General features: G+C 38.7%; 61 protein-coding genes (2 of these 61 running past the window's edge). 35 read left to right on the top strand and 26 right to left on the bottom strand.

Annotation, left to right across the window (positions count from 1 at the left end):
- Together sfnG and msuE are read right to left on the bottom strand one after the other, a co-directional pair.
- Positions 1-218: the 5' portion of a dimethylsulfone monooxygenase SfnG gene (gene sfnG, locus MTO68_RS22340; protein ID WP_034614949.1), read on the bottom strand. The gene continues 901 nt to the left of window position 1, outside the view; only the first 218 of its 1,119 coding nucleotides appear in the window; it begins with the start codon at positions 216-218; its stop codon lies off the left edge, out of view.
- A gap of 46 nt (positions 219-264) precedes the next feature.
- On the bottom strand, positions 265-1,002 hold the full coding sequence (msuE, locus tag MTO68_RS22335; protein WP_004723461.1) for an FMN reductase: 738 nt from the start codon (positions 1,000-1,002) through the stop codon (positions 265-267).
- A 378-nt stretch (positions 1,003-1,380) separates the two neighbouring features.
- Here msuE and MTO68_RS22330 point away from each other — a divergent pair, with 378 nt between their 5' ends.
- From MTO68_RS22330 to MTO68_RS22315, 4 genes are all read left to right on the top strand, one after another.
- Positions 1,381-2,034, top strand: a complete 654-nt coding sequence (locus MTO68_RS22330) for a response regulator transcription factor (RefSeq protein WP_004823671.1) — start codon at positions 1,381-1,383, stop codon at positions 2,032-2,034.
- Positions 2,035-2,268: 234 nt separating this feature from the next.
- Positions 2,269-3,477, top strand: coding sequence for an MFS transporter (locus MTO68_RS22325; protein ID WP_244014408.1), 1,209 nt, complete (start codon positions 2,269-2,271; stop codon positions 3,475-3,477).
- Positions 3,478-3,756: 279 nt separating this feature from the next.
- Positions 3,757-6,162: a YgiQ family radical SAM protein gene (locus MTO68_RS22320; RefSeq protein ID WP_034614941.1), complete on the top strand. Its 2,406-nt coding sequence runs from the start codon at positions 3,757-3,759 to the stop codon at positions 6,160-6,162.
- 431 nt (positions 6,163-6,593) lie between these two features.
- Positions 6,594-7,118, top strand: coding sequence for a DUF2726 domain-containing protein (locus tag MTO68_RS22315; protein ID WP_004823674.1), 525 nt, complete (start codon positions 6,594-6,596; stop codon positions 7,116-7,118).
- A 60-nt stretch (positions 7,119-7,178) separates the two neighbouring features.
- Here the strand turns inward: MTO68_RS22315 and MTO68_RS22310 are convergent, their stop codons facing one another.
- The 7 genes from MTO68_RS22310 to argS form a co-directional block, all read right to left on the bottom strand.
- Positions 7,179-7,535 (bottom strand): RidA family protein, encoded by a 357-nt coding sequence (locus MTO68_RS22310; RefSeq protein WP_244014406.1) that lies wholly within the window; start codon positions 7,533-7,535, stop codon positions 7,179-7,181.
- 59 nt (positions 7,536-7,594) lie between these two features.
- Positions 7,595-7,819 carry a hypothetical protein gene (locus MTO68_RS22305; RefSeq protein WP_209828918.1) on the bottom strand — a complete coding sequence of 75 codons (225 nt, stop codon included), beginning with the start codon at positions 7,817-7,819 and terminating at the stop codon, positions 7,595-7,597.
- 69 nt (positions 7,820-7,888) lie between these two features.
- The gene (gene creD / locus MTO68_RS22300; RefSeq protein ID WP_244014404.1) at positions 7,889-9,301 is read right to left on the bottom strand and encodes a cell envelope integrity protein CreD; all 1,413 of its coding nucleotides are present in this window, start codon (positions 9,299-9,301) and stop codon (positions 7,889-7,891) included.
- A gap of 113 nt (positions 9,302-9,414) precedes the next feature.
- Positions 9,415-10,878 carry a two-component system sensor histidine kinase CreC gene (creC, locus tag MTO68_RS22295; RefSeq protein WP_244014403.1) on the bottom strand — a complete coding sequence of 488 codons (1,464 nt, stop codon included), beginning with the start codon at positions 10,876-10,878 and terminating at the stop codon, positions 9,415-9,417.
- Between the two features lie 3 nt (positions 10,879-10,881).
- Positions 10,882-11,601: a two-component system response regulator CreB gene (gene creB, locus MTO68_RS22290; protein ID WP_244014401.1), complete on the bottom strand. Its 720-nt coding sequence runs from the start codon at positions 11,599-11,601 to the stop codon at positions 10,882-10,884.
- Positions 11,602-12,045: 444 nt separating this feature from the next.
- Complete coding sequence (locus tag MTO68_RS22285) at positions 12,046-12,639, bottom strand: SPOR domain-containing protein (RefSeq protein ID WP_004723450.1); 594 nt, start codon at positions 12,637-12,639, stop codon at positions 12,046-12,048.
- Positions 12,640-12,784: 145 nt separating this feature from the next.
- Positions 12,785-14,575, bottom strand: coding sequence for an arginine--tRNA ligase (argS, locus tag MTO68_RS22280; protein WP_004723449.1), 1,791 nt, complete (start codon positions 14,573-14,575; stop codon positions 12,785-12,787).
- Positions 14,576-14,769: 194 nt separating this feature from the next.
- Here argS and MTO68_RS22275 point away from each other — a divergent pair, with 194 nt between their 5' ends.
- Together MTO68_RS22275 and MTO68_RS22270 are read left to right on the top strand one after the other, a co-directional pair.
- Positions 14,770-15,189: a hypothetical protein gene (locus MTO68_RS22275; RefSeq protein WP_244014399.1), complete on the top strand. Its 420-nt coding sequence runs from the start codon at positions 14,770-14,772 to the stop codon at positions 15,187-15,189.
- Between the two features lie 58 nt (positions 15,190-15,247).
- The gene (locus MTO68_RS22270; RefSeq protein ID WP_004723447.1) at positions 15,248-15,517 is read left to right on the top strand and encodes a DUF2798 domain-containing protein; all 270 of its coding nucleotides are present in this window, start codon (positions 15,248-15,250) and stop codon (positions 15,515-15,517) included.
- A gap of 5 nt (positions 15,518-15,522) precedes the next feature.
- On the opposite strand, the gene MTO68_RS22265 is transcribed toward MTO68_RS22270, so the two are convergent.
- Positions 15,523-16,119 (bottom strand): hypothetical protein, encoded by a 597-nt coding sequence (locus MTO68_RS22265; RefSeq protein ID WP_244014397.1) that lies wholly within the window; start codon positions 16,117-16,119, stop codon positions 15,523-15,525.
- 323 nt (positions 16,120-16,442) lie between these two features.
- On the opposite strand from MTO68_RS22265, the gene MTO68_RS22260 reads away from it, so the two are divergent.
- The 9 genes from MTO68_RS22260 to MTO68_RS22220 all read left to right on the top strand — a co-directional run bounded on the left by MTO68_RS22260 (position 16,443) and on the right by MTO68_RS22220 (position 27,546).
- On the top strand, positions 16,443-18,140 hold the full coding sequence (locus MTO68_RS22260) for an NAD-dependent malic enzyme (protein ID WP_244014395.1): 1,698 nt from the start codon (positions 16,443-16,445) through the stop codon (positions 18,138-18,140).
- A gap of 158 nt (positions 18,141-18,298) precedes the next feature.
- Positions 18,299-21,673: a type VI secretion system Vgr family protein gene (locus tag MTO68_RS22255; RefSeq protein ID WP_244014393.1), complete on the top strand. Its 3,375-nt coding sequence runs from the start codon at positions 18,299-18,301 to the stop codon at positions 21,671-21,673.
- Between the two features lie 5 nt (positions 21,674-21,678).
- Positions 21,679-22,215, top strand: coding sequence for a hypothetical protein (locus MTO68_RS22250; RefSeq protein ID WP_244014391.1), 537 nt, complete (start codon positions 21,679-21,681; stop codon positions 22,213-22,215).
- Positions 22,212-23,597, top strand: coding sequence for a hypothetical protein (locus MTO68_RS22245; RefSeq protein ID WP_244014389.1), 1,386 nt, complete (start codon positions 22,212-22,214; stop codon positions 23,595-23,597). The genes MTO68_RS22250 and MTO68_RS22245 overlap by 4 nt, the downstream gene beginning before the upstream one ends.
- Positions 23,598-23,660: 63 nt before the next feature.
- A protein-coding gene (locus tag MTO68_RS22240) for an IS3-like element ISAba21 family transposase (protein WP_085947552.1) occupies positions 23,661-24,826 on the top strand; the annotation gives its coding sequence in 2 pieces (ribosomal slippage) (positions 23,661-23,919 and positions 23,919-24,826; 1,167 coding nt in all).
- A 111-nt stretch (positions 24,827-24,937) separates the two neighbouring features.
- On the top strand, positions 24,938-25,210 hold the full coding sequence (locus MTO68_RS22235; RefSeq protein WP_244014387.1) for a hypothetical protein: 273 nt from the start codon (positions 24,938-24,940) through the stop codon (positions 25,208-25,210).
- Positions 25,211-25,256: 46 nt separating this feature from the next.
- Positions 25,257-26,347 (top strand): IS4-like element ISAba1 family transposase gene (locus tag MTO68_RS22230; RefSeq protein WP_088631513.1). Its coding sequence is split into 2 segments (ribosomal slippage): positions 25,257-25,797 and positions 25,797-26,347, totalling 1,092 coding nucleotides; the frame shifts between segments, so codons are not numbered across the junction.
- Positions 26,348-26,567: 220 nt separating this feature from the next.
- Entirely contained in the window at positions 26,568-27,071 is a 504-nt protein-coding gene (locus MTO68_RS22225; RefSeq protein WP_244014386.1) for a M23 family metallopeptidase, read from the top strand.
- 10 nt (positions 27,072-27,081) lie between these two features.
- Entirely contained in the window at positions 27,082-27,546 is a 465-nt protein-coding gene (locus MTO68_RS22220) for a hypothetical protein (protein WP_244014384.1), read from the top strand.
- A gap of 342 nt (positions 27,547-27,888) precedes the next feature.
- On the opposite strand, the gene MTO68_RS22215 is transcribed toward MTO68_RS22220, so the two are convergent.
- Together MTO68_RS22215 and MTO68_RS22210 are read right to left on the bottom strand one after the other, a co-directional pair.
- Positions 27,889-29,021 (bottom strand): IS3 family transposase gene (locus MTO68_RS22215; RefSeq protein WP_223235881.1). Its coding sequence is split into 2 segments (ribosomal slippage): positions 27,889-28,769 and positions 28,769-29,021, totalling 1,134 coding nucleotides; the frame shifts between segments, so codons are not numbered across the junction.
- A 66-nt stretch (positions 29,022-29,087) separates the two neighbouring features.
- Positions 29,088-29,996, bottom strand: coding sequence for a Dyp-type peroxidase (locus tag MTO68_RS22210; RefSeq protein ID WP_244014382.1), 909 nt, complete (start codon positions 29,994-29,996; stop codon positions 29,088-29,090).
- A 162-nt stretch (positions 29,997-30,158) separates the two neighbouring features.
- Here MTO68_RS22210 and MTO68_RS22205 point away from each other — a divergent pair, with 162 nt between their 5' ends.
- A complete protein-coding gene (locus MTO68_RS22205) occupies positions 30,159-30,779 on the top strand; it encodes a LysE family transporter (RefSeq protein ID WP_056518349.1) in 621 nt (206 codons plus the stop codon).
- Between the two features lie 72 nt (positions 30,780-30,851).
- A complete protein-coding gene (locus MTO68_RS22200) occupies positions 30,852-31,472 on the top strand; it encodes a LysE family translocator (protein WP_105714225.1) in 621 nt (206 codons plus the stop codon).
- A gap of 37 nt (positions 31,473-31,509) precedes the next feature.
- Here the strand turns inward: MTO68_RS22200 and znuB are convergent, their stop codons facing one another.
- Genes znuB through MTO68_RS22185 form a run of 3 tightly spaced genes read right to left on the bottom strand, consistent with a single transcriptional unit; the run spans position 31,510 to position 33,584 of the window.
- A complete protein-coding gene (gene znuB / locus MTO68_RS22195; protein ID WP_056518353.1) occupies positions 31,510-32,310 on the bottom strand; it encodes a zinc ABC transporter permease subunit ZnuB in 801 nt (266 codons plus the stop codon).
- A 3-nt stretch (positions 32,311-32,313) separates the two neighbouring features.
- Complete coding sequence (znuC, locus tag MTO68_RS22190) at positions 32,314-33,114, bottom strand: zinc ABC transporter ATP-binding protein ZnuC (protein WP_004723434.1); 801 nt, start codon at positions 33,112-33,114, stop codon at positions 32,314-32,316.
- Positions 33,087-33,584, bottom strand: coding sequence for a transcriptional repressor (locus MTO68_RS22185; RefSeq protein ID WP_004723431.1), 498 nt, complete (start codon positions 33,582-33,584; stop codon positions 33,087-33,089). Before MTO68_RS22185 ends, znuC begins: the two co-directional genes overlap by 28 nt.
- A 138-nt stretch (positions 33,585-33,722) precedes the next feature.
- Here MTO68_RS22185 and MTO68_RS22180 point away from each other — a divergent pair, with 138 nt between their 5' ends.
- The 10 genes from MTO68_RS22180 to MTO68_RS22135 all read left to right on the top strand — a co-directional run bounded on the left by MTO68_RS22180 (position 33,723) and on the right by MTO68_RS22135 (position 41,932).
- Entirely contained in the window at positions 33,723-34,565 is an 843-nt protein-coding gene (locus tag MTO68_RS22180; protein ID WP_244014380.1) for a zinc ABC transporter substrate-binding protein, read from the top strand.
- A gap of 171 nt (positions 34,566-34,736) precedes the next feature.
- On the top strand, positions 34,737-35,135 hold the full coding sequence (locus MTO68_RS22175) for an ATP synthase subunit I (protein WP_004723429.1): 399 nt from the start codon (positions 34,737-34,739) through the stop codon (positions 35,133-35,135).
- 103 nt (positions 35,136-35,238) lie between these two features.
- Complete coding sequence (gene atpB, locus MTO68_RS22170; RefSeq protein ID WP_004723427.1) at positions 35,239-36,114, top strand: F0F1 ATP synthase subunit A; 876 nt, start codon at positions 35,239-35,241, stop codon at positions 36,112-36,114.
- An 83-nt stretch (positions 36,115-36,197) separates the two neighbouring features.
- Entirely contained in the window at positions 36,198-36,443 is a 246-nt protein-coding gene (gene atpE, locus MTO68_RS22165) for a F0F1 ATP synthase subunit C (protein ID WP_000424060.1), read from the top strand.
- A gap of 39 nt (positions 36,444-36,482) precedes the next feature.
- Positions 36,483-36,953 (top strand): F0F1 ATP synthase subunit B, encoded by a 471-nt coding sequence (locus MTO68_RS22160; RefSeq protein ID WP_004723424.1) that lies wholly within the window; start codon positions 36,483-36,485, stop codon positions 36,951-36,953.
- A gap of 11 nt (positions 36,954-36,964) precedes the next feature.
- Complete coding sequence (locus MTO68_RS22155; protein ID WP_004823704.1) at positions 36,965-37,501, top strand: F0F1 ATP synthase subunit delta; 537 nt, start codon at positions 36,965-36,967, stop codon at positions 37,499-37,501.
- Positions 37,502-37,561: 60 nt separating this feature from the next.
- Positions 37,562-39,106 carry a F0F1 ATP synthase subunit alpha gene (atpA, locus tag MTO68_RS22150; protein ID WP_004723422.1) on the top strand — a complete coding sequence of 515 codons (1,545 nt, stop codon included), beginning with the start codon at positions 37,562-37,564 and terminating at the stop codon, positions 39,104-39,106.
- A gap of 88 nt (positions 39,107-39,194) precedes the next feature.
- On the top strand, positions 39,195-40,064 hold the full coding sequence (gene atpG / locus MTO68_RS22145; protein WP_004723421.1) for a F0F1 ATP synthase subunit gamma: 870 nt from the start codon (positions 39,195-39,197) through the stop codon (positions 40,062-40,064).
- Positions 40,065-40,090: 26 nt separating this feature from the next.
- Positions 40,091-41,485, top strand: a complete 1,395-nt coding sequence (atpD, locus tag MTO68_RS22140) for a F0F1 ATP synthase subunit beta (RefSeq protein WP_004723420.1) — start codon at positions 40,091-40,093, stop codon at positions 41,483-41,485.
- Positions 41,486-41,512: 27 nt separating this feature from the next.
- Positions 41,513-41,932 carry a F0F1 ATP synthase subunit epsilon gene (locus MTO68_RS22135; protein ID WP_004823705.1) on the top strand — a complete coding sequence of 140 codons (420 nt, stop codon included), beginning with the start codon at positions 41,513-41,515 and terminating at the stop codon, positions 41,930-41,932.
- Positions 41,933-42,031: 99 nt separating this feature from the next.
- Here MTO68_RS22135 and MTO68_RS22130 read toward each other — a convergent pair whose 3' ends face one another.
- Entirely contained in the window at positions 42,032-42,805 is a 774-nt protein-coding gene (locus MTO68_RS22130) for a tRNA(His) guanylyltransferase Thg1 family protein (RefSeq protein ID WP_244014378.1), read from the bottom strand.
- A gap of 96 nt (positions 42,806-42,901) precedes the next feature.
- On the opposite strand from MTO68_RS22130, the gene MTO68_RS22125 reads away from it, so the two are divergent.
- Positions 42,902-43,201: a hypothetical protein gene (locus tag MTO68_RS22125; RefSeq protein WP_244014376.1), complete on the top strand. Its 300-nt coding sequence runs from the start codon at positions 42,902-42,904 to the stop codon at positions 43,199-43,201.
- Between the two features lie 5 nt (positions 43,202-43,206).
- Here the strand turns inward: MTO68_RS22125 and MTO68_RS22120 are convergent, their stop codons facing one another.
- Positions 43,207-43,650 (bottom strand): ATP-binding protein, encoded by a 444-nt coding sequence (locus MTO68_RS22120; RefSeq protein ID WP_004823710.1) that lies wholly within the window; start codon positions 43,648-43,650, stop codon positions 43,207-43,209.
- Between the two features lie 95 nt (positions 43,651-43,745).
- On the opposite strand from MTO68_RS22120, the gene MTO68_RS22115 reads away from it, so the two are divergent.
- The gene (locus MTO68_RS22115) at positions 43,746-44,210 is read left to right on the top strand and encodes a hypothetical protein (RefSeq protein WP_244014374.1); all 465 of its coding nucleotides are present in this window, start codon (positions 43,746-43,748) and stop codon (positions 44,208-44,210) included.
- Between the two features lie 31 nt (positions 44,211-44,241).
- Here the strand turns inward: MTO68_RS22115 and MTO68_RS22110 are convergent, their stop codons facing one another.
- The 5 genes from MTO68_RS22110 to MTO68_RS22085 form a co-directional block, all read right to left on the bottom strand.
- Complete coding sequence (locus MTO68_RS22110) at positions 44,242-44,847, bottom strand: hypothetical protein (RefSeq protein WP_244014372.1); 606 nt, start codon at positions 44,845-44,847, stop codon at positions 44,242-44,244.
- A gap of 278 nt (positions 44,848-45,125) precedes the next feature.
- Positions 45,126-45,671, bottom strand: coding sequence for a glutathione peroxidase (locus MTO68_RS22105; protein WP_004723411.1), 546 nt, complete (start codon positions 45,669-45,671; stop codon positions 45,126-45,128).
- Positions 45,672-45,826: 155 nt separating this feature from the next.
- Positions 45,827-46,351: a hypothetical protein gene (locus MTO68_RS22100; RefSeq protein WP_004823717.1), complete on the bottom strand. Its 525-nt coding sequence runs from the start codon at positions 46,349-46,351 to the stop codon at positions 45,827-45,829.
- A 188-nt stretch (positions 46,352-46,539) separates the two neighbouring features.
- Complete coding sequence (locus tag MTO68_RS22090; protein ID WP_105714233.1) at positions 46,540-47,286, bottom strand: helix-turn-helix domain-containing protein; 747 nt, start codon at positions 47,284-47,286, stop codon at positions 46,540-46,542.
- A 12-nt stretch (positions 47,287-47,298) separates the two neighbouring features.
- Positions 47,299-48,537 carry an MFS transporter gene (locus tag MTO68_RS22085; RefSeq protein ID WP_171077806.1) on the bottom strand — a complete coding sequence of 413 codons (1,239 nt, stop codon included), beginning with the start codon at positions 48,535-48,537 and terminating at the stop codon, positions 47,299-47,301.
- 149 nt (positions 48,538-48,686) lie between these two features.
- Here MTO68_RS22085 and MTO68_RS22080 point away from each other — a divergent pair, with 149 nt between their 5' ends.
- Together MTO68_RS22080 and MTO68_RS22075 are read left to right on the top strand one after the other, a co-directional pair.
- Positions 48,687-49,331: a TetR/AcrR family transcriptional regulator gene (locus tag MTO68_RS22080; protein ID WP_004823720.1), complete on the top strand. Its 645-nt coding sequence runs from the start codon at positions 48,687-48,689 to the stop codon at positions 49,329-49,331.
- A gap of 142 nt (positions 49,332-49,473) precedes the next feature.
- Entirely contained in the window at positions 49,474-50,367 is an 894-nt protein-coding gene (locus MTO68_RS22075; RefSeq protein ID WP_244014366.1) for a DMT family transporter, read from the top strand.
- Between the two features lie 424 nt (positions 50,368-50,791).
- Here the strand turns inward: MTO68_RS22075 and MTO68_RS22070 are convergent, their stop codons facing one another.
- Genes MTO68_RS22070 through MTO68_RS22060 form a run of 3 tightly spaced genes read right to left on the bottom strand, consistent with a single transcriptional unit; the run spans position 50,792 to position 53,710 of the window.
- Positions 50,792-51,361 carry a Sua5/YciO/YrdC/YwlC family protein gene (locus MTO68_RS22070; protein WP_096735350.1) on the bottom strand — a complete coding sequence of 190 codons (570 nt, stop codon included), beginning with the start codon at positions 51,359-51,361 and terminating at the stop codon, positions 50,792-50,794.
- 46 nt (positions 51,362-51,407) lie between these two features.
- Positions 51,408-52,535, bottom strand: coding sequence for a DNA-processing protein DprA (gene dprA / locus MTO68_RS22065; RefSeq protein ID WP_244014364.1), 1,128 nt, complete (start codon positions 52,533-52,535; stop codon positions 51,408-51,410).
- A 23-nt stretch (positions 52,536-52,558) separates the two neighbouring features.
- Entirely contained in the window at positions 52,559-53,710 is a 1,152-nt protein-coding gene (locus MTO68_RS22060; RefSeq protein WP_004823724.1) for a LysM peptidoglycan-binding domain-containing protein, read from the bottom strand.
- A 123-nt stretch (positions 53,711-53,833) separates the two neighbouring features.
- On the opposite strand from MTO68_RS22060, the gene def reads away from it, so the two are divergent.
- The 4 genes from def to MTO68_RS22040 all read left to right on the top strand — a co-directional run bounded on the left by def (position 53,834) and on the right by MTO68_RS22040 (position 57,368).
- Positions 53,834-54,364: a peptide deformylase gene (gene def, locus MTO68_RS22055; RefSeq protein WP_004723400.1), complete on the top strand. Its 531-nt coding sequence runs from the start codon at positions 53,834-53,836 to the stop codon at positions 54,362-54,364.
- A 108-nt stretch (positions 54,365-54,472) separates the two neighbouring features.
- The gene (locus tag MTO68_RS22050) at positions 54,473-54,940 is read left to right on the top strand and encodes a DUF2946 domain-containing protein (protein ID WP_244014362.1); all 468 of its coding nucleotides are present in this window, start codon (positions 54,473-54,475) and stop codon (positions 54,938-54,940) included.
- A gap of 70 nt (positions 54,941-55,010) precedes the next feature.
- On the top strand, positions 55,011-57,083 hold the full coding sequence (locus tag MTO68_RS22045; protein ID WP_244014360.1) for a TonB-dependent copper receptor: 2,073 nt from the start codon (positions 55,011-55,013) through the stop codon (positions 57,081-57,083).
- Positions 57,084-57,125: 42 nt separating this feature from the next.
- A complete protein-coding gene (locus MTO68_RS22040) occupies positions 57,126-57,368 on the top strand; it encodes a DUF4199 domain-containing protein (RefSeq protein WP_239044713.1) in 243 nt (80 codons plus the stop codon).
- Between the two features lie 113 nt (positions 57,369-57,481).
- Here the strand turns inward: MTO68_RS22040 and MTO68_RS22035 are convergent, their stop codons facing one another.
- A protein-coding gene (locus MTO68_RS22035; protein WP_244014359.1) for an oxygenase MpaB family protein crosses the window boundary here: on the bottom strand, positions 57,482-57,532 show its end. The gene runs 1,158 nt beyond the window's last position; the window shows 51 of its 1,209 coding nt (coding positions 1,159-1,209); the start codon falls outside the window, past its right edge; the stop codon is at positions 57,482-57,484.

Here is a 57,532-nt window from a genome sequence, read left to right as displayed (position 1 = left end):
TCATGTTGATTTTCAGCGCCATACCCTGCGGTAAAACGAATTTGGGTGAGGGCATATTCAAAACCACTTTTTTCGGCAGCTTGTGCCAAACGGACATTGTAGTCATAGCTCCAGTCTGTACGTTGTTCAATATTACTGACCACTAAGCCGCCACTGACATTGGGAACCCAATAGGCAAATCGAATTGCTTGACCATTATTCGATGAAAACTGTGACATATCATAACCCTCAATTTTTTATGATTTATTCATAACAAGGTTGCGTTTAAGCAACCTGTGATTGTGGTGTTTTGGATTTTGCATGTAGACGAGACTCTGCCGCATCCAAGTCTGGTATCGCCGCGGAAGGAAGCACATCATCTTGCTCAATCTGTTTGTTGATGCCTAAATTTTGATTGGCTTGTTCTGTTTTGGCTTTGACCACTTCTGCTCGCTGACCTTTTGCAGGTGCCCATTCTAAAATTGGCAATGCACGTGCGACAGCTAAAGTGATACGGTCTTGGATGTGTTCACTTTTAATGGTGTACTCAGGCGTAAAATCACGATCTGTTGCATAGACACCAATAGGCAGCGTTTGCGCTTGAAAGAAGCTAAATAATGGACGTAACTGATGCTCTAGAACTAAAGCATGACGGTCACTACCACCCGATGCAGCAAGCAATACAGGAACATCGACTAGCGCTGTTTGTTCAACAAAATCAAAGAAATGTTTAAATAAACCAGTAAATGATGCACGATAAACAGGTGTTCCCACGATGAGCGCATCTGCTGCTTCTACGGCAGCTAAGTCATCTTGAACACGTTGTGGCAGTTGGTTGCGATAAATTGCGCCCCCTAACAAATGGCCTATTTCACTGAATTTAATAAAATGAACATGAATCGGTGTTGCCTGACCTAGCTCATCTAAAATCGCTTGAACTAAACTTTCGGTTTTTGAAGGGTTATTTAATCCCCCTGAAACAGCAACAATATTTAATGGTTTTTGTTGAGTATAAATAGACATGTTGGCAACCTAATAAATTGAATCTCGGAATGCCATTCATTAATCTATATTTGACGAAGCAGTGTAAAATAATGAAAAACAGATTGGTTATCTGTTTTTAAGATAAACCACAAAGCCTTTGAATAATGTACGATTTCGTCTTTTAAGTATTTGAAGTTAAATAATATTCTTAAAATGAATAAGTAATTCATTTTTAACTGTTTATTTTATATTTAAAAGTGATATTCAAATCTTAATTTCGATAAATGACCTAAAAATTGTAGGGAATTTTAATTAAAGCCGACAAATTATTCAAAAATTCGTTAATATTTACGTATCCTAAATAGCAATAGTGCGGTTAGAATGAAATAACTGCGCTAGAGATCTCTCGCTTCGCTTATGAATATTTTAATCGTTGATGATCATCCACTGTTTCGCCATGCGTTAATTCAGGCGGTTCGTTATAGTTTGCCACAGGCTCAAATTAGTGAAACTGCGGCTGTTAATGAATTTTATGAGCGTTTGGAAAATGGTCCAGAACCAGATCTCGTCTTGTTGGATTTAAATCTGCCAGGCGCATCGGGTTTCTCTGCATTGGTACATGTTCGTGCACAGTATCCTGCACTTCCTATTATTGTGGTTTCTGCTCACGAAGATGCGTCCATTATTCAACGTGCAATTGCACATGGCGCAATGGGCTATATTCCTAAATCTGCGCATCCAAGCCATATTGGGGAAGCAATTCGCCAAGTGCTGGATGGTGATATTTGGTTACCGCCAAACTTACCTGCAGCGAATATGAATTTTGACCCGCGTGCCGCAGATGAAACAGCTTTAGCTGAACGTATTCAATCGTTAACACCACAACAGTTCCGTGTATTGATGATGGTTGCAGAAGGTTTATTGAATAAGCAAATTGCTTATGAACTTGATGTTTCGGAAGCGACCATTAAAGCGCATGTGACGGCAATTTTCCGTAAATTAGGTGTACAGAACCGTACTCAAGCGGTACTCGCAATCAATGCACTCAATATTGAAGAACGAAAAGTTTAAGATTCTTGCGGGTTAAATTTAACTTCAATATATTGAAAAATTACGAGAAGAGTGTATTAAAAATACACTCTTTTTTATTTTCTGATTTCTGCGTTTTCTCGTCTAATTTTATTCGAAATCAAACATTTAAAATCCATAACTGACTTGAATCATCAAGGGATTGTCTGCAATAAAACTTTAGCTTTTATCAAGAGTTAAAAATAGGCGTATACTGAACGGACATGAGGAATAATTATGTCTGAAGCACCTGAATCTACAGCTTATATTGAGTATGGCACTCGGCCTTTTATCGCAATTTTACTTTCATTGTTTTTAGCTGGATTTGCTGTATTTTCATCGTTGTACTGTGTTCAGCCGATGATGCCGTTTTTGGCAAGTTTTTTTCATGTTACGCCAACCCATAGTAGTTTCCCGCTTTCATTTTCCACCATTGCCTTAGCCTTAGGGCTTCTTTTTGCAGGACTGATTTCAGATCGTTATGGTCGTAAGCAGATCATGGCCATTTCTTTATTTTCCACCGCAAGCTTATTATTGCTGAGTTCGTTTTTACCGTATTGGGAAATATTTCTTGCAACACGCATGATGATTGGCTTGGCTGTCAGTGGTGTCGCGTCTGTCGCAATGACCTATATCGGTGAAGAAATTGCACAAAAAGATGTTGGCTTTGCCATGGGACTGTATATTTCAGGGACAGCAATAGGGGGAATGGGCGGGCGTTTGATTGCAGGGGTATTGCTGGATTATATCTCTTGGCAAACTGCGACGATGATTATTGGTCTACTTAATTTATTGATCGCGATTACATTTTATATTGCCTTACCTGCCTCTAAACACTTTAAATCTTATCCCATTCAATTCACACGTTTTATCGAATCTTTTAAGAAAAATCTTTCTGACCCAAAGCTCAGATTATTGTTTGTAGAAGGTTTTATTCTGATGGGATGCTTTGTGACCGTGTTTAATTACATGAGTTATCATCTGTTAGAAAAACCTTTTGAACTGTCACAAACTTGGATTGGTTTGATTTCGATTGCCTATTTATCTGGCATTTATAGTTCACCTCGTGCAGCCAGTTGGAGCCGTCAATTTGGACGAGGTAAGGTACTGATTGTGATGTTCTCAAGCATGATTCTGGGGTTATGGATGATGCTGATTCCATCACTATGGGTGATCTTGATTGGTCTATTGATTTTCACGTTCTCATTTTTTGCCGCCCATTCCACATCAAGCAGTTGGGTATCGGTACAATCCTTACAATATCGTGCAGTCGGTTCTTCGCTTTATCTATTTTGTTATTATCTTGGTTCAAGTTTCTTGGGCAGCAGTAGTGGTTTAGTCTGGGAAAAATATGGATGGTTTGGCCTAACAGTTACGATGACTTGTGTACTTTGTATCGGGCTCTTGGTGGCTTTAAAACTCAATCAAACGCAGCATAAAGATTAGGCAAAAGTATGAGCGGCTGCATCTAAATAGCGTTAAATAAGCTTTTCTATTCAATTTCTCTGCGCTTTTAAACAATCCATCATGATAGGTCAATTTTCCTTTTATAACGTATGACGAATACATTTAACATCTTAAAAAGCTATCAATAACAGACTAAATAGAAGACCAAGAAGAAATGTTTACTTTTTAATCAAACAACATGAGTAAAATTCATGGTAAAATGATCAACTTTCATTTTAGATCTCTCCCGATCGCCAACTGCCAATCGAGAAACTCACCATGTCGACCGCTTATACTGCTCAGACAGCGCCTACTGCGTTGTTTGATTATGACAAATATTGGGCATCGTGCTTTGAACCAGCACCATTTTTGCCAATGTCACGCGAGGAGATGGATCAACTCGGTTGGGATAGTTGTGACTTTATTCTGGTATGTGGTGACGCTTATATCGATCATCCATCGTTCTGTTCAGGAATTATTGGCCGAACGCTTGAAGCACAGGGTTTCCGTGTCGGGATTATTGCACAACCAGATTGGACTTCTGCTGAAGCATTTAAAGTGTTAGGTAAACCGAATATTGCATGGGGTGTGACCGCGGGTAATATGGATTCTATGATCAACCGCTATACGGCTGACCGTAAAATCCGTTCTGATGATGCATATTCACCAGATAATCTACCCAATAAACGTCCTGACCGTGCTGCAACTGTATATTGTCAGCGTTGTCGTGAAGCATTTCCTGATGTACCCGTATTATTGGGCGGTATCGAAGCATCATTACGCCGTATTGCACATTATGATTACTGGTCAGACAAAGTTCGTCGTTCAGTGCTGATGGATTCCAAAGCAGACTTATTGATGTATGGCAATGGTGAACGGTCTGTTGTTGAAGTTATGCATCGTCTTGCCAAAGGCGAAAAAATTCATGAAATCACCGATGTTCGTGGTACTGCATTTATCGTCAATAAAATTAATCGTGTTTCTAAAGCCAAGTTTGTTGAAATTGCATCGAATGATGTCGATGCGATTGGTCGTGTTGATCCAATCATCAATCCTTATGTAATGACTGAAGATTTAGATGGTTGTGAAATTGAACAAGGCAAAGGAAATTCTTTAACCCAATATCAAAATTTCCAAAAAGAATTGGTGGCAAATCCAGTTGTTCGTGAAGGTGATCAACTGGATGAGAATACCCAGATTGTACGTTTACTGCCGACCTCTAAAGCAATTAAACATAAATTACCGCCGCGTGAATTGGCTGTGATTCGTTTGCCTGCTTTTGAAGAAGTGGCAACTGATCCTGTACTTTATGCGCATACCAACCGCATCTTGCATCTTGAAACCAATCCGGGGAATGCTCGTGCATTGGTACAAAAGCATGGTGAACGTGATGTATGGTTAAATGCACCGCCGATTCCATTGACCACCGAAGAAATGGATTATGTGTTTGACTTGCCTTATGCGCGTCTACCACATCCAGCTTATGGTGAAGCGCGTTTCCCTGCATTTGATATGATCAAGTTCTCTGTAAATATCATGCGTGGTTGTTTTGGTGGTTGTACATTCTGTTCGATTACCGAACATGAAGGTCGTATTATTCAAAACCGTTCAGAAGAATCAATTTTACGTGAAGTTGAAAAAATTCGTGATACAGCCCCAGGTTTTACAGGCATCATTTCAGATTTAGGTGGTCCAACTGCAAACATGTATCGCTTGCAGTGTAAAGATCCTGAGATTGAAAAGAACTGTCGTAAACCTTCTTGTGTGTATCCTGGTGTATGTCAAAATTTACATACTGACCATGCGCCACTTACTCAACTTTATCGCAAAGCACGTTCATTAAAAGGCATCAAAAAGATTCTGATTGGTTCAGGCTTACGTTATGACCTTGCGGTATTGAACCCTGAATATGTCAAAGAACTGGTTCAACACCATGTTGGCGGTTATTTAAAAATTGCTCCAGAGCATACCGAGAAAGGTCCATTGTCGAAGATGATGAAACCGGGAATCGGAACCTATGATCGCTTTAAACAGATGTTTGATCGTTTTAGTAAGGAAGCGGGTAAAGAACAGTATTTAATCCCGTACTTTATCGCTGCGCATCCGGGAACAACGGATTATGACATGATGAATCTTGCGATCTGGCTTAAGAAAAATGGCTTCCGTGCCGATCAGGTGCAAACCTTTTATCCATCACCAATGGCGACAGCGACCACGATGTATCACACGGGGAAAAACCCGTTGGCCAAAGTGGCTCGTTATACCGAAAGTGTGGATATTGTCAAAGGTGAAAAGCGTCGTCGTTTACACAAAGCCTTCTTGCGTTACCACGATCCAAACAACTGGCCATTACTACGTGATGCATTACGTGAAATGGGCCGAATAGATTTGATTGGTAATTCTAAGCATCATCTGATTCCAACTTATCAACCGCAAGGAACAGAAGGACAATACCAATCTGCGCGTAAGAAGAACTCGACTGTAGACGGTGATTCGCAAAAGCGTACTGGGGATAGCCGTAATTCACAGGCGAAAACGCAATCGCGTCCTTCCAATACCAAAAAGCGTCCTGAACGTGGTCAAATATTGACGCAACATACAGGTTTACCGCCGCGTGAAACGGGTGATAAAAAACCATTTGCTGGAAATAGCAAAACAAAGTCTAAGTCAAAAAGTAGAGCTTAGGTGTTATTTAAAATAGTAATAAGAAAGGATGCCTAAGCATCCTTTCTTAAATCAGCAATTGAATAATAAAAATACGCAACTGTGGATAACTCTCTGTAAACTGTTGAAAACTTTAGTGTACTAAAATCACACAATTCTCGAATATCCTTGTCCTACAATAGTACGCAAGATTCATTAAATTCAGTTGTATTCGCATTCAATACACGCTATATATGAGGTGCAATTCAATTCATTTGGTTGAAATACCAAGTGAATAAAACAAATAATAGTTCAATAAATAAGTTAAAAATGTGATTTATTTGATTATTTTGAAAAAGCAAATATGAGAATGCGTCTGGCATATTACAAAATTGAACTGATTAAAAATAGTATCTTTGATACACAAGAACTGGTCGTAGACCAAATTATAATAAAGAATTAGGAAATGAAAAATGGACATGATAATCGTTGCGAGTTTGATATTACTTGCTGTCGTGATTGGTGCTGCTTATAAAGGATTGAAAAATAAGCAACAAGCAGATAGTGCTTTACGAAGAAGAGCAGTATTTAACTCACATGAACAAATTACGTTTACGCGTTTAAAAGAAATTTTACCTGAAGCCAATATCTTGGCTCATGTATCTTTTGATGCCTTGTTAACGACAAAATATTTACATACACGTCGTAAGTATCAGCAAATGTTTGCAAATTTTGTTGTGCTGGACAAAGATTATAAAGTTTTAGCTGTGATTGCTTTAGATGATACCAATGCGATTAAGCGTTCGAATCAAAATACCTATGAAGATGCTTTGTTACAGTCAGCAGGTTATCGCGTGATTCGTTATATGGGAATTCCAGAATATCAGGATTTGCGAGAAGATTTTTTAACAGAATTTTCAGAAATGAACCATTCGCAAATGTTGGAGGAACATGTACTGGGGAAGTTTGATCTGTACTCAAATCGCGCATATAGCTAATCAAAAAAATGCATGTTTAAACATGCATTTTTTACGCTTTCCAAAAATTAAATAACGAGCTTATTCTGGTTTGACCGCAACAACCGTCATTTCAACTAAAACATCAGGTCGATAAAGCTTTGCTTCTACACAAGTTCTCGGCAGAGCTTGCATATCTGAACACCATGTATCCCAGATTTCGTTCATTCCTGCATAATCATTTTCGATATCTTTTAAAAAAATCATCACAGACATAATATGCTTTTTATCTGTGCCCGCATCTGTAAGAAAACGATCAATGATATCTAAGGTCTGTTGAGTTTGCCCTTTGATATCCAAACTTAAATCCGTAGCCAATTGACCCGCCAAGTGAACTAAATTTCCCGAAATTGCGATTTCAGAAAAGCGTTTTTCTACGTGCAAACGTTGTACAGTCATGATCATTCTCAAAGTTTGTTTATGTTTTAAATTTTACGTCATCATTTACAATCTGCAAATTAACTTTGTTGCTTGTTGGTGAATCTATCTATACGAATGAGGATTTTATACTTAAAAATAATCAAACAGTTATATTCTGGGCAAATAATGAAATTGCCTAAATTTAAAAATTGAATTTGCGCACCACGTAACTGATTTAAACAAAATGCAATTGAACATTGCAGAGGACAAAGTTGTTGCAACTGCTTAAAGTGTTGCTGCTCCTGTGGTATGGAAGTATTCATTGAAATACCTATTATTTAGATTCTATTTTTAAGCCAGTGAATCGCTTTGAGCTATTCACTGTGCCGTTATCAAGCTTGAGGGGGCGTATAGGATTTGAGTTTTTGTTCAGGCTTATTGTTGATTTGATACCAGTCGATATGCCGTGTAATAAACATCACTACAGCAAGTAAAACAAATGAAATGATAGAGCCGATCAGGAAGGTTTTGCCTGAAGATTGCAATAGCATATACATCACGGCATAAAGTGAACTCAGGATGATGCTGAATAGGCCCGCGGCTTTAAAACCTTTCATCACATAGTATAAGTACCAGCTCATGAGCCCGACACAGGCGATTCCAGCAACGAAATAAGCCCATGCAAAGGCATAGTATTCACTGATCGAAAGCAGTAAAACAAAGAACACCACTTGAGCCATCGCCACCAAAGAATATTGAATGGGGTGAATCCGTAAGCTTTTAAGCACTTCGAAGAGAAAGAAACAAGCAAAGGTGATGATGATAATCACGATACCGTATTTAATCGCACGATCTGTTTGTGTATAGACATTGACTGATTCTAGGAATTCTGTTGATAAACCAATACTTTGAGCAGGTTCACCCATATAAGCTGGCTCTTGGGAAAAATAGCCATTACTAAACTGGCGAATACACTCATTGTTGTCGCAATCAATCAACTTACTGATGTTTTGATGACCTAGAGCAATATTTTTCCATTGTGCGGTGAATTGTTGTGGTGTACTGGTTTTTGCAAAGGGTAAGTTTTGTCCTGAATATTTGGTATCCGCCCAATTGCCTTTGGCCTGATAAGTGACGCTACGACTGGTTGGGATCAGGGTGAATTTCCCCAGACCCGTAATATTGGCGGTTAAATCAAAAGTAAAACCATTTTGAATGGCATTGATTAATTCAGGATATTTTTTTGCAGAAATATACATAAAGTCAAAACCAGAATTGTTACTCCCTTGAGCACTCATTTCAAAGGCATAAGTTTTATTGAGCATGTTTAAGCTCGGTTGTGTATCTAAGCCACGAGGATCATGTACAGGGAAGATAATTTCAGCTCGGTCCCATTGGTAATCTTTCTTTTCAAGTGTTGGTTTTTGGAATACCCCTTTGGCCATGAGATTGGCGGTGTAGCTAATTGCTCGATAGATGGTGCGTTTATAAGTGTTGTCAGAAACATTAAAGTTGGATGACCATTGTGTGCTGTCAGCACTGATATATAGCCATTGTTCCTCAGTACACAAATAGGCCACCTTCTTTTCATCGAGGCAGTTTTTTTGCTCATTGTAGGGCACACGGATATACGGTGAAATCACGGTTTGAGGACTAATATTGTTTTGTGCAATTTCTTTTAGAAATGCCCGTTGATAATCTTGTCGTTCTGAGACCAGACTGGTAATAAAGAGTAAGCCTATCCAAAATAAGGCAACTAAAATTGCGATTGCAATAATTTTGAATGTAATAAAGTTGGAGCGCATCACTGTTTTCCTTCGCCGTTGTTTTTTGTCAGTGTTGAGTGTGCGAAACAGCAATGTGCTTTGTTTGAGGTGTATCGGTTTTTTATATGAATTTTAAGTGAAGTTTGGCCGTGCTAAGGCAATTTAATTTTTACCAATACACCTTTTTGGTGGGGTTGTAAGATGGTGATTTCATTTCCTTGAATATTGCCAATGTGAATCTGTCCATGGTGTTGTTCAATGACCTGTTTAACAATGCTCAGTCCAATACCAGAACTGCGTTGCTGGCTAATCGGACGAGGCAAGGAAAAATAAGTATCAAACACTTGCGTAAGTGCATAATCTGGAATCCATTCGCCCTCATTAAAAACCTGTAATTCTACTTGTTGGTGTGTTTGACGATGAAGCCGAATCAGGATTTTTGCTGAATCTGCAGAAAAATCCAGCGCATTATCTAAAATATTGGCAAGGGTTTGTTGAATCCAAAACCGATCTGCACCAACCATACAATTGGCTTCAATATCCAGTAAACACTGGATTTTTTTGGCCTGAATTTGACTGGCATGCTGGTCTAAAGTTTGTTGAATCAGTTCAGATAAATTGAAATTTTGCATTTCAATTTGATGTTTAGATTTTTCCAGACGGGTCAATAAGAGCATCCGATCAATCAGGCTACGTAAGCGCTGGCTTTGTTCATGAATATGCGTGGCAAATTGTTGTTGATCATTTAGTGGTAAATCTTCTTTGAGTAGTTCTGCACTGGCTTGAATTGCGGTAAGTGGGCTTTTGAGTTCATGGGTCAGTGTATTGACATAGTGTTCCACATAAGCACGATCTTCGAGTTTTTCTCGCATATTTTCAACAGCTTGAGCAACTTGATTGAGTTCTTTTGCCGAACGAAAATAGGGCGTTTGATTGACAGGGGCAAGTGCCTGCGCGTATTTACGCACACGGTCAATGCTGTGTTTTAGCCAATAGGCCACCAAACTGGCAAGAAACAGGCTGAGTAATGTAATCCAAGCGGCTTGTCGAATCAGCTGATTTTCAGCGCGCTGAATATAAGGCTGTACTGAAATATTGGGCTTTCCAATACTGACAACGCCAATCAATTGCTGTTGTTGACCAACTTGATAATAGATTGGTGCTGCAATAAACATGGTGCTGCTATTGCTGTCCTTTTCATAACTGCGAGTAGAGCGAACGCCGTATTTTCCCTTTAAGGTCAGGTAAACATCATTCCATCGTGAGTAATCTTGTCCTGTAGCGATACCTTGTGAGTCATAAATGACGATACCTTTATTGTCGGTAATATAGATTTGTTGATTGATCTCATTTTTATTATGTTTCCAGATCGTGGCATTGAGTTTTCGATTCAGTGCTTTTTGAATTTTTTCATCAAACTGAACGGTACTGACTTTATTTTCATAGACGTCTTCAGCCACTAACATCGCGATAATATTAGCATTTTCCGCAAGGGTATCTTCTACGACCTGTCGTACATTGGGCTTTACTTGTTGATTGAAGGTATAAGACATAAACCATAAACCCAGCAAGATGATCAATCCAAAGAAGAACCAAATACGAATAAAAATAGACATGGTTTAGCCTTGCCTTTTTAAACTATAGCCAAAACCTCGATGGGTTTCGATTGGGTCTTGCTCAGGAGAGATCTGCTTGAGTTTATTGCGAATACTTTTGATATGAGTATCGACTGTTCTTTCTAAACTATGCTCAGGATGTTCCCATACATGATCCATCAATTGTTGACGGCTAAATACCTGTTCAGGGCGTTGAATCAATAACTTAAGTAAGCGATATTCATAGCGAGTCAGCTGAAGTATTGTGCCTAAGTAATGGATTTGCAAAGCCTCATCATTGCATTGCCAAACTTTAGCTGGCGTTGTAGAAAGCTGTGTATTTGGCTGTGAGATGTGCTGTAACTGATTCTGTATCTCCATTCTGCGCCAAATGGCTTTAATCCGAGACACAATTTCACGCGAACTAAATGGCTTGGTACAGTAGTCATCTGCGCCAATTTCTAAACCCACAATACGATCTATTTCGTCATCTCGTGCGGTTAAAAATAGCAAGGGTGTGTGATTAAAGAGACGAATTTTTTTACAGAGATCAAAACCATTTAAATCAGGTAATCCGACATCTAAAATAATAAAATCAAAGGGTTTCTGTTGAATAAAATCAATGGCTTGCAGACCTGAATTGGCCCAAGTCACTTGCCAGTCTTCTCGTTCAAGTGCGTAACGTAACGGCATAAGAATAGCAGCATCATCTTCTACACATAAAATCTGTTTTTTATTATTCATTGCATTTAAAAACTCATAATCTCAATAGGAGTGTACTCAAATTGAAATACTTAGGCGAATGAATTTTCAGTGAAGTTTAGATGAACTGTTTTATTGTTTGAAATTGGCTAAATGCCTATTGGTGTGGGCTTTTACCCATGTGAATTTCTGAGCGCCCTGTAATCTTCGGATTTGATCGTCACGCCAATCACAGGACAGCAAATCAAAAGTATTGGTGACTTTTGATATCTCGGCAACGACATGGGTAATGTATTGCGGAAAATAGATTACTCTAATTTTGATCAATTTGGGTAAATTTTTATCGAATTATATTTCTTTTGAGTAAAAAGTATTCAATTTGTCCGCATATCTAAGTAAGGTTAAAAACGATTTTGAAGAATAAAACAGGATGCCAAAGCATCCTGTTTTTATGATTGATTGATCAGACCATGCCTGAAAATTGGCTCAGCGTTTAACTACAATAGAGTCAATACCGCTATGTTGTAAGGTTTGTTGGGCAATCACTGCTGCATTTTGTGATTCATAAGGGCCTGAAATCACACGATACCAAGTTTTTCCAGCTTCTGTGCTTTGAACCACATCGGCAGATAAACCATTTAAGATAATTTCAGCGCGACGTGCATCAGCAGCATCAGGATCATCATAACTACGAACTTGAAGAATATATTCAGGTTGAACAGGTGTTGTGCGTTCAGCATTTACACCGACATCTACATTTTCAGACTGAGACGGTGCTTCAACAATTACAGGTTGTTGTTGATTTCTGCTTTCAGGAACAGCTTGTTCAGGAATAGGGGTAACCTGTTGTTGTGGTAACAGATCATAAAAACGATAGTCTTTGTTGGTATCTTCTTGATAATGCTCAGACGTGATTTCGTTTTTGGGTTGGACGGGCGCCCACGGTTTCCAGAGCATCAGTGCGACACCAAAACTTAACACGATTAAAATGACGACAAGCATCCCTAACCATTTAGGAATCAATGGTTGTTTAGGTTTGGTTGGCCTTTCTGAAACACCGCGTTGCGTTTTTCCAAACACGTGGAACCCTCTTATTATGTATTGCTTAGATCGTGTTCAAGCATAGTTTTGCTTGAACACGATGTAAAGTAATGATTTATTACACACTTCAATGCTTACTTTGAGCCAGACCTTGGTCTTGAGAACATGTAAAGCAATTCTTGACTTACATACTTTCAGGTGCAGATACACCCAATAATTCAAGACCATTATGTAAGACTTGTTTGATATTTGCTGAAAGCAATAAACGGGCTTGAGTCAATTCGGCATCATCACCCAATACTTTATTCTCGTTGTACCAACCATGGAATAAAGCAGCAAGTTCTTTCAAATAATTACCAACTTGATGTGGTTCATAATTATTTGCAGCGCGAATAAGGACTTCAGGATAAGCCGCGAGTTTCGCTAAAATTTCAGTTTCAGCATCAAGTTCTAATTTTGCAGCAAATTGACGTGCATTTTCAGTATCAAATTGAATATTTGTTGTTGCTGCTTTTTCTAACATACGGCAAATACGAGCATGTGCATATTGAATATAATACACGGCATTGTCTTTGCTTTGAGATACCGCTAAATCTAAATCAAAATCAATGTGCTGTTCAGATTTACGCATCACATAATAAAAACGAGCTGCATCATTGCCGACTTCTTTACGAAGATCACGCAATGTCACGAATTGACCTGAACGAGATGACATTTGTACCATCTCACCACCACGCCATAAGCTGACGAACTGCACTAAAAGTACCGTCAATTTAGATGAGTCATAGCCCATCGCGTCAATTGCAGCTTTAACACGTGCAATATAGCCATGGTGGTCTGAACCCCAAATATCAACAAGGTCAGTAAAGCCACGTTGTAATTTATTTAAATGATAGGCAATGTCAGAAGCAAAGTACGTGGTTTGTCCATTACGACGTTTGACTACACGGTCTTTTTCATCACCAAATTCAGTTGATTTAAACCAAATGTTGCCATCTTTTTCATAAAGAAAACCGCGTTGATCTAATGTTTGTAAGGCTTCATCAATTTTTTCAGCCAAAGATGCTTCACTAAACCAGTGATTAAACGTTACGCCAAACTCACCAAGGTCATCTTTAATGTCATCTAAAATGGCATGTAAAGCTGCTTGATGGAATACACGATAACCTTCACCCACTAAAGCTTGTGCGTTGTGAATTAAGCCATCAATGTGCTTTTCTTTATCGCCTGAAATAACCACTTTATTGCCATCGGCATCAAGCTCTTCAGCATATTGCACATCTTCTGGAACATCTTTGTAAACATCAGCCACACTACGTACATAAGCATCAGCATGTTTGTCGATGATACCTTGGGCGATTTCTTTAACGTAATCACCTTGATAAGCATTTTTAGGAAAAACTAAAGTTTGGCCGCTTAATTCTAAATAACGTAAATAAGTTGATGTGGCGAGGATGTCCATTTGACGGCCAGCATCATTGACATAATATTCACGTTCAACTTTGGCACCTGTTGCTTCAAGTAAGTTTGCAACAGTCATACCATATGCAGCACCACGACCATGACCTACATGCAGGCTAGAGGTTGGGTTGGCAGAAACGAATTCAACCTGAATTTTCTTGGCTGCATTTGCTTGGGTTTTACCAAATTGTTCTTTTTGTGCTTGGATCTGATCCAACACAGTAAAGCGTTGATCGGCATTTAAAAAGAAGTTGATAAAACCAGGACCCGCAATTTCAGCTTTGGCAATATCAACCACTTCGGGTAAATTTGCCAAAATTTTCTCTGCAAGATCACGTGGTTTCATACCAGCAACTTTAGCGCCCATCATGGCAATGTTTGATGCGAAATCACCGTGGCTTCGGTCTTTAGTTCGCGTTAAAACACTCGTGTTTTTCCAGTCAGATGGAAGAGTCCCTTCAGCTTGTAGGGATTGCACTGCATGATCAAGAGCTGCTTGTATGGCCGTATTCATAATCTATAGAGAAATAAATGTCGCAGAAAAACGCTAAATATAGCAAATTTTGCGCCTTTTAGGTGAATGCATTTGTATAGAATAAAACTTATTCGATAAGAAAAATGGCAGTATGCTCAATTTCACTGTGTATTGGCGTTTAGATTTCAAATGGATTTGACGGATTACACTGCTTTAATCACTGGATAAAAAATATGTTTGTGAGTTTTTTAGATCAAATTGATCATGAAAATATAGAAAAAGAACAAGTTATACAGTTATTTGCGAAGATTCAGCCCACAGACTTGGAATATTCAAATTCAGGTTATCTTGCGCTAGATATGCCAAAACAAGGTCAGATCATTTTATTGTTTTGGTGGATAGATACGACTCACTTGATTTTGCGTTACGATAAAAATATCCCTACTGCCCAACAAGGCGAGTCGTGGCTGTCTTGCAATGAAGATCTGAACTTAGCGTTATTTGATGTTGGTGATGACACCTGGCTCCCTTTAAATTCAATTATTTTACTCGATGATGCAATCAATGTGATATCTGAGCTCTATGATCAGCCTTTAAATTTGTCCAATCAAATCAAATGGCAAAATGTGGCCGATGTTATGTGGAAGGATTAATTGTTTCAGGTCTATTAAAAGAATAAAATGTGTCCTGTTGGTAAATTTAGAGCGATATATGTCAAATACTCCTCCCACAATTATTGGCAATATCCCAAAACTCCCTGCAAAATTTGCAGCATGGATTATGCCGTTGTTCTTATCTTGTTTAATGAGTGGCATGGTGTCATTGATTAATATGTTGATCAATGTGGGTTTGATTAACGGATTTTGGGTCAAATGGCTTGCTGCATGGATGGTATCATGGGCTGTGGCATATCCTGTGGTTCTGATTGTTTTACCCTTAGTACGACGTTTAACCGCCGTATTTGTGGATATGCCTAAATAATGGATCTACTCTTTACATGTGACAGGCTTGCTAAGCAATTCAGCATGGCCATTTGTAAAGGTATAAAGTTTGGAATTGTTAAAGATTTTAATCACTTTGGCTTTGCTCAGTGCCGTTTTAAATGTCGGCATTTTTTTCGCATTGACTAAGTCAAATGGATTGCCATAGTTGTTATTGTCGATTAAGAATTGAACTTGACCCGTTTGCGCATCATGTGCTTTGAGCAGCTCTTTGCCATCTTTATCTTCAATCGTAAAACCAGACTTCTGCGAAGGAATCTTACAATTCAAACGCAAATATAGGACGTTTCCATCACTGGATTTGTTCTGTAAGGTGTAAATACCTTGAAGATCATTTTCAATATAGACCCATTGTCCAGTGGGCATATTGATCTTCATTTGTTCTAGTTTTTCGAGGGTGGCTTTACTGACATCAACCACACCTTGTTGATCAACTTCTGGAACTTTGGCTTCGCCTAAGCCCACCATACTTTTGACTTTTTCAGTGGTTTTAGAAACACCAGAAGAGACTTTTTTTGCAGTTTGGCAGCCAGTACATGCAATGACTGTGCTAAGAAGGAGTAGAGAGATCTTTGTGTTCATTGTTATTGGTTTAGCTTCATCGTATTTTAAACAAAATAAATCTAAACAGAAAAAAAATCAATGATTGGTCAAAATTGCGTACAAATATGCATTTTAATGGCGGGATCATGACTCATTATTATATGGAAAAATATTAAATTGCTTAAAAAAGAGAATTTGATCCGCAAAACTGAGAATAATTTATCATTCTGTAAAATACTTTGAATATCATTATCACGTATCTAAATACCCATTTAGTCAAAAATAGGCTTAAGCTTGTATCAGACCAAAGTCGTAGCTTAGCAAAAGATAGAAGCAGGCAGTCTGCTTCAATGAGAATGGAAATGCCAACGGAAACCCTGAAAAAATATCCTCTATATATTCATTATGCAGGTAATGCCTTATTAGAGCTGCCTTTATTAAATAAAGGTTCAGCCTTCACAGAAGAAGAACGAACTCAATTTAACTTACACGGTTTAATTCCTCATGTGATCGAAAGTATCGAGGAACAAAGTCAACGTTCATACCAACAGTTCTGTTCTTTCAGTGAAGCGATCAATAAGCATATTTATTTACGAAATATTCAAGACACCAATGAAACGCTGTTTTACCACCTGATTGAAAACCACTTAAGTGAGATGATGCCGATTATCTATACACCGACAGTGGGTGAAGCATGTCAGCGTTTCTCCGATATTTATCGTCGTCATCGTGGCGTATTTCTTTCCTATCCTGACCGTAAATACATTGATGAAATCATTCACAACGTAAACCGTAAAAATGTCAAAGTGATTGTAATCACAGATGGTGAGCGTATTCTTGGTTTAGGCGACCAAGGTATTGGCGGCATGGGTATTCCAATTGGAAAACTGTCTCTTTACACCGCATGTGGTGGTATTAGTCCAGCCTATACATTGCCGATTACCATTGATGTGGGAACCAATAATCAACAATTATTGAATGACCCGATTTATATGGGATGGTCGCAACCTCGTGTCAGTGGGGATGAATACTATGAATTTGTCGATGAAGTGATTGCAGCGGTTAAACGTCGTTGGCCAAAAGCATTGATTCAATTCGAAGATTTTGCGCAAAAAAATGCCATGCCTTTACTTGAAAAATACCGTGATAAGATTTGTTGTTTTAATGACGATATTCAAGGAACAGCGGCAGTCTGCGTTGGTACTTTAATTGCTGCGAGTAGAGCCGCAGGTAAACAGCTCAAAGACCAGAAAATTACCTTCTTAGGGGCTGGTTCAGCAGGTTGTGGTATTGCAGAACAAATTATTGCACAGATGGTTGCTGAAGGCCTGACGGATGCTGAAGCGCGTGCCAAAGTATTTATGGTGGATCGTTTTGGTTTAATCACTGAAAATCAGCCAAACTTATTAGATTTCCAACGTAAACTTGCGCAGAAACCTGAAGATGTTGCACATTGGGGCAATGCTGAGGAAATCATTTCACTGCTTGATGTTGTGAAAAATGCCAAACCAACCGTATTGATTGGGGTATCCGGTCAACCGGGTTTATTTACAGAAGAAATCATTAAAACAATGGCTGAAAATTGTGAATATCCGATTGTATTGCCTTTATCCAACCCAACTTCACGAGTTGAAGCCGTGCCAGCTGATATTATTCAATGGACAGAAGGTAAAGCATTGATTGCGACAGGTAGCCCATTTACCCCTGTGAATTATCATGGTGAAACCTATCAGATTTCACAGTGCAATAACTCTTATATCTTCCCTGGTATTGGTTTGGGTGTGGTAGCAGTTCAAGCAACCCGTGTTACGGACAATATGCTGATGGCTTCTAGTTCAGCTTTGGCCGATTGTTCACCGAAGTTGCAAGATATCCATGCAGATTTATTGCCTGATTTAAATGAATTGCAGCAAGTCTCTAAAATTATCGCGTTTAAAGTTGCTAAAGCCGCTATTCAAGATGGTGTGGCACCGATGATCAGTGATGAGCAATTGCTAGAAAGTATTGAACAGAACTTCTGGAAACCAGAATATCGTGATTATAAACGTGTTCCGTTTTAACTTTTATTGATAGGTAATGAAGATAAAAAGGGAAGTTACTAGATAATTTCCCTTTTTTTAAAAGAGATATTGATTAAAAAATATAACAATTTATCGGTGTCTTTTTTTGAATTTTTAATTAAAATAAGGACACTTGTAATTAAATATCAATAACTAAAATGCTGAAAAATATTACGACCTTACTTGAAAGCTTTGGCTTGGGATTACAAACACGAGCGATCCACGTTCAATTCTCAAATCAAGCCTTAAACAGCAGTGTATTCTTGCAATGCATTCAGGGGCAACAACAGATTAATCAAGGCTTAAAGGCAGAATTACTCTGCCTTTCAACCAATGCGCATATTGCTTTAAAACAATTTATCGGGTGTCAGGTTGCAGTTGATCAAGTCACCGATTTTGGTGAATTGTACCGAACCACTGGAATTGTAACAGGGGCAAGCCAAGGGCAGAGTGATGGGGCGTTAAGCGTTTATAAATTAACGCTTGAAGATGCAACCAGTCTTTGGCATAAGCGTCGTAATAGCCGTGTTTTTATGAACAAAAGTGTTCTGGAAATATCGGAAATCTTATTTAAAGAGTGGCAAGCGAAAAGTGCCTTATTTTCTGCCAGTTTAAGTCTGGATAGTAGTGGTTTAAAAAAACAATACGATATCCGTCCTTTTGTAATGCAAGCCAATGAAACGGATTATGAGTTTTTAACTCGCTTGTGGCGCAGTGAGGGTATTAACTGGTTAGTTGATGAATCTGTACGAATTGTGCCTATTTCGGCAACGCAGATTCAGGCACAGAAATTACGTCTGATTGATGACAATACGCAATATGAGGCAATGCCTAGACGAAGTATTCGTTTCCATCGCAGTCATGCAACAGAACGCTTTGACACGATCACCAGCCTCATCGCCCAGCGCTCAATTCAATCAACAGCAATACAAGTACAACGTTGGCAAGCGGATAGCCTTTTACAAGATCAGGGCGATAGCCAGTTAAGTAATCACCAACATAGTGATCAACAAGACAATGAAACTTTAAGTTTAGAGCAGGCCTGGACAATTAGCCCAGCTTGGACCAGTGATCTCAATGGCGAAGACCAAACCACAGTTTCCAGTTCAGCTCAAGTTGATAAATTAAATACTCAACTAACACAATACCAAGAATTACAGTCCAAATATTTTACCGCAACCAGTTCAGTGCGCGATGCACAAGTTGGCTATTGGTTTGAACTAAGAGAACATCCTGAAATTGATCAACATGATGGTTCGGATCGTGAGTTCTTAATCTTAGGTAAGACTTTTTACAATCAAAATAACTTACCTAAAGAGTTACAAGATCAGTTATCCAAGCTGCTTAATTTAAATTACTGGAACCATTTAATTAAAGACCAGCGTCAAGCCAATGAGTTGTCCTTGGTGCGCCGTAGAATTCCGATCGTTCCTGAGTATAATCCTTTAGCGCATAGACCTTCTGCATTTCCACAACGTGCCAAAGTGGTTGGCCCGCAAGGCGAAACGATTTATGTCGATCAATGGGGGCGAATCAAAGTTCGTTTCCTCTTCACCCGTACCGATGACAATAGTCATGATGGTGGTGCAGGCTCGAATGACAATGATACAGACTCAGCTTGGGTTGATGTATTGACCTCTTGGGCCGGAGAAGGTTATGGCACAAGATTCCACCCACGAATTGGTGAAATCGTAGTTATTGATTTCTTTGATGGCAATGTCGACCGTCCATTTGTGATGGGACGTTTACATGAAGCAGAACGTCATCAAACCATGTTTGATATTAAAGGCCAGTTGCCTGATACCAAAAAACTAAGCGGTATTCGTTCATCGGAAGTGGGTGGATCAGGTTTTAACCAACTCCGCTTTGATGATACAACAGGCCAAATCAGTACGCAGCTACAAAGTAGTCATGCAGCAACACAACTTAATCTCGGGAACTTAAGCCATCCGAAAGATAAGGAAACCAGCAATGGGCGTGGCGAAGGTTTTGAGTTAAGAACCGATGCTTATGGTGCCATGCGCGCAGGCAAAGGCATGCTTATCACGACGTATGCCCAAGAAAATGCGATTGCAGACCACTTAGAAGCAGCACAAGCGCAGTCCTTGTTAAATCAAGGTGCAGAAAGTATGAAAGTGCTGAGTGAAATAGCAGTCAAACAACAAACAGATGCCTTGAATGTTGTCAATCGTTTGCCGAAATTCATTCAATCACTTGAGTTAAAAAATGCAGGACAGGCATTGAATACGACTCTAAATCTATTTAAAGAAGGGGTGAGTAATGACCCCTTGAATGCTTTAAAAGATTGTGGTGGGTTTATTAAAGACATCGGTGCTTTAGGTGGTAATGCAAAAGGCATCGTGGATGAATTTAATGAATATTTCTCTGATGCGAAAGAAGCCGTTGAAAACTTAAAAGCGTTTATTGAGAACGTTGAAGAGCACGGTACAGATATCATTAAAGGTAAGCTTGCAAGCTTAAAAGACGATATTAAATCTAATCCTTTTGAATCCATTAGTAATGTGGGTAAGGTCTTGTCCAATGTTGAAATCAAAGACTTTGACATTATGAGTACTTGCGGAACATTCAATAAGGGTAACAAACTTGAAATTAAACCGTTGCAGGCTTTAGGTAGTTTGCAAGGTTTTATGGAAGGCTACACACAAGGCTTGGAAAATAGCAGCGACAACGCTAAACAAGAACAAGGTAAGATTTTCCGTCAAGCGTTGATGCTATTGGCTTCGCCAAATGGGATTGCATTAACCACGCCAGAAGATATTATTCTTCAAGCTTCACAAGATATTGCTGAAAGTGCAAATGGTTCGATTAACATGAGTGCTCAGAAGAATATTGTTGGTCATGCGCAGGATAAAATTAGTTTGTTTGCTGCACAGAAAGGTTTAAGTGCTTTTGCTGCAAAAGGACCGATAAAAGTGCAGGCACAGGATGATTTGATTGAAATCATTGCGAAGAAAGTGATTAAACTGATCGCGACTGAGGATAAGATCGAACTGACCAGTTCTAAAGAAATTGACTTAAAAGCAGGTGGGACTCAGCTTGTGGTTAATGGAAGTGGTGTCTTTATTAAAACTGGTGGAAAGTTTGAAGTGAAATCGGGCCAACAGTTGTTTACCAGTGGGGCAACTGTAAATGCGCAGTTACCGAAAATGCCTGAGAGTGGAATATTTAGTCGAAGGTTTGATTTTGGTGATATTTTTAATTTAGAAGATTTGAAAGATGAAATTAGATTCAAAGTCATAAACAAAACAAAGAATACAGAATATATTGGGATATTGGATGAAATGGGACGGACACCAAGAATATTTAGTGATTCGTCAGATAATGTTGAAATTCAATTTATTAGTAGTAATGAAGACGAAAGTATTATACCTACAAAGGAATTAGATGAAGATCTTTATAATCATGATACTGGGGATTTAGTAGATGATGGAATTCATAGTCAGCTTGAAGAAGCTTTAGACGATGAATATAAAGATGACTTAGAAGATGATTTTAATAAATTTGGAGTATAAGAGAGATGAAACGCAGTCTAATATTAGTGTTGAGCACATTTATTTCAATCCAAGCTTTCGCTGAAGAAAATGCTTGTGAAAAAATTTGGGATATCTTCAAAAATAAGAATGAAAGTATCAAAATTGATAAAAGTAATGTCCCATGTAAACAAATTTGGGAAGATGTCAATAAAGCAAAACTTGTAAAGACTATTGGCTTAAATCCAAAAGATGCTCAATGGATGTCAACAGGAGAGTGCCAAGTTATTGAAGTGAATAAAAATAAATACCAAGTTTATTATGCTTATCTGAAAAATGACCATAGTGATATAAGAATCATTAATGATGCTAATGGTAATTATTTTTCATATTTTAGAAATTTAGGCCGCTATGATATGTTTGAAGATAAGTTTTCTCCAACAAAAAAAGCAAATAAAAATGGTGTTGAGTTAAGTTGTCCAGGATTGGGTAATTTTGAGAAATTAAAACCTATTTTAAGCTCATATATCAATAATAAAAAAATTGATATTAAGAGATTTAGTTTTGAGGACTTAAATAAATGAAAAATGGTAAATCTATAAATCAAAAATCTTATCCATTAACCCGATATGGATTTATTTGTGCCGTTTCAAGAAAAGAATCTTCATCAGATTTAAGCCTGCCTTTAACTGCATCTGTAAACATTGATGCAAGTAAAATAAAAAATTCTCTGGGTTATATTGGTTTTTTTCAATTTGGTGAAGCTGCACTTATCGATCTGGGCTATTATAAGCATTGGGATAATAATTCTGATAAAACTAAAGCAAATGATTGGACAGGCAGTTGGGTTGGGCACAATGGTGTTAATTCTTTATCAGATTTTTTGAAATCCCCAGCTAAGCAAATTCAGATCATTGGAGAATGGATAGACCTTCTTTGCAAACGATTAAGAAATAGAAGCTTTAATGAATATTATGGAAAAATAATAAATGGAATTGAAATTACTGAATCGGGCGCTATTGCAGGGGCTCATTTAGTTGGTGAAGGGGGATTAGGTTCTTTTTTAGGTGTACCAGGTTTTAAGGGAAACTATAAAGAATCAGATGGGAATAAAGTTCATATTAGTAAATATATAGATATGTTCAACCATTATGACTTAGAAAGCTGTTGCAGTAGAAAAATATATATATCATTAAAAAATCAAATAGGGCAAATAGCAAAAAATAAAAAAGTAACTATTGAATCTGAATATAGTGGTAAGTTTAAACAATCTAAGTTTATTGTAAATGCAGAGTCAGATGAGCAAGGACTATTACCTGTTATTATTAGACATCCAGGCAGTAAAATTGTCATTAAGGCAGATGGTAAGCAATCGACAGTTATCACACAGGCCCCTGATAAAAAGCAATCTATTGAACTAAGTGTAAGTGAAGATATTAAAGTCCAATCTGTGTTACAAAAACCTGCTGAACCAGAACTAAAACAAGAAAAAGTTGTCGTTATTGAACAGAAAACGGATTCTTCTAAGAAAGATGAGGTGAAAACAGAGGATTCTAAAGATATAAAATTTGATATATCTATAATAGAAAGTGACACAAATAGAAAAATAACGAATATGAAGTTTTTTGTAAGATATAAAGGTAAAATCAAAGAACATATTTCTGATGGTTCAGGAATAAAAACTGGTCTGATTGCGGAAGAGGGTGAGAGTTTAGATATATTAGTAAATGGTAGTAAAGGTTATCAAAAATTAAAAACAATACCTATAACTAAAGGAATAGAAAATAGCTGTATATCAGTCCCATTAGGGCTTGTAAGCGTAAAATTGAAGATACATGATAGTAATGGTAAGGTTGTAAAAAACAATAAGTTTTTTGTCTCATATAGAGGTAGAGAAATAGAAAAAACAACAGATTCTAATGGCTTTATTCAGTTAAAAATGTTAAATGCATTTGTGTATAAGTGATGTGTGCTGAGAAAACAGGAGGTTTTAACTTGGTAAACTATAGACACTCATCAGGAGTTTACCATGAGCAAGAAACAGAAGACTTACACCGCAGAATTTAAAGTTGAAGCAATAAAATTGATTGAAGCCAATCAAGGCAATGTATCGGAAACAGCCAGACAACTTGGCATTTCAATGCAAACTCTTTCAAATTGGAATAATAAAGCAAAGACTGGCACCTTAGCAGGCACTAAACAATATTCACCTGATCTAAATGCCTTACTCGAAGAAAATAAAAAGCTCAAACAACAGCTCAAAACAGCTGAAATGGAACGTGAATTTCTAAAAAAGGCAGCAGCGTACTTTGCGAAAGAAAGTCAGTAAGGTACGCCTATATGAAACAGCAAAGATATTTATTCCCGATTAGCTTTATGGCTAGATTACTTCACGTTTCAGTGTCACGATTTTATGATTGGCTAAAACGAGGCATGAATAAAAGATTGGTTCAGCGAAATCAACAGACAATTTTGGTCAAAATAGCTCATGAGGAAACTAAACAAAGCTATGGCTATATTCGATTAACTAAGCATTTACAAGCGCAAGGTATCAAAATCAGTACGTATGCTGTACGTCAAATAAAAAAGCTCAACCAGCTGTATTGTAAGCGTCATAAGCGTTTCAAAAGAACTACGAAGAGTGATCATAATCGAGCGATCTACGCAAATTTACTAGAGCAACAGTTTTCAATGACTAAGCCCAATCTTGCATGGTCAAGCGATATTACATACATTTGGACTGCTGAAGGTTGGTTATACTTGGCAGCAGTAAAAGACCTGTACACGAAACAAGTGGTTGGCTATAGCTTAAATGAGCGTATGACCGCACAACTTGTTTGCAATGCACTGACTATGGCGATTCGTAATCAAAAACCAACGAAAGGCTTAATTATTCATTCGGACAGAGGCAGCCAATATTGCAGCCATGAATATCGAAAGATACTGGAAAAATGTGATTTTCAAGGTTCAATGAGCAAACGTGGGGACTGTTACGATAATGCACCGATTGAAAGTTTCTGGGGCATACTCAAGAATGAATTAGTGCATCATTGCAACTATAAAACCAGAGATGAAGCTAAAGCAGATATTACAAAATACATTGTGTTATTTTATAATCAGCGAAGAATTCAAAAGAGTTTGGATTTTAAAACGCCAAATCAAATAGCAGAGAACTTTTATCGGTTAGCTGCCTAGCATATCCCAAGTGAAAGTCTCCTGCTAATTCAGCACATATCAAAGCTATTGCTTTCAAATAAAAAACCTGTTTTGACGTTAAGAAATGATCCAAGTATTTCAGTAATCAATGTGAACTTAAATCCTGCTGCTACAATAATACAGATGCCGCCAGTGGCTTCAAATACTCCAACAAAGACAGTACCAGCAAAAACAGCACCAGCGAAAGAAACACCAGCTAAGAATGAAGAGAGCTTTGTTGATTATTTAATTGATTTTATTCCTTCATTAGGAAAAACAGAGAATGTCCATACAGAGAAAAATGGTAATCCATTAACAAAGCAATATGGTAGTGATGTTTCATTCACTATAAAAACAATCTCTGTACACGACAAAAATAGATAACTCATTGAAATAATGTCATAATAATTGTTTTCTAACGACGAATACTATGACACATCTCAATGAGTTATATCTTATCTTAAACAAATATCTAAAATGGAACAAGTCACATTTAAAGTGCTTTGCGCTCATCATGCTTGTGATTATTTTAAAGCAAACATGTAATCTTTCTTCTGCATCTAAAGCCTTGCCCATCAAGTGCTTACCACAATCATTTTATCGACGTATGCAGCGCTTCTTTGCAGGTCAGTATTTTGATTATCGTCAAATTTCTCAGTTGATTTTCAATATGTTTTCATTCGACCAAGTGCAACTGACTTTAGATAGAACCAATTGGAAATGGGGAAAACGAAATATTAATATCCTGATGCTCGCAATCGTTTATCGTGGAATAGCGATACCTATCCTTTGGACATTGCTTAATAAACGTGGAAATTCAGATACGAAAGAGCGCATTGCTTTGATTCAACGCTTTATAGCCATTTTTGGTAAAGACCGTATTGTGAATGTGTTCGCAGACAGAGAGTTTATCGGTGAGCAGTGGTTTACATGGTTAATTGAACAAGACATCAACTTCTGCATTCGTGTTAAAAAAACTTCATTGTCACCAATCATTTAGGAAAGAATCATAAAATTAGTGATTTATTTCGCCATCTTAAAGTTGGTCAAATTGAATGTCGTAAACGACGGATTTTGGTTGGTCGGGTGAAACTATATATAAGTGCACTACAGTTAGAAAATGGAGAGCTTTTACTCGTCGTTTCTCCTCAGTTTAATGCCAATGCTATTCAGGATTATGCATTACGCTGGGAAATTGAAACCTTATTCAGTTGTCTCAAAGGACGCGGGTTTAATCTTGAAAATACGCGCTTGACAGACCCTAGACGAGTGAAAAAATTGATTGCGGTGTTAGCTATAAGCTTCTGTTGGTGTTACTTAACGGGTGAATGGCAACATGATCAAAAAAAAGTGATAAAAATAAAGAAGCATGGACGACTCTCAATGAGTTTATTTCGCTATGGTTTAGACTATGTTCAAATGGCGATTCAGCGTTTAATTGGTTTTGGGAAAAAAGAAGAGTTTAAGGAAATTTTGGCAATTTTAAGAAGGCAGAACCCTGATAGGATAAGGGTTCTGTGAAATTTGTCGTGTACAGAGAAAAACAATAAATAAAGGAACAGGTAAGGAAGAGAACCTCTCCTATTCGATAAATTACAATGGAGCAAAAAGAACGCACTATACAGGGCAAGATGGAGTTGGATTAAAAAAACATAGAGGAGAGGATGGAAAGAAAATAGAAATTCTTGTAGATATAAATGGAAAAGATCAAGTTCTCTATTCTGCAACTCTAAAAAACCCTATGCCAGTCATTGAAATAAGAATAGATAAGCCAAAAGATGATGGATCATATTTATTCCCGCTAAAAACTCGGACAAACTCGTATAAAAAAGGCTTTGCTCGATTTGGTTCTAATCGAAGTGGGGGAAAACGAAAACATGCTGGATGTGATCTTTATGCTTCTGCCGGGACAGAAATCAGAGCAATGGCAGATGGTATTGTAAAAAATGTTTACTACTTTTATGACAACACTGATGCCATTGAGATAGTCCATCAAAAGCATATCATTCGCTATGGCGAAGTTAAAAAAGGTAAAGCTTTAGTAAAAGCTGGAGATAAAGTTGTAAAAGGTCAGGTAATTGCCCATGTTGGTAGCTTAACAACAAAAGGTATTCCAAGTATGATGTTGCATTTGGAAATGTACTCAAATCCAAGTAATAAAGGCACTTTAAGCGGTACAAGTGTCTATAAACGGCGTTCGGACTTAGTTGATCCAACACCATTTTTAGATAGCGCATCATTATGAGCATTCAGTCATGAAGAATATTTATATCTTAATTTTTATAAGTGCTTTAATTGCATGTAGCGATAAAAACAAAGATAAAGCACAAAGTAGTTCAAATAACGAACCAAATGTAATGCAGGCAGACGTGCATGAACAACAATCTTCAACTACAAGTGAGGCTTTACCTGTAAGCGAATCAAAAGTAGTTGCAGATAATGTGACTGTGACAAAAGATAGTGTTCAAACAAATCAAATTTCTTGCTCAAATCAAAATATTACAGAATGGTATGGTTTTGATGAAGCTGCTGCTGAACCGAAATGTGAAGTGGTCAAGAATTTTAAACTGCCATCCTATAAGTGTGATGTCTCTAAAAATGCCTTTGGTGCTGATAAGGATGCTATTTTATTAGAAAACCAAGACCAGCGGTTTTTCGTTTATTCAGACTCTAAGGATTGCAATGAAATGTTAGAAATACGTAATTCTAACGCTCCATAAAATGGACGCTCTAAAGTCTATATGCTGAGGTTTATTTGCATGATAAGTTGCAATATTTAGTATTCAAAATTAGTAATCGTTTTTTGTCTTTGTAGAATGTTTGGATGAAAATAACTAATTGGTAATCAGTGTATTGTTATTATTGTAAACACTTAGGTTGGGTGAACAGAAAAGCTGATCAAAGTCAGCTTTTCTGTATTCAAGAGATAGATCATTCAAAGTTAAACGTAGCTTCTTTCTTATTTCAATCTTCCAAAATCTCTTCCAACACTTCTTCATTCAGAGGTGGTCCCACATGTTTGAACAACTAAAAGCTTATTTATAAGTGATACTCTGCTCTAGTTAAGCTACCTTATTTTGTTGTGGTAGCTGGTCATAGTAAAACTCATCTGGAGTCATTTTGTCCAGACTCGAATGAGGTCGTTTCAAATTATAAAATTCAAAATATGCGTTTAATTGCTTCTTCGCATCCAAAACATTGCTGTAGGCTTTGAGATACACCTCTTCATATTTAACGCTCCGCCATAATCGTTCAACCATCACATTATCAACCCATCGACCTTTACCATCCATACTGATTTGAATGCCATTTGATTTCAATACATCAATAAATGCATCACTGGTAAACTGACTGCCTTGGTCTGTATTAAATATTTCAGGTCGACCATATTTTTCAATAGCTTCATTTAATGTTTCTATGCAAAATGTAACCTCCATACTAATCGATACTCTATGCGCAAGTACCTTGCGGCTATGCCAATCAATCACAGCACATAAATAAACAAAGCCTTTTGCCATAGGGATATACGTTATATCCGTAGACCACACTTGATTACTGCGCTGAATAGCCAATCCTTTGAGCAGATATGGATATTTGCGGTGAGCTTGATTAGCCTGGCTTAAATTTGGTTTGCAATATAACGCATTAATGCCCATTTTCTTCATTAAAGTACGTGTATGACGTCGTCCTATATGATGTCCTTGACGATTCAACAAATCACGCATCATCCGGCTACCTGCAAAAGGGTATTGCATATGTAACTCATCCATACACCGCATTAGCTTCAGATCTGATGCACTCACAGGTTTTGGGCGATAGTAATAACAACCACGGGAGACTTTCAGCAGCTGAGCTTGCTTAGATACTGAAATCTGAAGTGAGTCATCGATTAACTTTTGTGGTTGAAGCGGCCCAGTTTCTTCAACACACCTTCTAAAAAATCAATTTCTAATGCCTGCTCACCGATTTTTGCATGTAGTTTTTTTAGATCGATGGGTGGTTCTGTTGGAGCTTTTGATTGATCGAAAGCTTGCGAGGAAGCTGAAATCAGTTGATTTTTCCAGTCGATAATTTGGTTTTGATGAACATCAAATTCAGCACTCAATTCAGCAAGTGTTTTTTCTGCTTTAATCGCAGCAAGTGCTACCTTAGCTTTAAAATCATTTGAATGATTTCTTCTTGGTCTACGTGCCATAAAATACTCCATATATTGATGTTTATAACATCATTTGGGGAGCAAAATATCACTTATAAGTGTTGTTCAAATTTCCTGATCCACCTCTTTCGGTGCAAAGAAATAAGCACCATCCATAGGTGTTACAAAGTGCAGCAAACGGTCATGAATCCCATCGCCTTGAGTACCAAACATATTGACTAGCATACGATCAATACGGGTTAAGTCTTTGGTATAGGCAATAAAAAATAGACCTTGCTCGCCTTGACCATCGCCATAAGGAAGAGAGTGACGTAGGATTTCTAATTCTTCACCTTCATTATCTTCAATGACAACACGAGCAATATGGGCATTTTCAGGTTTGTGTTCATCGTCCATTTCAATACTTTCTAATTTAGAACGACCAATCACATTTTCCTGTGCATCAACTTTTAAACGTTTCCACTTTTCAAGCTCGTGTACATAACGTTGTGCAAAAATAAAAGAACCATCTTCAAAAATACCTGAATCTTCACCTAATAACGCAGTCTCAGCACGATCATCAGGGAATTGAGGATTTTCAGTACCATCAATAAAACCAGTCAGGTCACGACCGTCGAGATAACGGAAGCACACCCGTTCATCCAGAACTTCAACTTGATTTTGGATACCATCAAAAAAGGATTGGCTAAGCGCAAAGCAAATATCTGTACGTGCAGACGCGATATGAATCAGAACATCAGCAGGAACCACTGGCATCTCAAATGCGCCTTGAATCGGTTCTAACTGCTTAAACCCTTCAGGAGTTGTATGATAAAGTTTTGCCCAAAGTTCAGGACCAAAAGCGATTGAGGTTTTAATTTCAGCATCAGGGTGTTGGGTAATTAAACGATCACGTGTACTTAACAACGCATTGAGTTGTTTTTTTAAGCCATCAATAGACAGATTTTTTAAATTTAAAACAATGAAACGAGCATGATTAGAAGGTAAAGGTAGAATTACAGATTGGGCTGTCATATGGTGATGGCTCCTCAATTTTTATTTATCAATCCTCTTATTGTGCATGATCAAGCAACAGCTGAATAGTAAAGTCTTATGCTTTTTACCAATTAAATTAATCGAAATGTATCGTTTTAAAACCGTTATAATAGCGTGTTAAAAGTTTTCTATCTTTTTGTTATGTCGTATCAAGTCTGGTTTGCCTATATGTTGGCGTGCTGGGTGATCAGTATTTCACCTGGTGCGGGTGCGATCGCGTCTATGTCGAGCGGTTTAAATTATGGTTTTCGCCGTGGTTATTGGAATGCAATCGGTTTACAACTGGCATTGTTGGTTCAAATTGCGATTGTCGCAGCAGGTGTTGGGGTATTGTTTGCAACTACACCGCTGGCATTTTTCGTGGTGAAATGGTTTGGGGTTTTATATTTATTGTATTTAGCCTACATACAATGGACGACGAAAACACAGTCGATAGATATCCCGACTGAGCAACCGACAAAATCTATTCCCAAGCTGATCTTATATGGCTTTATTGTCAATATCAGTAATCCAAAAGCCATCGTCTTTTTACTTGCTGTTTTGCCACAGTTTCTAGACTTGTCTAAACCACAATGGATTCAGTATGTGATTATGGCAGCGACCATGATCACGATTGATTTGATAGTCATGGCTGGTTATACGGGATTGGCAGCCAAAGTGTTAAGACTATTAAAATCACCAAAACAACAAAAATATATGAACCGTACCTTTGCTGTCTTGTTTAGTTGTGCTGCTGGCTTATTAAGTCTGGTTCACCAATAACAACATAGGCGATTAACTGAGTTATATGTTAGAGATTTGACCCTATAAATAAGCCATTGTTTCGAGGTTACTTTGAATTATTTAGAATTTTATCTGTATGCCATTAGTGTGATTATCATGATTGCAACGCCTGGTCCAGTCATGATCTTGGTTGCAAGTGCAGGTTTAAAAGGTGGCTACCGACAGTCTTTACTGACCATTATTGGGACAAATTTGGCTTCTTTGGTACTTATCACAGCCTCTATTTTAATTTTAAAAGGCATGTTTAGTGTCAATGAAACCCTTTTCTTGATCATTAAAGTTTTAGGATGTCTTTATATTGCCTATCTAGGTTATGGAATTCTAAAAGAAGTATTATCCCAGCAGGAGCATCAACTCAATACGATGTTGTCGCCTGTGGATGGTGGGCTAAGCAAAGGCTTTTTAGTGGGTATCTCAAATCCTAAAGATATCATTTTCTTTTCATCATTTTTTCCGCAGTTTATTCATATTCATGCTGATATAAATACCAGTCTAGTCATCTTAGTCGTGACATGGATTATTTTAGATTTTCTCACGTTATCTTTGGTCTATCTGTCGTTTAATAAGCTTTCTAAAAGTCAAATTTATCCAAAAATATTAGGGCTTTGCGGATTAATTCTGATTGTCATTGCTGTATATGGTTTATATGTTTCGTTAAAAAGCATAGTTTAAATATTGAGTGCGGCTAAAGATGGAAATGATTGATTCATCAAGCCATCTTTCTTACTTTCATTACACAGAAAATCACAGCAAACAGCAAAGACATGGTTAATACGATGCTTAGCCCTGTAGAGATGTTCAGGGCTGCACTTGACCATAACCCCACAGTCACACCAATTTGAGCAATCACAAACGCGCCAATCACCATTTGTTTCGGTGAATGAGAAATAAGACGCGAAGCCAGTGCAGGAATAACCAATAACGCACCCATCAATAACGAACCAACGGCACGTAAAGCGAGTACGGTGAATAAAGCCAATAACAACATAAAAATTAAGCGCTGCCATTTGGCGTTTACGCCTTCACTTACTGCAATATCTGGATCAATCGCAATTTGAATTTGTGCTTGCCAGTAACGGTAGAGGACAGCTAAAGCAACAATAATCACAGTTGCAAAAATCGGTAGGTCTGACCACTCAATTGTTAATAAATCGCCAAATAAATAACTTAATAATTCAGGACGTAATGCAGGTAAATGTTGAATTAACAGTAGACCAGAACAAAGTAAGGTCGCAGCACATAATGCAAGTAAGGCATCATTGGGTAAACGCGGGTCATGTAAAACCCAAAGTACAGCCACCAAGAGGATCGCAGTAAAGGTAACACCGACCCAAAGCGGTAAAGTTAAAACAGCAGCTAACGCAACACCAAGCAAGGTACCATGAGCCATCGTGTCAGCAAAAAAAGACATTCTGCGCCAAAGCATCAAACAACCTAGCGGAGCTGTTAGAAACACTAAAAGTGTTCCCATAATCCATGCAGGTAACAGTAATTCTAACCATTCCATCATGGTTTAAGCTTCCGGTTCTGGGTGAATGTGTGGATGTGGGCCATGTTCACAAGTTTTGGCAGAGTCACCATGTGCACAATGGTCATGATGGTGTTGGTAAAAAGCGTGGTATTTTCCAAAAGTATCACCAAACAAAGCTTGATACTCTGGATGCTGCTGAATACTGTCAGGTAAACCACTACAGCAAATGTGCTTATTTAAACAGACAACTCGCTGAGTGCCTTGCATTACCCATTGTAAATCATGAGACACAATTAAAATGGCACAACCATAGCGTTGTGGCAGGCTACGCACATATTCATACAGTTCAGCTTCAGATTGGATATCTAAACCTTGCATAGGTTCATCTAAAACTAAAATATCGGGTTGGCGTAATAAAGCACGCGCCAACAAAACCCGCTGACGCTCACCACCTGAAAGTTGTTGTACTTTGGCATACTCTAATTTGGCAATACCAGTATCTCGAATGATTTCAGCTTTAATCGCCTTATCACATTTCTCAAGATCAAGCAGATCTTTAACTCTTAAAGGCAGACTATGAGAGGGATTAAATTTTTGTGGTACATACGCCAGTTTAATTTTTTTTGAGCTGATAATTTTGCCCGCATTGGGTTTTAAAATACCCAATAATACTTTGATCAGGGTTGATTTGCCTGCGCCATTGGGACCAATAAGCGTGACAATTTCTTTTTCTTGTAATGAAAAATCTATATTTTTTAGAATGTCACGATCATCAATTCGGACATTAATTTGTTGCAGTTGAACGAGAGGGGAGTTTACGCTTTGTTCGAGCACTGCTGACATATTCCTGAAATCTCAATAATACTGTGATGTGCATTGAAGTGATCTGACGCGGCTAAGTGGTTTAATTCTTGAATTAAACCTTTTGCTGAAGCTTCTTTCACTGTATGACATTCAGTGCAAATTAAAAATGCGGCTTGATGTCCTTCACGTGGGTGACAACAAGGGATATAAGCATTAATAGAGGTTAAACGATGAATAAAACCTTTTTCTAAGAGAAAATCTAAGGTTCTATACACGGTAGGCGGTGCAGCTGGACGTTCTGCAGCACCTTTCATCTTGGCTAAAAGATCATAAGCACCTACAGGACCTGAGGCATTCAAAATTAATTCAAGTACTTCTTTACGCAAAGGGGTAAGGCGGGCACCTGAGGTTGCACAAAGGCTTTCTGCTTCTGATAAACGAGCTTCTACATTGAGATGATCGTGTACACCATGCAAAGTATCATGCTGCTCGTGTGAACATAAGCTCATATCAGACCTCAAAACTTGTTATTTGAATGGAAGAGAATCGCAAATATTAACATGAAGCTCTATCAACTTACGAATGGCGTAGGTATTTTTTAACTTCTGTTATACTATAACATAAATTTTTTTTGGTAATACACTCCCATGAATCGCATTATCGCCTTTTGCTTATGTGCATTAATTATTAGTGTCACTTGGGCTCAAGCGCCTTTAGTGGTATCAACTCATCCTATTTATTTGATTGCAAAAGAAATAACTGAAGGCATAGAAGAGCCTGTTTTGCTTTTGGGAAATCAAACGGGGCATGATGTGCAACTTACACCAGATAATCGCAAAACGATTATGGATGCTTCATTGGTGATTTGGCTGGGAAAAGAACATGAAGCGCCTTTGGAAAAGGTTTTAGGCGAGAATGCAAAAGCGATTTCAATACTCAATTCAGGTATTATCCAAGCACTTCCTTTAAGAAGTCCAAAAGGTGTTGCACTGAAAGATACGATTGATACACATGTGTGGTTAGATCCAAATAATGCTGTCCGTATTGGTTTCTTTATTGCAGCCTTGCGTTCACAACAACATCCAGAAAATAAAGCAGCATATTGGAATAATGCGAAGAAGTTTGCCAGTGAAATGCTGCGTGTTTCACAGAAAAGTATCAGTGCTGGTAGCGCACGTCCATACTGGGCTTATCATGATGCTTACCAATATTTAGAACGTTCATTAAACTTAAAATTTGCAGGTGCGATGACAGATGATCCGCATGTTGCGCCGACTGTGACTCAAATCAAGTTTTTAAATGACACGAGACCTTACAAAAAAATGTGCTTGCTGGCAGAAGGCAGCGCAAGTCCAAGTCAGTACCGAAAATTGGGTGAAATTTCATTTCAAGCGGTAGACGAAACTTTGGCTAAACAACAAGATTTTGTGGTTGCATGGCAGACTTTGGCTCAACAAACACAAGCTTGCGTACTTAATGCACGGAAATGATGCAAAAATTAATCAACAATTGTTCATATGCAAAGCAACCTGTATATCGAAAAAAACACGACTAAGGTCGGGAAAAGATTGCATGTTCAGGGGTGTAACTCTATAATGCCTGCGATTAAAAACGATCATCAGCTAAACTTGTCAAGCATTTATGCTGTGAGTGGATAAAAAATGAGCCAAACTAGTCGCTTGATTGACCGACGATTAGCAAAAGCTTTGGTCTATTTGCAAGCGTTTATGATTCCTGTTTCAGCCTTGGTAGCGTGGGTCTTGAAAGACTCGACTGCGGCTCTGAGTGCAGCGTTAGGTGCACTGATATGTTGGCTTGCCAGTTGTTATTTTTCTTGGCAGTCGTTTCGAGCAGCAGGGGCACGTGCTTCAAAACAGGTTCTTTCGAACATGTATAGAGGCTTAATGGGCAAATTTGCAATTGTGATCGTTGGTTTCATTTTAATTTTATGCAATGTCAAACCGTTATCTCCGGTGGCATTGTTTTGTGGTTTTATTCTCGTTCAAGCGATGTCGTGGATTGCACCTTTTTGGGTAGCACGACAACAAAAACGAGTATAAGCGCAGCAGAAATTGAAAATTTTTTTGGGGATTAACGAGATATCATGCAGCACGCGATATTCGTTAACTCTATTTATTATTTGACATTGACCAGGTGTGATTTATGGCTGCTGAAGAACATGCCCTGACTTCGACCGAGTATATCAAGCATCACTTGACCAATATGACCTATGGCAAAATGCCAGATGGTACTTGGAAATTGGCTGAAAGTGGTGCAGAAGCTCAACAGATGGGGTTCACTGCTATCCACTTGGATTCAATGGGTTGGTCAATTGGCCTTGGTGTGATTTTCTGTTTGATATTCTGGTGCGTAGCGAAAGCTGCAAACTCTGGTGTTCCTACCAAGTTCCAGTCTGCAATCGAAATGATTATCGAGTTTGTTGACTCAAGTGTTCGTGATACGTTTCATGGTAAATCACGTTTAATTGCGCCTTTAGCCTTGACCATTTTCGTGTGGATTTTCCTCATGAATGCGATGGACTTAATTCCTGTTGACTGGATTCCGTATACAGCTCAATTGATTGGTGCAAACGTATTTGGTATGGACCCTCACCACGTTTACTTCAAGGTTGTTCCATCTACAGACCCTAACATTACCCTTGGTATGTCTTTGTCTGTATTTGCGTTGATCTTGTTCTATAGTATTCGTGAAAAAGGCATCGGCGGTTTCGTTGGTGAATTGGCACTTAACCCATTTAATCCAAGTAACCCAGTTGCAAAAGCGTTATTGATTCCAGTGAACTTAATTCTAGAATTAGTAACATTCCTTGCACGTCCAATTTCATTGGCACTCCGATTATTCGGTAACATGTATGCGGGTGAGTTAATCTTCATTCTTATCGCGTTGTTACCTTTCTGGATCCAGTGGGCGTTGTCTGTGCCTTGGGCTATCTTCCACATTCTTGTTATTACATTGCAAGCCTTCATTTTCATGATGCTAACAATCGTATACTTGAGCATGGCAAGCGAAAAACATTAATGGTATTGCCTAACTGTCATCCGGTGGTTAGGTATAATTTTTTTACTTTAATTTGGTATAAACCTAACCTCTGAGGAATTATCATGGAACTCACTTTAGGTCTAGTTGCAATTGCATCTGCTATCTTGATCGCTTTTGGTGCTTTAGGTACTGCGATTGGTTTTGGTCTTTTAGGCGGCCGTTTCCTTGAAGCTGTTGCTCGTCAACCAGAATTGGCTCCACAACTTCAAACTCGTATGTTCTTAATCGCAGGTCTTCTTGATGCTGTGCCTATGATCGGTGTTGGTATTGGCTTGTTCTTCATCTTCGCTAATCCATTTGTAGGTTAATCAGCTTAATTCCGAAATTCACTATTTGAGGAATTTGCAATGAATATCAACCTCACATTGTTTGGCCAAGCGATTGCATTTGCGATATTTGTCGCATTCTGCATGAAGTTTGTATGGCCACCACTAATCAATGCGATTAGTGAGCGTCAGCGTAAAATCGCTGATGGCTTAAATGCTGCAGAGAAAGCGAAAGCTGATCTTGCTGATGCACAAGCACAAGTTAAGCAAGAAATTGATGCGGCGAAAGCACAAGCGGCTCAATTGATCGAACAAGCGAACCGTCGTGCGGCACAATTGGTCGAAGAAGCGCGTACTCAAGCATCTGCTGAAGGTGAGCGTATTCGTCAACAAGCGAAAGATGCTGTTGACCAAGACATCAATTCTGCTCGTGAAGAATTACGTCAACAAGTTGCTGCTCTTGCAGTTGCTGGTGCAGAGAAAATTCTGAACCAACAAGTTGACGCAGAAGCTCATAATGCCATGCTGAATCAGCTGGCTGCTAAACTTTAAGAGAGGCGAATATGGCTGAATTCTTGACGTTGGCACGCCCATACGCTAAAGCAGCATTTGCTTATGCATCTGAGCAAAATGCAACTGACGCTTGGTCAAATGCATTACAACTGCTCAGTGCTGCGGTGCAAGATGAAGCATTCTCCGCTTATTTAAATCGCCCTGAGTTGACACCTGCAGAGCAGGTTGATCTTTTTGCGAAAGTTTTAGGTAATGAACAAACTGCGGCTGTGTCAAACTTTTTGACACTTCTTGCAGACAATGGCCGTTTAGCATTGTTACCTGAAATTGACACAGAATTTGAGCAACTCAAATCGCAAAATAACAACACTGTAGATGTTGTGATTGAATCCGCTTTTCCATTGGATTCAGTACAAGAACAGAAGTTGGCTCATGCGTTAGAAAAACGCTTGAACAGCGCTGTGAAAGTTACAGTTGAAGTAAATCCAGCATTGATTGCTGGTGTTGTTATTCGTGCAGGCGACCAAGTGATAGATGATTCTGCGCTTAGCAAGCTTGAAAAAATGCGGACTCGTCTTCTAGCGTAATTGTTAAAAATAACTACGTCTAAAGAAGACTGAACTTTAAAAAGATTGAGGTATAGCGCAATGCAACAACTGAATCCATCCGAGATCAGTGCGCTCATTAAACAGCGTATCGGCGATCTGGACACCAGCGCGACCGCTAAGAACGAAGGGACCATTGTTATGGTTTCCGACGGTATTGTGCGTATTCACGGCCTTGCTGATGCAATGTACGGTGAAATGATCGAATTCGACGGCGGCTTATTTGGTATGGCACTGAACCTAGAACAGGATTCAGTGGGTGCCGTTGTCTTAGGTAACTACTTAAGCCTTCAAGAAGGTCAAAAAGCTCGTTGCACAGGTCGTGTATTAGAAGTTCCGGTTGGTCCAGAACTTTTAGGCCGTGTAGTAGATGCTTTGGGTAACCCGATTGATGGTAAAGGCCCTATTGATGCAAAACTTACTGATGCTGTTGAAAAAGTAGCACCAGGTGTAATTTGGCGTCAATCAGTGGATCAACCTGTACAAACTGGTTATAAATCAGTAGATACAATGATCCCTGTTGGTCGTGGTCAGCGTGAGTTGATCATCGGTGACCGTCAAACTGGTAAAACAGCAATGGCGATCGATGCGATCATTGCTCAAAAACAATCAGGCATTAAGTGTGTATACGTTGCGATTGGTCAAAAACAATCAACAATTGCAAACGTAGTACGTAAGCTTGAAGAAACTGGCGCTATGGCGTACACAACTGTTGTAGCAGCTGCTGCAGCTGATCCTGCAGCAATGCAGTATCTTGCTCCATATGCTGGTTGTACAATGGGCGAGTACTTCCGTGACCGCGGTGAAGACGCACTTATCATTTATGATGACTTGTCTAAACAAGCTGTTGCTTACCGTCAAATTTCATTGCTTCTTCGTCGTCCACCAGGTCGTGAAGCTTACCCAGGTGACGTGTTCTATCTTCATTCACGTTTACTTGAACGTGCTTCTCGTGTATCTGCTGACTATGTTGAGAAATTCACTAATGGTGAAGTTAAAGGCCAAACTGGTTCATTAACTGCATTGCCAATTATTGAAACTCAAGCGGGTGACGTATCTGCATTCGTACCGACAAACGTAATTTCGATTACTGATGGTCAGATCTTCTTAGAAACATCATTATTCAACGCAGGTATTCGTCCTGCTGTGAACGCGGGTATCTCTGTATCGCGTGTTGGTGGTTCTGCTCAAACGAAGATCATCAAAAAATTGTCTGGTGGTATCCGTACTGCTTTGGCGCAATACCGTGAATTGGCAGCATTTGCTCAGTTCGCTTCTGACCTTGATGAAGCAACTCGTAAGCAACTTGAACATGGTCAACGTGTAACTGAATTAATGAAGCAAAAACAATATGCTCCATATTCAATTGCTGACCAAGCTGTTTCAATTTATGCATCTAACGAAGGCTACATGGCTGACGTTGAAGTGAAGAAAATCGTAGACTTTGATACTGCGTTAATTTCTTACTTCCGTTCAGAGCATGCTGCGTTAATGCAAAACATCGATGAAACTGGTAACTACGACAAAGACATCGAAGCTGCAATCAAAGCAGGTATTGAAAGCTTTAAAGCGACTCAAACTTACTAATTTCAATGTATGTTGTTGTTAGTTATGGTTTGGTTCACGGATCAACCTTCGGAAGCTCGAAAGGGCTTTCGAATACTAGGTTAAGCGTATGGCAAATTTAAAAGAAATTCGCGCCAAAGTAGCTAGTATCAAGAGCACGCAAAAGATTACTCGCGCGATGCAAATGGTAGCAGCTTCTAAGATGCGTCGTGCGCAAGAGCGCATGGCTCAGGGCCGTCCGTATGCCGAAAATATGCACCGTGTAATTGCTCATTTGGTCCAAGCGAATCCTGAATACAAACATCGCTATATGGTTGAACGCCCTGTAAAACGCGTTGGCTATATCATTGTTTCTTCAGATCGTGGTCTTGCTGGTGGTTTGAACATTAACTTGTTCAAAAAAGTGGTAAAACACGTACAACAGCAACAAGAGCAGTCAATTGAAGTTCAATTTGCTTTAATTGGTCAAAAAGCGGTTTCGTTTTTTAAAAACTACGGCGGTAAAGTACTTGGCGCAACTACGCAAGTAGGTGATGCTCCAAGTCTTGAACAGTTAACTGGTTCTGTACAGGTGATGTTAGATGCATTTGATAAAGGCGAGTTAGATCGCATTTATCTTGTGTCAAACGGCTTTGTCAATGCCATGACTCAAAACCAAAAAATCGAACAACTTGTTCCATTAGCTGCGGCTGATACGGACGAGGATCTTAACCGTCAATATGGTTGGGATTATCTATATGAACCAGAAGCTGAAGAGCTTTTAAATGGTTTATTGGTTCGTTACATTGAGTCTATGGTTTATCAAGGTGTGATTGAAAACATCGCATGTGAGCAGTCTGCTCGTATGGTTGCAATGAAAGCTGCAACTGACAACGCAGGTGATCTTATCAAGAGCCTACAACTCATTTATAACAAGCTGCGTCAAGCCGCGATTACTCAGGAAATTTCTGAGATCGTTGGTGGTGCCGCTGCCGTTTAACATTATTTTGAATTGAGGAGACAGCAATGAGTAGCGGTCGTATCATTCAGATCATCGGCGCGGTTATCGACGTCGAGTTTGAACGCAATAGCGTTCCTAAGATCTATGACGCTCTCCAAGTTGACGGTACTGAAACTACTTTAGAAGTTCAGCAACAACTTGGTGATGGTGTAGTTCGTACCATCGCAATGGGATCTACAGAAGGTCTTAAACGTGGTCTAAACGTATCTAATACTGGTGCACCTATTTCTGTACCTGTAGGTACTGCATGTTTAGGTCGTATCATGGACGTTCTTGGTCGCCCAATCGACGAAGCTGGTCCAGTTGCGACTGAAGCGCGTTTGCCGATTCACCGTCAAGCACCTTCTTATGCTGAACAAGCTGCTTCTACTGACCTTTTAGAAACTGGTATTAAAGTCATTGACTTACTTTGCCCGTTTGCTAAAGGTGGTAAAGTTGGTTTATTCGGTGGTGCCGGTGTTGGTAAAACTGTAAACATGATGGAATTGATCAACAACATCGCGAAAGCTCACTCAGGTTTATCTGTGTTTGCTGGTGTTGGTGAGCGTACTCGTGAAGGTAATGACTTCTACCACGAGATGAAAGATTCTAACGTTCTTGACAAAGTAGCAATGGTCTACGGTCAGATGAATGAGCCACCGGGTAACCGTTTACGCGTAGCGTTAACTGGTTTGACCATGGCTGAATACTTCCGTGATGAGAAAGATGAAAACGGTAAAGGCCGTGACGTATTGTTGTTCGTTGACAACATTTACCGTTACACATTGGCTGGTACTGAAGTATCTGCTCTTTTAGGTCGTATGCCATCTGCAGTAGGTTACCAACCGACGCTTGCAGAAGAGATGGGTGTTCTTCAAGAACGTATTACATCGACTAAGTCTGGTTCGATTACATCTATCCAAGCGGTATATGTACCTGCCGATGACTTAACAGATCCATCGCCTGCAACTACATTTGCTCACTTAGATGCAACTGTAGTATTGAGCCGTGACATCGCATCTTCTGGTATTTACCCAGCGATCGATCCACTTGACTCTACTTCACGTCAGTTAGATCCACTTGTTGTTGGTGCTGAGCATTATGAAATTGCACGTTCTGTACAGAACGTATTGCAACGTTATAAAGAGCTTAAAGACATCATCGCAATCTTGGGTATGGACGAGTTAGCAGAAGAAGATAAGTTGATTGTTTACCGTGCGCGTAAAATCCAACGTTTCTTCTCTCAACCGTTCCACGTAGCTGAAGTGTTTACTGGTGCTCCTGGTAAACTTGTACCACTTAAAGAAACAATTCGTGGCTTTAAAGGTCTTCTAGCTGGTGAATACGATCACATCCCAGAACAAGCGTTCTATATGGTTGGTGGTATTGACGAAGTGATCGCTAAAGCCGAGAAGCTTTAATTAGCAACTCTAATTTAGGAGATTCACATGTCGACTATGCAATGTGATGTTGTAAGTGTTAAAGAGTCTTTGTACTCAGGCACTGTGACAATGCTTATCGCAAAAGGTGCTGGCGGTGAATTGGGTATCATGCCTGGTCACGCTCCGTTAGTCACTTTGCTCAAGCCGGGCGCAATTCGCGTTCTGCTTGAAAACGGTACAGAAGAGTTAATCTATGTATCTGGTGGTGTTCTAGAAGTTCAACCGCATGTTGTTACTGTGCTTGCAGATACTGCAGTTCGTGCTGACAACTTAGATGAAGCTGCAATTCTTGAAGCACGTAAAAATGCTGAACAATTGCTTGCAAATCAAAAAAGCGATTTGGACTCTGCTGCTGCTTTGGCTGCTCTTGCAGAAACTGCCGCTCAGTTGGAAACCATCCGCAAAATCAAAAACCGCGCGCTATAAGACGCTGTTTGAGATTGAAAAACCACCCGCGAGGGTGGTTTTTTTATGCGATTAATTTATGGAGGGTTCAAATTTATATCGGTTCAACATGGTAGGAGCTTATTCTTGGGGGGTGTCCAATAAAAATTGTGTTTGTATAAATTGACTATAATCATCCCCCAAAGGTAATTCATAGTCTTTAAAAATGTGTCGACGAGTTGATACTGTCGACTGTTTAGTTTTCGGATTAAAACCACTTTTTTCAATTTCTGTCCAATATAAACCTGTGCCACGCTTTTGCCATGATGGCAATTCATTGAAGTTAATGTCACGGCTAAAGAGTAAATCATGCTTCTCTTGGCGAGATAATCCTTTTACTTGGTCGGTTGCATTTTTTACATTTTCTCCTTCCTTGCGCAACATCCAATAGCAATGTGCATTGAGTGCGTTGCGATGAGCATCTTCATGACGCCAACGAAAATAATCTTCAACAGTTTTTGCATTGGGCAGTATACAAATTCGAGCATCAAAAGTTGCCATCTCACCATGTAATACACTGAATTTTGCACTGGCTTCTGCGGCTAAAATAGAAATAATTTTTCGTGTTTTACGATTAAAGCTGTCATCTTTTAAATGAAACAGTAAGGAGATTTCATCGCTTTGTGTATAGCCATAAATAATATTAAAACCACATTGCATTAAGTGAGCTGTTGTTTCGACCATCAAGTCCCTAAAACGAAGGTCAAAGGGCGCTTCAAATTTCCAAATATCATTGGTGAGTTTGGTAAAGCCACGTCCATCCAAACGCACAACGATATATTGTTCTGGTGGTACACAGAAATCATAAGCTGTTTCATAAACACGTAATCGTGTATCTAGATCATCAAATCTCATGGTTAAACTTCTTCGTTGTTCTCATGCTAAAGTTATATTTCATCACTGACTAGTTTTAGCATAATCTAAACAATAAAAAAGGATATATAGAAGAAAATGCACCTCATTGACCAACAAGCGCACTTTTGGGAACTGTATCAAACGCAAGATGACTACTATCTCAGTATTGCCGTAGATATGAGTTCTGTTGTTTCATGTTGGGATATTTATTTAACCGAAGTAGAAATTCTGGCGTATCACAACAAAGGGCGAATTGCGATTGAGGAACTCACCAATTTAATTGTGGCTGAAACCTATCGTGGAGATTTTTCCAATATAGCCGCTCGTAAGGTACCTAAAGAAATACAACAACAGATGCAAACCGCATTTAAAACATGGCGGTTGGCTCAAGATTAAATTTTTTATTCAGTTATGAGAGTAATTGAAAAGCCATTATTTTCTATCATGTTTACTTTAAACAGCGCATCAAACCCTTCTGAACAATTAGGGACTTCTAATTTATAAAAGGTGGCTTTAACGCCTTTTTCAGCAATATTGGCTTTACCCTCACGTTGTGCATTACGCTGTAAAGTACTGTCTAAATCCGTTTCAAAATAATATGAAATGACCTCGAAGCCAGCAGTTTTGGCAAGTTGAATATAACGGGCTCGATCGGCTTTGCTTATATTGGTGTTATCTATCACGATTTTGGTTTTAGAGGCTATAGCTGCTTCAAACAGTATCTTTTCACGATGGCGTGTTTTTAGCATATCGAGATTGATACGTAGATGTGTATGGTAAAAATACTGTTGATAAAAAGTAGATTTACCCGAAGCTTGTACACCTGTGAATAAAATCAGTTGCATGAAACACTACAAAAATACGCTTAATCTGCTATTAAATCATGTTCATGAACTTTGCTACAATCCATTCATTGTTGTAGAAAACCAATAAACTTAAAATGAAAAAATTAGTTCAATGTCGGTATTTATTTTCTGTACTTCTACTGAGTGCTGTTTCAGCATGCCAAAGTCAATTTGTTACCACACCCAATTCACCTACTGAAGCAAGTTTGGTGGCAAATTCAGTGGGGAATGGTTTAGAAACCGAATTAGATATCGATTATGTTGTGGCATTTAAAAATTTGAAAATGGCCTATGGGCAATGTGTTGCGTTTACTGGCGAAAAAGATTTTGTCTTTACTGACAATCGGCTTGAACGAGATTTAGAAATGGGAACCTTGTTTACCCGTACAGAGGGTGGGGCGTATTTATCAAAAACCTTGGTGGAATCCATTGGAAAGAATAAAACTCGTTTAACGCTATTTTTACCCGCAAGTTATAAGCCTGCTCAAGCTCGTTTTAAGTTAGATGCTAAACGCGCGCTAGGACAAGATCCATCATGTAATGTCGCAAAGCCAAGCTAAGGCTGGTCTGTTCAAATTTAATTAATGCTGTTCAAGTGGCTTGCTCTGTATTTGATCCAGGAATCATCATGCCTGCGAGTTTAAGCATATCTAATTGGATGGTATTCATTTGTTGTTCGATTTTCTTAAAATCAACTTTTGAAATGTCTAAATCACCGTTTAACAATGCTGAGTTAAGCACTTGCTTATTGGCTTGTAGCACTTGTTGGCGGATACCATCAATCTCTTGGCTTTTTAAATCTAATGAAATCAATGCTGTGTTAAAGCCTTGTAGTTCACGGGTCAATGTTTTGACAGATTGTTGCAGTTCAGCTTGATTTTGTGATTGTATGGCTTGTTGTAAATTAGCTTGGCTTTGCTGTAATTTTTCAACATAATCACCAGTTTTCAGCTGTACGTTGGCAACATCACGTGCGATATAAAACATATTGCCTTGTTTTAAATCCTCAGTGCTTTTTGCTGTTGATTGATTATTATTATTTGAGTCGGATGTATTTTCACTCATTTGCGCAGTTTCAATCGCTTGAGCGCCATCTTGTTGACGTGATTGTTCAGCGGCTTGATTACAGCCTAGCAGTAACATGCCAGAAATAAAAATAACAAAAGGCAAAACCGCACCTTGTAAAAGCTTTTTCATCGTTGTCCAAAAGTAATTTAATCGGTTATGGATTGACTATAATTTGCAAAAGTGTAGAGATTGAGGATTGTTGCAAAGGGCATACAGTCTGTAACTTTAGAGATTCATTTCTACTCAAGCAAAAGCAAAAAAGAATGCATTTTTAGACTCTATTGAAGATGGTTGAAATTTTAAATTGTGAATAAAGCTAGAGGGATTTTGATCGAAAATATAAAATTTTCGATCAAAACTGCAAAATATAAAAATTTATTTAAAGCATAGTGCTTTTAATGCTCAATCTATTTTGCTAATTCAGCTTCAATCGCAGATGTAATTCGTGGATCATCAGCAGTGATATCTGGTGCAAAACGTGCCACGATTTCACCATTTTTACCGATTAAGAATTTTTCAAAGTTCCAAAGGACTTCAGGTTTTGGGTTTGGTGTTAGGCCATAATCGACTAAGTCTTTCCACCAAGGGCCTTCACCAATACGCTCAGGGATTGCATGAATTAAGCTGTCATAAAGTGGGTGCTTATCATCACCTGCAACTGAAATTTTAGCAAAAAGTGGGAAGTCGACATTGTAAGTTAAAGAGCAAAATTGCTCGATTTCATCATTTGTTCCAGGCTCTTGCGCAAGAAAGTTATTTGCCGGAAAGCCGAGGATTTCTAAACCTTGATCTTTCTTTTCAGTATATAGTTTTTCTAAACCTTCATATTGTGGAGTAAGGCCACATTTAGATGCAACGTTAACGATTAAAAGAACTTTACCTTGATATTGATTCAAGGTCGTCGCTTCACCTTTGATGGTATTGACTGGAATGTCATAAACGGAATTGCTCATAGGGGGTATCCTTAAAAATCAAAAGACAGTGATTAGAAATATGTCTAATGTTTTAGCGATATTCCAAGATTTCAGCAAGTTACATTTGTATATAAGTGTAATAAAAAAAGCAGATCATAGGATCTGCTTTTAAAAACTGCATCAAATTTAATCGATTATGGTGCAGCGTTTGCTTTGGCTTGAAGTGCTTGCATTTCAGTTAACAGGCTTTGTTGTAACTCAGTACCTTTCTTTTGTAGTTCCATGATTTTTTGTGGATCTGGTGAAGTCGCTAAACCAGCTTCAGACATTTCAACGCCTAGGTTATTTGACTCTTTCATTTTGTCACGTACAGATGCAACTTCAGTACTTTTAAGTGCTAAACCATCAAGATCTTTGTTGAAACCGTCCACATAAGTTTTCATTTTATCGACAACACCTTTCAGTGCATCTTTATCACCCTTTTGTGCAGCTTGCATCACTTCTGTTTGGAAGTTCAAAGCTTCTTTAGCTTTCGCTGTAGACATTGTTTGAAGTGCAGTTAAATCGCTTTTGATATCAGCAGTATTGTTGGTACTTAAAGAAACCGCAGCTGCAGCAGGTTTGCTCTCAGTTCCTGAAGCTGAATCAGCTGGTTTTTTATCACATGCAGTTAAAGCAAACGCTGAAGCACATAGTGTAGCTAGTAGTAATTTTTTAATTTATTCGAACCCTTCATTATTTAAAATTCTTATGAATTTGACGGTAATATATACAAATTCAAAAAGTTATATGCTTAATCTAGAGCATAAGATGCAAAATGCACAATTTTAAGGCAATTTTCCATAGTATTTTTGTATATAAACTTATCAATAAAGTGGAAATGGATTGTTTGAAAAATGTCCTAATCTCAAAGATTTCGCATCTGTGCTGGGGTTTGATGGGTATAACGTTTAAAAAACTCAATGAAGCTGGACGTGTGTTGATAGCCGAGATCTAAGCTAATTTTTTTAATTGAGACGCCTTGTTGGATCAATGAAATTGCATAAATAATCTTGGCGCGATTACGCCATTCAGACAGCGAAAGTTTAAGGTGCTCTTGGCTAAGTCTAAGTGCGTGCCGTTCAGTAATTTGGAAAGTATCGAGTATTTCTTGAAGGCTTTGGGGAAAGCGTGTTGTATCCGACAAATGCTCAAGAATAGGCTTGAGTGTGGGATGGTTGGTTTGTGGTAAATAATGCTCATAACACACACTATTTTGGATTTGATCGACCAACAGTTCTAATAAGTGTTGATAATAGGGAGATGATGGAATCCCTTGTTTCTGCTGCTCTAAAACTTCTTCAATGGTATGACGTAAAAAGGGGCGAATACTTAAAGTCTTTGTGCTTTGGGATAAGCTTTGACAAAGCTGAGGATGAATACGGATACAGATGTAATGCGTCAGTTGATCATCCACAGCTGTACAACAATGTTCGGTTTGCGGTGGAATCCACAAACCATAACTTGGTGGAGACAGATAGGTTTGTTCTGCGACATTGAGTTCTAAAGTCCCATTTAAACTCAAATTAAAATCACCCCATAAATTTGAATGGGGTGTAACGACATCATGCTTTTGGTAGAAAAATTCTTCTACAGAAATCAGCGCTGAATACATGGTTGAAAAGACTTAACTCTCACATTGGATGGCAGTGTTTTCAGCTTTGGGGTTATTTAATCCACGACTCAGCGTGAAGATTGAAATAAAGGCCAAAAGAATAAAACTCAGTACACTATACAATAAAATGTTGGCATTAAAATGGTCAACAACATAGCCACCGATTAAAGCACCTGTTGCAATCATGACTTGGAAGAAACCAACAAATAAGGGCATGCCTTTTTCTACAGCTTGAGGGGCGTGTAAAAACATCCAAATATTGGCAGTGGTTGGAAATGCACCAAATGCAAAGCCCCAAAGCGCTGTAAGAATAAAGGCGCCTGATGGATGAATGGCAAATAGAGGAAAGCCAAAAAATACAACCGCAAAACAGATGGCAACGAATGCAAAGGTATAACGTACATTCAAATTACCGCTATAACCAGCAAAAGCATTCCCAAAAATACCTGCGATACCAAATAATAACAGTAGAGAACTGATGGTTGCGCTGTCAAAGCCTGCTGAATTTTTAAAGAACGGGGTCAGATAGCTATATGATGAAAAATGAGCTAAACCAATCAACAAAATAATAATCAAACCTTGTCTGGCTTTACTGATTCTTAGCAATGCAGGTAAGTCTTTAAAATGAATGGCAGATTCTGGTTTTAAACTTGGGATAAATTTAATCCCCAACAGTAAAACAACGAAGCCGATGGCGGAGGTAATCCCAAATGATGTTCGCCAGCCATATGCATCACTTAGCCATGTCCCAATCGGTACACCAAGAACAGTGGCTAAAGTTACCCCAGCCATGACAGTTGCTGTTGCTTTCGCAATGGGTAAATGGGTTGGTGCTAAACGGCCACTTAAGGCAATCGCAGTCGCCCAGAATCCACCAATCGCAAATCCAAGAATAAAACGGCTCAGCAATAAAATTTCAAAAGTTGATGCAATTGCAGTGATGGCATTGGCAAACACCATCGTTGCAGACAGTGCCAGAAGTAAGTAACGCCGATCTAAATTTTTGACTAGAACCGGAAGGAGTGGTGCTGCTATGGCGGCCATGATCCCTGGGAGGGTAATCATCAAACCTGCTGTACCAACAGATACATGCAAATCACTGGAAATATTGTTGAGGACACCAATTGGGAGAAACTCACTGGTGACCAAAGCAAAAGCAGTAATTGCAACGGTTAATAGCGCCAACCAGCTCCCTTGGCTACTGGGGGGAATCTCAGAGGGCTGTGGTTCTGAAACTTCTGATTGCATCATATTCATGAAGATATATTCCTGCTGTAAAGCGAAAGCATATGGAGGTATTTTTTAATTCATTAACGATCGTTATAAAAATAAAATATTTGATTAATTTTGTGTTGTCAATTAATTTAATAATGTTCGTTATAAAAATATATGTGAAAGTTATGGCTGATTCTGAAAAACATGCTTTAGTCGCTGAAAAACAAGCACCTAAGCGTGGGCGTGGTCGTCCTAAATGTTTTGATGAACAACAAGCGCTACAAAAAGCCATGTTGTTGTTCTGGGAATATGGCTATGAATCCACATCGATGAGCGATTTAACCAAAGCCTTAAATCTTACTGCACCCAGTATCTACAGTAGTTTTGGTGATAAATCACAGCTGTTTCATGCCTGTTTGGAATACTACTTAAAGCATGAGGCATGTCCTTTGGAAGTTATTTTTCAACAAGCCAAAACAGCAAAAATCGCTATTGAAATTTATTTGTATGAAAACCTCAAAAAACTGGTTCAACAGAATAAACCGACAGGTTGTATGTTGGTGACCGCAACCATGAATTGTTCACAAGAACATGCACCGATTCAGCATGATCTCTTGCTGAAAAGACAACAAGTCAAAGAAAATATCTACCAACGTTTGCAACAGGGTGTCAAAGAAGGTGACTTAAATCCACATGCCAATATTCAAGCGATGACAGATTATTATTCAACGGTGATTCAAGGTTTAACCATGCAAGCTCGTGATGGGGTTAGTGCTGAACAATTACAAAGTGTGGTGACTTTGGCAATTAAAACTTGGGAATTATTCTAAGTTTAAAAACGCATAAAATAGCATTTGTCTGAAAAGCCCTATAGATGTCTGAAATGCCATATTTAAATTTATTCCGACTTCATCGATAATCATTTCCAGATCCTATTCGACAGTCAAAATTATGTATAGCAATTCAAAACCCATGTGGTGGCCAATCAGTTTACCGATCATTGCAGTATTGATTTGGTCAATGAATATTGCAGTTACACGTTATGTTTCGGATTATATTTCACCTGTCAGTATTAGCTTTTATCGCTGGTTAGTGGCATTTATTATTTTGACTCCATTTATGTTGCCCCAAGTGTGGAAGCAACGTCATTTGGTTAAACAACATTTTATGCAATTTGTGGTGCTGAGTGCTTTTGGTATGTTCTTGTATCAAGGCTTGGCCTATAGTGCAGCGCATTACACCACAGCAACCAATATGGGCATTATCAACGCCTTTATTCCGGTATTTACCATTTTTGTTTCGATTCTTATTTTACGTGAAATTCCCAATCGCTTTGCTGTTGTCGGCAGTATCTTATCTTTTCTTGGTTTGCTGTATGTGATTGGCCGAGGGGATTTTAGCAACTTGACTCAATTGGCAGGGCACTCTGGTGATTTGATCATGGTCTTGGCCGTGTTCTTTTATGCTTTTTATGGGGTCTTTCTAAAAAAATGGCAATTGAAAGTTCCATTACTGCTGAGCCTCTATGTGCAAATTGCGTTGACCTTGGTCTACCATTTACCATTTGTGCTTTATTATGGCATTGATGCGATTAACCAAGGCAATGTTGCCAGCGTTTTATATGCGGGTATATTACCTTCTCTTGTTGCGCCTTTATTGTGGATGATGGCTGTACAATATCTAGGTCCAAATCGAACCAGCATTTTTATGAATTTAATGCCAGTATTTACTGCAATCATTGCCTACTTCTGGCTGCATGAGGCTTGGACGATGTCGCATACGATTGGTGGTATTGTTATTTTAGTGGGAATTGCATTGGCACAAAAAAAGTCACTTAGTGTCAAAAAAAGTACATTATTGAGTTAAAATTCAAAGTATTTTGGGTGAAAAATGTTCATTTAAAAACTTATTTTTTACCCTTTTAAAGTATTAAATCTGAGCAAAATTTGTTTTTTAATTAGTGATTTACCTGTTAAAAATGCAAATAGTAAAACAAATTTAAACACTTAGTTTTATTATTGAAATTCCAGTTATTTTCAATTCACTTAAATGAACAGATCTTGCTCAGAAGAATATATTTGTATTCAAAAAAAATTTATAGGATAATATTTTCATCGTAGCGAATTAAGAATTTCTTAATTAAATTGTTCTACACTGAATTTTTCATACCCTCTGGATGTGTTTAACGCATCCTTTTTTATACTCAGCCAACCCTATATGTGGCTGAGTTTTTTTTTGCTTTTTTATTGGCAATATTTAAGTTCATGATTGAGTGAATATTTTAAAGTGCTTAAGCGCGAATCACTTGCGCTGTAGATGCGTCAATGATTTTGCTTGGCTCGCGACTTAAACCAAGATCACCATTTAAATAATTCAATTCCGAACCAAAATATTGACTGGCTTGTTGTAAAGATCTTGCTGGTTCTAAACCTGCCGAATTTGCACTGGTCGACACAATAAAACCATTAAAGGCATTACATAAGGCAATGCACAAAGGGTGATTGGTTACACGAACTGCAACCTGAGCATGCTGGCCTTTAATCCATTGTGGAATTTTATCATCAGCTGGAAGTAGCCAAGTTGTTGCCCGTTCTGTTCTAGAGCGTTGCGTCCATGATTGAATGATTTGTTCACGAATAATAGGGTCAATTTCTGTTAATAGATGCTCAACTTGTGAGAGCTGTCCTGCCAATAAAATCACGCCTTTCTCTATAGGGCGTTGTTTAAGCCTTAAAATTTCTAAAAAAGCCTGTTCATTGAACGGATCACAGCCTAAACCCCATACTGCCTCTGTTGGATAAGCCAAGACTTTACCTTGTTGAAGAATTTGTGCAGCTTCAGCAACTGAGGTTGTAATCATCTATGTTTACCTTGCCATTTCGTGGAATAAGCTACTATTGTGAACCTTAATAACTGACTCGGCAACGTAAGTACAGCCCAGATTGTTGAATACAGTGACCCAAAAGTTCTAATTCCATAAGATCGCTTGTGAGTTGTGCAATGTCTAAATTTGCGCTTTGAGCAAGCGTATCTAAGTCTTGCCCAATCCAATCCAGCAACTGATATAGCTTAAATAAATGTTCGGGAATTTCTGGCATTGGGGAGCGTGATTCAGACTGTTGTGCGCAATGCCATTGGGTGGGAAGTGCTAAATCTTCAACAATCTGTTCTGGATGATCAACCAGAATGGCTCCTTCACGAATGAGCTGATGACATCCTTGATGATGCTCTCCATAAATATGTCCCGGAATTGCAAAAATCACTTTACCTTGTTCTGCGGCAGCTTGTGCAGTAATCAGTGAACCACTACCAAGTTGGGCTTCTGCGACAACAACACCTAAGCTCAAACCACTGACTATTCGATTTCGATAGGGGAAATTGCGCTGAATAGGCTGAGTTTCTGGTAGGTATTCAGTCAGGATTGTTCCTGCATGCTGCAAAATTTGTTCTTGTAACTGTTTATTTTGACTAGGATAAACCAGATCTAAGCCTGTGCCGATCACCGCGATGGTTCGATGGTGTTTTAGCCCACCCATATGTGCAGCGGCATCAATTCCCAGTGCTAGGCCACTGGTAATAAAAAAGCCCTTTTCACTCAAATAGTAAGCAAAATCATAAGCCACTTGTTTGCCATGCGGACTAGGCTTTCGGCTACCCACGATGGCGATTTGCGCTTGACTTAGATTCTGAAATGCACCTTTACCAAATAGAATTGGCGGATGATCAGGATAAGGTAACAGTTGTTGAGGATAATGAGGGTCGGTATCTAAAAGAATAAAATCTGTATGTTGTTGAATTTTATCGAAGCAAACTTGAAATTTGGATTGCCCAAGCACAGTAAGAAATTCACTGGCTCTTTCAAGATGGTTTTTATGAATTTTGGCTTCAGACCAGCGGTTTAAATTTTCAGCTTGCAGCGCTTTTGTGATAGAACCAAAGTGTGTTTCTAATTTACGAAAAGCGCTGAGCGAATGTTGAACCAAATACCAAAGTCTGATGGCATCATATTGGTCATTGGATATCTGCTTCAACATATTTAAATCACATCATGAAAAACTTAGTTATCTGCAATTGCAGGCGGTTTAATTTCAGCACCCATTTTAATTGGTAAATTACTTTCCAAAATATAGGCATAGCTGAGGTGATCAAAACTCTTAAAGATCATCAGCGTACCAATTTTTTGACTTGGTAATTTCACAGACTCTTTGGTTTTTGGGTCACGGACTGTTTCACCTTGTTGGTAAATACTAAAGACCTGTCCAGGTTTAGCACCTTGTAAGCTCCCACGGTCAATGGTGACTACACTATATTGCGCTGCTGTACCAATTGAACCTTGTACACGAACCACTTTACCGCCATTGGTGACTTCATTGGTGGTGGTTGGATAGAACAAACTTGGCAATTCGGCATCATAGCTTGGTAGGACATAGTCGCCTTTACGCACTTCAGCATTATAACTTTTGGTTAACTCAAGGGTGGTGACATCATTTTCACCAGCCGCCGCAGTTGCAGAAGCAACCTCAGTTAACTCCATGCCCGCATTAAACTTTTTGCCTTCAGCATTGAGGAAAGTATAAGGTTTGCCTTCACGATAGATCCCATAACGTTGACCCACGACTAAGCCATTTCCACGCGCATAAACGGTTTGTCCTGCACCCGTAATCACACGATTATCAGCAGCGCCGATGGTATAAGGGATGTTCTGTAAAGATTCAGGATTGACCACAATACTGTGTTCTAACCATGGTTGAATATCTGATAATGGAATCACTGAAATCGCATTATTTAAGGATTCAACGCGTATTTGAGGGCGTAAAGATGTCCCACCTTGATGACGACGAATAATTCCATCACAACCATCACCTTCATCTACACCAATCAGTGGGCGACCATCTAAAGTACACAACAATAATTTATCGCCAGGATAAATCCAATGTGGATTTTTAACATGCTTATTGCTTGCCCAGATTTCAGGCCAGCGCCAAGGCTTGCTTAAAAATTTCCCTGCAATATCCCATAAAGTATCACCACGTTTCACCACATAGACATTGGGTGCACTGGATTTAAGTGCGGGCGGATTGGTGTTTGGACTTGCGTGTGTGATTTCCATGTAAGTGAATCCTGCACTTAAACATAGTGTCACAGCAAGTAATTGTTTCTTGAACCCCTTGGCATGAAAGTTCGTTATGCCAGTTAAAACCTTTTTCATTATCATAATTCCTAAAATTATGTCTCTATATGCGTTATAATACGCATATTACACACATTTTTTTAATGAAGCATATTCTTCATTTAGTTTTAAGATCAATGGCATAGCAACAGAGGGTACAGTATGGCCTTATTACCTATTTTAAGTTTTCCTGATCCCCGTTTACGCACCATTGCAAAACCTGTCGATGTGGTAACTGATGAAATTCGCCAGTTAGCAGCAGACATGTTTGAAACCATGTATGAAGCGCCAGGTATTGGTCTGGCTGCTACACAGGTCGATCAGCATATTCAGCTTATCGTAATGGATCTGTCTGAAGACAAAGACCAACCTATGGTGTTCATTAACCCCAAAATAACACCGCTTACAGAAGAAACCTTATCTTATGAGGAAGGCTGTCTTTCTGTTCCTCAAATATACGATAAAGTTGAGCGTCCGTCACGAGTTAAAATTGAAGCAATTAACCTTGAAGGTCAAGCTTTTGAAGTCGAAGCGGATGATCTATTGGCGGTATGTATTCAACATGAAATGGATCACTTAAACGGTAAATTATTTGTGGATTACTTATCTCCTTTAAAGCGTCAACGTGCGCGTGAAAAAGTGGAAAAAGTGGTTCGTCAGCGTGAAAAGCAAAAAGTTCCAGCAAAACGTTGATCTGAGTCAGTTGAATTTTAAAAACTTTTAAAATTTTCCTGCAATACAAAGCCCAATTTTGTTTGGGCTTTGTTATACTCTGGCTCGAAAAATGTTGAGACGAACGTTTTGTTGAGAATAGGTTTACTGCTCGGTTTTACCGCAGTTTTTTTACAGATTGCTGTATTTTTACAGCCTTTGCTACCGAAGCAATATCAAATTGCGCCGGTGTGTGAAACTATTACTCAAGCTTTAGTACAAAGTCATTTCTACGAAAAGCATCAACATAGCACCCATCATCAACATCAATCTGCATCTTCTGCACATGAAGCTGCCAGTCATGAGCATCTGTTGGCCCATGCTGAGCATGCAGCGCCAGAGCAACCAAGTTCACATCACCATGATGCGGGTCACCAGTGCCAATACTGTACAGTCTATGGCAATCTGGTTTTACCTCCTGAACTTGAAGTCAAAGAAATATTAGATCGTATTCAAGTGCGACTGGTTGCATTTCAAAAAGCATTTCGACATGTCTATTTTGTATTGCAACGTTTGTTTTTACTTCCCCAAGGTCGAGCCCCGCCACTTTTCGCATAAATCAAAAACTTAATTTTTAGGGTCTTCATTGACTCCAGCCTTGTTTAATTTATGATTTAAGAGAAAGAAAATGGCTCAACCTCAATTCTTTTTACAGCCTTTAGCGGCTGCGGTTTGTGTTGCTTGTTATTCTACAGCGGCATTTGCACACGACCAGGAACATGCATCTCAACTTGCTCCAATCGTGGTTACAGCACAGTTAAATAATGATGCCAATGGTTTGATTATTCATGCTGATCCAAAACAGCCGATTCAACCTGTACCTGCCACAGATGGTGCTGATTATTTGCAAAGTATTGCAGGCTTTAATTCAATTAAAAGCGGTGGAACCAATGGAGATGTCACATTCCGCGGCATGTTTGGTTCACGGATTAAAATTTTAACAGATGGTACCGAAAATTTAGGTGCATGCCCTGCACGCATGGATGCACCTACGTCATATATTCAACCTGAAAGTTTTGACCGTATTTCGGTGGTGAAAGGACCTCAGACGGTTCAATATGCCAATACAGGTTCAGCAGCTACGGTTATTTTTGAACGTCAAAAACCAACCTTAACAGATGATAAAAATTATCAAGGTCAAGCCAGTGTTTTAGTCGGTTCTTTTGGACGTTTGGATCACAACATTGAAGCTGCTGTAGGTGACAGTAAAAAATATATGCGTATCAATGCCAATCGTTCTGAGTCAAACAGCTATGAGGATGGTGATGGTAATAAAGTGCCTTCTTCTTGGGAGCGCTGGAATACCGATTTAGCCTTAGGCTGGACACCCGATGAAGATACATGGGTTGAACTGACGGGTGGTAAAGCCGATGGTGAGGCTGAATACGCAGGCCGAACCATGGATGGTTCTCAATTTGCACGTGAAAGCTTAGGCTTACGAGTTGAAAAGAAGAATTTAAGCCCTGTGATTAAAAAGCTCGAAGGGCAAGTGAACTATAGTTATAACGACCATATTATGGATAACTTTAGTTTACGTACACCACCAATGACACATGATATGAATACACATCAAATGTTGTCGAATCCAATGGCAATGCAGGTGACACGCCGTACTTTAAATAGTCGTTTAGCCATGACCAGTGAATGGGATAAGCTCAGTTTAATTACTGGGGTGGATTCTCAGCTGAACAAACATGGTGGCAGTATGTCATCACCCACCATGCCATCCATGAATGTTGCATTTAGAGAGGATATGCGCTTCCAATCTTATGGTGCTTTCGGAGAAATGACCTATCAATTTAATGATGCTTATAAATTGGTGACAGGTGCACGAATTGATCAAGTTAAAATTGATGCATTAAAACTGAATGATCAACGTAAAGAAACTTTGCCAAGTGCATTTATTCGTTTAGAAAATCAATCTCCTGAACATAATGCCAAATCTTATATTGGTTTAGGTTATGTGGAACGTGTTCCAGATTATTGGGAGCTATTCAGTACTGCACATGGTAATACTGGTATGTCTAAACCGACGTTTAATGATTTAAACACTGAAAAAACTTTACAGTTGGATCTCGGTTATCAATACCAACATGATGTATTGAGTGTATGGACATCAGCATATGCAGGGCTGATTAATGACTTTATTTTATTGAGTTATCATAATCATCCAAAAGCTGGAATGGGTGGGCATGATCACGGTTCTTCATTCAGTGCTGGGGCAAAAAATGTCGATGCAACTATCGCGGGTGCTGAAGCGGGGATCGGTTATCAATTTACTGATGCGATTCAAGCGGATTTAAGTGCAATGTATGCATGGGGCGAAAATACCGATACACATAAACCATTGCCACAAATTGCGCCTTTAGAAGGTCGTTTGAATTTACGTTATGTTCAAGATAAATATTCTTTAGGTTTATTATGGCGTGCAGTGGCGAAACAAGATCGTATTAGCTTAAATCAAGGTAATATTGTCGGTTATGACACTGGTGAAAGTAAAAGCTTTACCACCTTGGCATTGAATGCGTCATATAACATTCAAAAAGATCTAAATCTTGCTGTTGGTGTCGACAATGTCTTAGATAAAACCTATACCGAGCATTTAAACAAATTGGGTGTAGGTGCGGATGGTCAAGTCGGTACTCAACAATTTAATAATACAGGGCGTAACTATTGGGCTCGTATTAGCATGAAATTTTAATTGATTTAAAACTGATTTTTTACAGAAATATGAGGATGTTCTATGAGTAATGACAGTAATAAGTTGTCACCTGAAAAATCGTTTTGGGGATGGAAATTGCTGATTATCGCAATTATTTTAAGCTGTATTTTTATGGGAATCTTCTATTTGGCGATTACCAACGAGCCTGACTATATGCCAAGCCAAAAACAGAATGCAGCTCAGCAACATGATATGTCTAAGATGAGTCATGAAAGTATGCCAAACATGGATCATTCAGCTTCCGAAGCAAAGCATTCTCATTGATCAATGGGTAATGTGACGCGAAGTCATGTAATGTGAAACAAGGGGAGGCCAATTGGCTTCCCTTTATTTTTTTGTGTTTTTTTTAATGATGAAGTACGTTTGGACAGTAGATCTTACTGATGCATACTCGCTAATTGTTTCCCGGCATTTTGATAAAGTTCGAG

This window comes from Acinetobacter sp. NyZ410 (assembly GCF_022828975.1).
Classification (GTDB): domain Bacteria; phylum Pseudomonadota; class Gammaproteobacteria; order Pseudomonadales; family Moraxellaceae; genus Acinetobacter; species Acinetobacter guillouiae.
The sequence above is the reverse complement of the archived record's forward strand: the minus strand, read 5'-3'. Positions and strand labels throughout refer to the sequence as shown.

Excerpts from the sequence above, each read along its gene's own strand:
- msuE (WP_004723461.1), bottom strand. The coding sequence starts at position 1,002 with ATGTCTATTTATACTCAACAAAAACCATTAAATATTGTTGCTGTTTCA.
- MTO68_RS22330 (WP_004823671.1), top strand. The coding sequence starts at position 1,381 with ATGAATATTTTAATCGTTGATGATCATCCACTGTTTCGCCATGCGTTA.
- MTO68_RS22325 (WP_244014408.1), top strand. The coding sequence starts at position 2,269 with ATGTCTGAAGCACCTGAATCTACAGCTTATATTGAGTATGGCACTCGG.
- MTO68_RS22320 (WP_034614941.1), top strand. The coding sequence starts at position 3,757 with ATGTCGACCGCTTATACTGCTCAGACAGCGCCTACTGCGTTGTTTGAT.
- MTO68_RS22315 (WP_004823674.1), top strand. The coding sequence starts at position 6,594 with ATGGACATGATAATCGTTGCGAGTTTGATATTACTTGCTGTCGTGATT.
- MTO68_RS22310 (WP_244014406.1), bottom strand. The coding sequence starts at position 7,535 with ATGACTGTACAACGTTTGCACGTAGAAAAACGCTTTTCTGAAATCGCA.
- MTO68_RS22305 (WP_209828918.1), bottom strand. The coding sequence starts at position 7,819 with ATGAATACTTCCATACCACAGGAGCAGCAACACTTTAAGCAGTTGCAA.
- creD (WP_244014404.1), bottom strand. The coding sequence starts at position 9,301 with ATGCGCTCCAACTTTATTACATTCAAAATTATTGCAATCGCAATTTTA.
- creC (WP_244014403.1), bottom strand. The coding sequence starts at position 10,878 with ATGTCTATTTTTATTCGTATTTGGTTCTTCTTTGGATTGATCATCTTG.
- creB (WP_244014401.1), bottom strand. The coding sequence starts at position 11,601 with ATGAATAATAAAAAACAGATTTTATGTGTAGAAGATGATGCTGCTATT.
- argS (WP_004723449.1), bottom strand. The coding sequence starts at position 14,575 with ATGAATACGGCCATACAAGCAGCTCTTGATCATGCAGTGCAATCCCTA.
- MTO68_RS22275 (WP_244014399.1), top strand. The coding sequence starts at position 14,770 with ATGTTTGTGAGTTTTTTAGATCAAATTGATCATGAAAATATAGAAAAA.
- MTO68_RS22270 (WP_004723447.1), top strand. The coding sequence starts at position 15,248 with ATGTCAAATACTCCTCCCACAATTATTGGCAATATCCCAAAACTCCCT.
- MTO68_RS22265 (WP_244014397.1), bottom strand. The coding sequence starts at position 16,119 with ATGAACACAAAGATCTCTCTACTCCTTCTTAGCACAGTCATTGCATGT.
- MTO68_RS22260 (WP_244014395.1), top strand. The coding sequence starts at position 16,443 with ATGCCAACGGAAACCCTGAAAAAATATCCTCTATATATTCATTATGCA.
- MTO68_RS22255 (WP_244014393.1), top strand. The coding sequence starts at position 18,299 with ATGCTGAAAAATATTACGACCTTACTTGAAAGCTTTGGCTTGGGATTA.
- MTO68_RS22250 (WP_244014391.1), top strand. The coding sequence starts at position 21,679 with ATGAAACGCAGTCTAATATTAGTGTTGAGCACATTTATTTCAATCCAA.
- MTO68_RS22245 (WP_244014389.1), top strand. The coding sequence starts at position 22,212 with ATGAAAAATGGTAAATCTATAAATCAAAAATCTTATCCATTAACCCGA.
- MTO68_RS22225 (WP_244014386.1), top strand. The coding sequence starts at position 26,568 with ATGCCAGTCATTGAAATAAGAATAGATAAGCCAAAAGATGATGGATCA.
- MTO68_RS22220 (WP_244014384.1), top strand. The coding sequence starts at position 27,082 with ATGAAGAATATTTATATCTTAATTTTTATAAGTGCTTTAATTGCATGT.
- MTO68_RS22210 (WP_244014382.1), bottom strand. The coding sequence starts at position 29,996 with ATGACAGCCCAATCTGTAATTCTACCTTTACCTTCTAATCATGCTCGT.
- MTO68_RS22205 (WP_056518349.1), top strand. The coding sequence starts at position 30,159 with ATGTCGTATCAAGTCTGGTTTGCCTATATGTTGGCGTGCTGGGTGATC.
- znuB (WP_056518353.1), bottom strand. The coding sequence starts at position 32,310 with ATGATGGAATGGTTAGAATTACTGTTACCTGCATGGATTATGGGAACA.
- znuC (WP_004723434.1), bottom strand. The coding sequence starts at position 33,114 with ATGTCAGCAGTGCTCGAACAAAGCGTAAACTCCCCTCTCGTTCAACTG.
- MTO68_RS22185 (WP_004723431.1), bottom strand. The coding sequence starts at position 33,584 with ATGAGCTTATGTTCACACGAGCAGCATGATACTTTGCATGGTGTACAC.
- MTO68_RS22180 (WP_244014380.1), top strand. The coding sequence starts at position 33,723 with ATGAATCGCATTATCGCCTTTTGCTTATGTGCATTAATTATTAGTGTC.
- MTO68_RS22175 (WP_004723429.1), top strand. The coding sequence starts at position 34,737 with ATGAGCCAAACTAGTCGCTTGATTGACCGACGATTAGCAAAAGCTTTG.
- atpB (WP_004723427.1), top strand. The coding sequence starts at position 35,239 with ATGGCTGCTGAAGAACATGCCCTGACTTCGACCGAGTATATCAAGCAT.
- atpE (WP_000424060.1), top strand. The coding sequence starts at position 36,198 with ATGGAACTCACTTTAGGTCTAGTTGCAATTGCATCTGCTATCTTGATC.
- MTO68_RS22160 (WP_004723424.1), top strand. The coding sequence starts at position 36,483 with ATGAATATCAACCTCACATTGTTTGGCCAAGCGATTGCATTTGCGATA.
- MTO68_RS22155 (WP_004823704.1), top strand. The coding sequence starts at position 36,965 with ATGGCTGAATTCTTGACGTTGGCACGCCCATACGCTAAAGCAGCATTT.
- atpA (WP_004723422.1), top strand. The coding sequence starts at position 37,562 with ATGCAACAACTGAATCCATCCGAGATCAGTGCGCTCATTAAACAGCGT.
- atpG (WP_004723421.1), top strand. The coding sequence starts at position 39,195 with ATGGCAAATTTAAAAGAAATTCGCGCCAAAGTAGCTAGTATCAAGAGC.
- atpD (WP_004723420.1), top strand. The coding sequence starts at position 40,091 with ATGAGTAGCGGTCGTATCATTCAGATCATCGGCGCGGTTATCGACGTC.
- MTO68_RS22135 (WP_004823705.1), top strand. The coding sequence starts at position 41,513 with ATGTCGACTATGCAATGTGATGTTGTAAGTGTTAAAGAGTCTTTGTAC.
- MTO68_RS22130 (WP_244014378.1), bottom strand. The coding sequence starts at position 42,805 with ATGAGATTTGATGATCTAGATACACGATTACGTGTTTATGAAACAGCT.
- MTO68_RS22125 (WP_244014376.1), top strand. The coding sequence starts at position 42,902 with ATGCACCTCATTGACCAACAAGCGCACTTTTGGGAACTGTATCAAACG.
- MTO68_RS22120 (WP_004823710.1), bottom strand. The coding sequence starts at position 43,650 with ATGCAACTGATTTTATTCACAGGTGTACAAGCTTCGGGTAAATCTACT.
- MTO68_RS22115 (WP_244014374.1), top strand. The coding sequence starts at position 43,746 with ATGAAAAAATTAGTTCAATGTCGGTATTTATTTTCTGTACTTCTACTG.
- MTO68_RS22110 (WP_244014372.1), bottom strand. The coding sequence starts at position 44,847 with ATGAAAAAGCTTTTACAAGGTGCGGTTTTGCCTTTTGTTATTTTTATT.
- MTO68_RS22105 (WP_004723411.1), bottom strand. The coding sequence starts at position 45,671 with ATGAGCAATTCCGTTTATGACATTCCAGTCAATACCATCAAAGGTGAA.
- MTO68_RS22090 (WP_105714233.1), bottom strand. The coding sequence starts at position 47,286 with ATGTATTCAGCGCTGATTTCTGTAGAAGAATTTTTCTACCAAAAGCAT.
- MTO68_RS22085 (WP_171077806.1), bottom strand. The coding sequence starts at position 48,537 with ATGATGCAATCAGAAGTTTCAGAACCACAGCCCTCTGAGATTCCCCCC.
- MTO68_RS22080 (WP_004823720.1), top strand. The coding sequence starts at position 48,687 with ATGGCTGATTCTGAAAAACATGCTTTAGTCGCTGAAAAACAAGCACCT.
- MTO68_RS22075 (WP_244014366.1), top strand. The coding sequence starts at position 49,474 with ATGTGGTGGCCAATCAGTTTACCGATCATTGCAGTATTGATTTGGTCA.
- MTO68_RS22070 (WP_096735350.1), bottom strand. The coding sequence starts at position 51,361 with ATGATTACAACCTCAGTTGCTGAAGCTGCACAAATTCTTCAACAAGGT.
- dprA (WP_244014364.1), bottom strand. The coding sequence starts at position 52,535 with ATGTTGAAGCAGATATCCAATGACCAATATGATGCCATCAGACTTTGG.
- MTO68_RS22060 (WP_004823724.1), bottom strand. The coding sequence starts at position 53,710 with ATGAAAAAGGTTTTAACTGGCATAACGAACTTTCATGCCAAGGGGTTC.
- def (WP_004723400.1), top strand. The coding sequence starts at position 53,834 with ATGGCCTTATTACCTATTTTAAGTTTTCCTGATCCCCGTTTACGCACC.
- MTO68_RS22045 (WP_244014360.1), top strand. The coding sequence starts at position 55,011 with ATGGCTCAACCTCAATTCTTTTTACAGCCTTTAGCGGCTGCGGTTTGT.
- MTO68_RS22040 (WP_239044713.1), top strand. The coding sequence starts at position 57,126 with ATGAGTAATGACAGTAATAAGTTGTCACCTGAAAAATCGTTTTGGGGA.